This window comes from Ruegeria sp. AA3, from assembly GCF_056542905.1.
Genome location: NZ_JBQGAQ010000004.1, coordinates 56,208 through 110,203 on the forward strand (window position 1 = coordinate 56,208; position 53,996 = coordinate 110,203).

A 53,996-nucleotide genomic window follows, 5' to 3' on the forward strand; every position below is an offset into this window, starting at 1 on the left:
GGGCTGGGCTCATATCCATTTGGCGGGCCAGCTCATCAAGGCTGAGATTCTCTCCACCCTGATCGATCAATTCGATCGCGCGCCGCATGACGTTGTAATGATATCCGCTTTCTGCTGTCTGGATGTTCATCGGTCACCTCATCAGTTACAGTAACAGTAACTTGCCCCCGGCGATCTTGCGACCCGGAACCTGCGCTTTATCTTGTCAACTGAGTTGACGAATCAATCTGTGTGCCCCTACTATTCAGGTATGGAACACAGGTTGGATCAGCTTTATCAGGCAGTGCAGGCCGCCCGGCCATTGCTTCGGAACATCACGGCAGCCGTTGAGCAGGGCAGCCAGCGCAAAGGCGTGACCGTCGGACAACGTGCCCTTCTGGAAGGTCTATCGCGATTTCCAGGCGCGACCGCCCCGGTGCTGTGCGCCAAGCTGCAGCTGAAACGGCAATATGTCTCGCGCATCTTAAAAGAGTTGATGAGCGAACAGCTGATCGAAAGCCAACCCAATTCCGGACGTGCAGGCACCCATTGCTACCGACTGAGCCCTTCGGGCGATGCGACGATCACGGCAATCAGAGCGGATGAGATGACAAAGCTGTCACGCTTTGCACAGGATTTTTCTGCGTCAGAGCTTGCCGCTTACCACAAGGTTCAACTTGCCCTGACCCGGTACTTTGCAGACCTCGCCAAGGATACCTGACATGTCCGTCCTTTGGATCATAGCGACCGGGATAGTGATCGCCGTTTTATATATACTCCTGGAAATCCGTAAGATTGGAACTCCGACCACCGGGCCCAAAATAAACCTTGCATCGCGGCCTGAAACGGCGCTGCTGGTGATCGATATGCAAACAGATTTTACCTCGATGTCCGCATGGGATGACGCGCAGATTGAGGGCGCCTTATCGGCGATCCGGTCGATGACGGATAGCGCCCATCAGTCTCGTAGGCCTGTGATCGTCATTCGGCATGAATTCGAAGGGAGGCTGGCGAACATGCTGAATGGTTGGTTCAATCAGGGGCGTGGCAATGCAGAATCAGACGGGATCGGATTGGATCCGCGTCTCGCGCTGAATCCGGATGCCGAGTTTGTAAAGTCTGTGGGTGACGCCTTTTCTTCGTCGGTTTTTGAGCAGTTCCTGGAAGAAAAACAGATCGGAACGCTGGTTCTGACAGGGTTGGACGGGTGTCATTGCGTGAACAAAACCGCGCAGGGCGCGCTCAATCGAGGATACCGGGTTCAGATCGATCCGGCAGCCGTTCTGGTGGCTGACCCGAGCCGATGGCACGGGATCAGGAATCAACTTGCAACGGCGGGCGTAGATTTCCGACCGCAGAGGTAAGGCACAGGGACAAATCGACCAAGACCCGCACTTGAGCAAAACCAAAACGCACCTTTTCAATTGCGACCGCTTGTCTGGCAGGGCATTAAGGCTCGGATGGCCAAGCAACTTGGATACCACAAGATCCGCGAGATCTTTACGCGTTTTCATGACGCCGACCCTGAACCCAAGGGCGAGTTGGAGCATGTGAACGTCTATACGCTGGTCGTGGCCGTCGCGCTGTCGGCGCAGGCGACCGATGCGGGCGTCAACAAGGCCACCCGTGACTTGTTCAAGATCGCCGATACCCCGCAAAAGATGCTGGATCTGGGCGAGGAGGGTCTGATCGAACATATCAAGACCATCGGTCTGTTCCGTCAGAAAGCCAAGAATGTGATCAAGCTGAGCCGCATTCTGGTCGAGGACTATGGAGGCGAGGTGCCGAACTCCCGCGCCGCGCTGCAATCGCTGCCGGGTGTGGGGCGCAAGACCGCTAATGTCGTACTGAACATGTGGTGGCGGTATCCGGCGCAGGCAGTAGACACGCACATCTTCCGCGTTGGCAACCGCACCGGTATTTGCCCGGGCAAGAATGTGGACGCGGTTGAGCGCGCTATCGAAGATAACATCCCGACCGATTTCCAGTTGCATGCACATCATTGGTTGATTCTGCATGGCCGCTATCACTGCAAGGCACGCAAACCGCAGTGCCCGACCTGTATCATCCGCGATCTCTGCGAATTTGAGGACAAGACTCTATGAAGACCTACCAACTGACGGGCATCGGAAACGCCGTTGTGGACGTGATTTCCCAGGCCGATGACAGTTTCCTTGAGCTGATGGGTATCGAAAAGGGCATCATGCAGCTAATCGAGCAGGAACGCGGCGAAGTGCTGTACGCCTCGATGGAAGGTCGGGTGCAGACACCGGGCGGTTCGGTTGCAAATACCATCGCCGGGGCGGGTGCATTGGGCCTGGATTCCGCTTTCATCGGACGCGTACATGATGACGCCCTGGGTCGGTTCTATGCCGATGCGATGAACGAAGATGGGGTTGATTTCGTGAACCCGCCGGTGCCGGGTGGTGAGCTGCCGACTTCGCGCTCAATGATCTTTGTCTCGCCGGATGGTGAGCGGTCGATGAATACTTATCTGGGTATCTCCTCTGAACTGTCTTCCGAGGATGTCTCGGAAGATGTCGCAGGCAACAGCCAGATCATGTTCCTCGAAGGCTATTTGTTCGACAAGGAAAAGGGCAAGGCGGCGTTTTTGGAAGCTGCGCGCAACTGCCACAAGGGCGGTGGCAAGGCGGGCATCGCCATTTCTGATCCGTTCTGCGTGGAACGGCACCGCGTCGATTTCCTGCTGCTGATCGAGAACGAACTGGATTTTGTGATCGGCAATGAAGCCGAGATCAAATCGCTGTTCGAAACCGACGATTTGGAAGAAGCGCTGGCCAAGACTGCCGAGATTTGCCCTCTGGTCGTTTGCACCCGGTCGGGCGATGGGGTCACCGTTCTGAACGGCGATGCACGCATCGATGTGCCAGTTGAAAAGGTCGTCCCTGTGGACGCGACCGGTGCAGGTGATCAATTTGCTGCCGGGTTCCTGTTCGGCATGGCCACAGGCCGCGATTACGAGACCTGCGCGCGGATCGGCAATGTCTGCGCCCGGGAGGTGATCAGCCATATCGGGCCAAGGCCGGAGGCAAACATGCTTGAGTTGTTGCGGGGGAAAGGGCTGCTTTGAGCCCAAAGTTACACTAGTCGGTGCGCAGTTTTGAGAGCATCGGGCAAGAGACATTCCCGCTCTCGCATTTGGCTGTGAGTTCGTTCAGCGCCGCTTCCAATCGCTTCAGTTCGTTTATCTTTTCCCGCACATTGAAGATATGAAGCTCAGCCAGCTCTTTTACGGATCGGCAATCCTCTCCGTCGCCTTCGGACAGGCTGAGAAGCGTCTTTGTATCGGCTAGTGGAAAGCCCAAATCACGGCATTTCTTCAGGAAACGAAGCCTGCCAACATCGTGCGCGGAGTACATCCGCCGGTTATTAGGTGCCCGTTCTGGTTTGGGCACGATCCCTTCGCGTTCGTAGTAGCGGATCGTTTCAATGCCGACACCGCTTTGCCGGGATGCTTCCCCAATCGCAAACATGTGAGTTTTCCCGTCTTGATCCTGTAGCGACTACAGAAGTTATACAAGCGGCTGACACTTCGACAACTCCAACTAGTCAAGGGAAAGAAATGCAGAAGTACCTTAGCGTTAGTTATCTGGGATCACTGTCAGCACTCGGCGTCGCGACTTGCTGTGTATTGCCCATGACAATGATGTTGATGGGACTAGGAGGCAGTTGGCTTGCCATTTTCGGAAAGATCGCGGCGGCAAGCAACTACGTATTGGCGATTTCGACGGTGCTTGTCGCTATATCGTGGCTTGTATCTTATCAGCGCGGTTCCCTAACAAAGTTGAAATGGTGGCTTTCGGGGACGACCGCAATCACCGCGTTAGCTTGGGTCGTCGTCTTTAACGAGGCCCGGATCAACGACTACCTGATAATGCAGATGTGAGACGATGACAGAGCAAACTGTAGTGCTTGAAAGCACCCTGACGTGCCCGAAATGCGGTCACAGCGAAACCGAAATAATGCCGACGGATGCTTGCCAGTGGTTCTATGAATGCAAGTCTTGCGCAGCGGTCTTGAAGCCGTTGGAAGGGGACTGTTGTGTCTACTGCTCCTATGCCACGGTGCCTTGCCCGCCGATCCAGAATGGCGATAGTTGTTGCGGATGACAAAGTCTGCTTTGTTCCGCATATCGGCCATTCTTCAGACCCTTCGGTACCGCTCCGCTTTGAGAGATTGACTGTCTGCAAACCGACACGCACTCAGTGAAGTGAACTGTGGTCAAATCTCAGGCAAATGTCCTCGAAAGACCTCGACCACACGCGCATACACGCCGCGTTTGAAGGGTACGATATCATCAACGAGCCGTGACGGTGTCTGCCATTTCCAATGAGTGAATTCGGGGTGTTCAGTTGCGATATTGATCTGATCATCCTGCCCCAGAAACCGCATCAGGTACCACTTCTGCTCCTGCCCGCGATACCGGCCCTTCCAGATTTTGGGCACAATGTCATGCGGCAAGTCATATGGAAGCCAGCCGTCGGTCTCGGCGATGATTTCGACCAGATCTGCGGTCACGCCGGTTTCTTCCCAAAGCTCGCGTAGGGCGGCATCGCGCGGGTCTTCGCCCTTGTCCACACCGCCCTGAGGCATCTGCCAGGCGTCTTTGTGACGGTCGTTACGCTGACCGACAAAAATCAATCCTTCGGCATTCATCAGCATCAGCCCGACACAGGGGCGATAGGGAAGTGTTGCTATCTGGTCGGGGGTCATATGCGGCCTCATGAACATGCTTTTAAGCGTCTGTAGCAAGCACTGCGCAAAACGCAAAGGGAATGACGTTAGGTTTCGCGTGACAACGGTGACGCGAAGGTCAATCTGACGGACAAAGTCGGGAGGGAGAGTTTGCCATGACTGCGTACCCAAACATGCTGGCCCCGCTGGATCTGGGCTTCACCACGCTGAAGAACCGCGTGCTGATGGGCTCGATGCATACCGGGCTGGAAGAGACTGGCGACTGGAACCGTGTCGCCGAGTTTTACGCGGATCGCGCGCGTGGCGGTGTGGCCTTGATGGTGACGGGTGGGATTGGCCCGAACCTAGAGGGCTCGGTCCTGCCCGGGGCCTCGATGATGACCAAGGAAACAGAAGTGGCGAACCATTCCATCGTGGCCAAACGCGTGCATGAGGCGGGTGGCAAGATCGCAATGCAGATTCTGCATGCGGGGCGGTACGCCTATGGGCCGAAATGCGTGGCCCCCAGCCCAGTGAAATCTCCAATCTCTCCGTTTCCGCCGCATGAACTGGACGAAGAGGGCATCGAAAAGCAGATCAGCGATATCGTCAACGCCGCTGTTCTGGCCCAGAAGGCGGGCTATGACGGGGTCGAGATCATGGGGTCCGAGGGGTATTTCCTGAACCAGTTCCTCGTAACCCACACCAACAAGCGCACCGACCGCTGGGGTGGGTCCTATGAAAATCGGATGCGCCTGCCTATCGAAGTGGTACGCCGCACGCGCGAAGCCGTGGGGACCGATTTCATCATCATCTATCGCCTGTCGATGATTGATCTGGTGCCCAATGGGTCGACCCATGACGAAGTCGTTGAACTTGCGCAACGGATTGAGCAAGCTGGGGCCACAATCATCAACACCGGTATCGGCTGGCACGAGGCGCGGATTCCGACGATTGCCACCAGCGTACCCCGTGCTGCATTTGCGTGGGTTACAAAGAAACTGATGGGCAAAGTTGGCATCCCGGTGATCACCTCGAACCGGATCAACACGCCTGAGGTTGCCGAAGAAGTTTTATCGACCGGTTGTGCCGATATGGTGTCTTTGGCGCGGCCAATGCTGGCCGATGCGGATTTCGTGAACAAAGCAATCGCCGGTGAGGCAGCGAAGATCGCCCCGTGCATCGCCTGCAATCAGGCCTGTCTGGACCATACTTTCAGCGGCAAGCTGACCTCGTGTCTGGTCAACCCGCGTGCCTGTCATGAGACCGAATTGGTGATCGGCAAGTCCGCGGTACGCAAGACCGTGGCCATTGTCGGCGCGGGACCTGCCGGTTTGTCGACCGCGATGACTGCCGCCCAGCGCGGCCATGACGTAACCCTGTTTGATCGCGCCGCCGAGATTGGCGGACAATTAAACATGGCCAAACAGGTGCCGGGGAAAGAAGAGTTCTGGGGACTGGTCGACTGGTACCGCACCATGATGGACGATCTGGGCGTGACGGTCGAACTGAACCGCGAAGTCAGCGCGGATGATCTCACCAGTTACGATGAAGTGGTCATCGCCACCGGTGTCACCCCGCGCGATCCGCAGATCCCCGGACAAGAGCAAGACAATGTGCTCAGCTATATCGACGTGCTGCGCGACAAGGCCGAGATCGGCAAATCGGTTGCTGTGATCGGGGCCGGAGGCATCGGGTTCGACGTCTCCGAATTCTTGCTGGAAGATGGCCACAGCCCGACCACGGACCTGCCTCTTTGGATGAAGGAATGGGGCGTCACTGACCCGGCCGAACATCGCTCGGGACTGGCACCCGAAGGTCCTCAGCCTGAGGCGCCCGCGCGGCAGGTCACGTTGCTGCAACGCAAAGCACAGCGTCACGGCAAGGGGCTCGGCAAGACTACGGGTTGGATTCACCGTGCGACCCTAAAGATGAAAGACGTTAATTTCGTAGGCGGCGCGAATTACGAGCGCATCGATGATGACGGCCTGCACGTGAGCTTTGGCGAAGCCCACGAAGACCCGACTGTGATCCCGGCGGATACGATCGTACTGTGCGCGGGTCAGGTCTCGGACCGTTCACTGGCAGATGAGCTAATTGAACGTGGGATAACACCTCATGTGATCGGCGGCGCAGATGTGGCCGCCGAGTTGGACGCAAAGCGCGCAATCAATCAGGGGACGCGGCTGGCGGCAACTTTCTAAATTGCATCGGGTTGGCGCCAGTCCTGTTGCCAATCCTTGCTATAATCTCCCGTTTATCGTGAAGTTGGCACGATCAACACACGTTGTTTGAAACGGGACTATGAGTCAGGAGCCGTTCGTACCGCGCCGCAGCAACCTGCCAACTATGGCCGGGCAAGGTGCGCTGTCGGTCATGGCCTGGTCCATGGCCAGCCCGGCGATCGTATTGACTTTTCTTGCGGTGTCACTGGACCCGCCCGTCTTTTTGGCTGGCCTTTTGGTGACCATTCGGCACGCGGCGGGCACGCTTGCGGACATGTTCTTTGCACAGTCAATCGCCCGGCTTTCCCAAAAGAAGTCAGCTATCGCCCGGGCTGATCTGGCGGTTGCGGTCTGTTTTTTGTTTGTCATTTTCGCCGTTACCTACGGCAGTAGACCGATAACCATTGCAGCATTTGTTGTTGGGATATTCGTCATCGGTGTCTTGGGAGAGATCAAGAGCCTGATGATCATCGATTTCATCAGCGACAATCTGACCTCAAAAGACAGGATGCGAATTAGTTATACGCAGAAGGCGCTTGGAGGCGCTGCTACGATTGCCATTGTACTGTTGCTGCATCAGCTATTTCAGGATGCCCCCGCACTGACACGACACAGCACAGTAGTCGGACTTGGTGCCACCTGCTTCGTTTTCTCAGCCGTATTCATCATGACTCTGCAAGAGAAATCGCCGGATCAGACCTCGAGCAATGCGTCGTCCGCCAACACACGTTCGGAGGCGTTTAAGGCATATTGGCAAGAGGCCAAAGCGCTACTGAAAGAACGCTGGTTTCAGAAATACGTTCTGATCCGGCTTGCTTTTGTTCTGACCGGCCTGTCGGTTCCGTTCTACGCATTGCTGGCGGCAGAAGCGCACCACAGCTCGTCGCAGGGTCTGACAGCGCTTGTTGTATCGTCGGCAGCCGCATTGCTGGTGGCGTCGCCCCTTTGGAGGGCGCTCAGCAGTTATTCCAATCGAGTCGTCATGGTGGCCGGGGCGTCGATGGTTGCCCTTACAGGGATAGGGTTGGTAGCGATCCATCGTTGGGGATTTGATCACAACGTGCATCTGCATGCCGTGTCGCTGTTTATCGTAACTGTAGCCGTCACCGGGTTGGGCAGTGCTCGTGGGCTTTATTTTATGGACGTCGCCCCAAAATCCCAACGGATCGCGGCGCAAGCGATCTCACAAACGCTGGTGCGGGTTGCCGTCGTCGCCATCTCAGCGGCTTTGGCTGCGATTGCCCACATGAATGAAATCGTATGGGCGGTCGCTGCCATTTCGGCCGGTAGCCTGCTTGCGATTGTGGCAATTCTGTCCTTTGTCGAACCGAGTATTCCGAAGGGTGCGAAGCAGGAAGAAAAGGCGTGGTTCGTTACGTTCTATCATGCGGCGCCGAGACACATCTGAGCCAAGTTCGATCCTCTCGTAGTATAAAGCCTTCTTGTAGCGCAAAGGCGTAGTTCTCCTGCCCAAGTGGATCAGCCGACAGACGAGCGCGGTAGGACTCATATTCAGCAAGACTGGGAATATTGTAGATTCCATAGGCTAAGGTCGATGACCCCTCGTGCGGTGCGAAATATCCGATCAGATCAGCCCCGCATCGCGGAATCGCCTGTCCCCAATTGCGCGCGTAGGTCTGAAACTGCTCTTTTTTCGTCGGATCGATCTGGTATTGGATTATACAAGTGAGCATAGACGCCTCCGGTTTATGATTGGCAAAGAATAACCTCTTGGATGAAGCTTATGTTTCGACTATGATCGAAGTATGTGAAACGGACCGGATATTGCACAGATCGCAGCGCTGATTGGCGACCCTGCGCGTGCCAATATGTTAACAGCACTGATGTCGGGCAAAGCGCTGACGGCTGGCGAACTGGCGCGTGAGGCCGGGATCAGCCCCCAAACCGCAAGCTCACACCTGAAAAAGCTGCTTGCAGGCAGCTTGGTCCGGGTGCGTGGACAGGGACGGCACAAATATTACGGACTGTCCGGAGAAGATGTGGCGCATGTGCTGGAAAACCTTATGGGGCTGGCTGAAGGGCGCGGCCATCTGCGGACGCAGACCGGACCAAAAGATGCGGAATTGCGGTCAGCACGGGTTTGCTACAACCATCTTGCGGGCAGCCGTGGGGTGCAGATGTTCACCGCCATGCAGAAACAAGGGTACCTTGAGACAACGGAGGACGCGGTTCACCTAACCAAAGAGGGCACTCAATTCTGCACCGGCTTTGGCATCGATCTGGAAGGACTCAGCCGCAGCCGCGCACCGCTTTGCCGCCCCTGTCTAGACTGGAGCGAACGGGAAACGCATTTGGCCGGCAAACTCGGCCGCGCCATGCTGACCCGCATGGAAGAGGTCGGCTGGCTGGTGCGTATACCTGACAGCCGCATCATCCGCTTTACCCGAACAGGAGAGACTGAGTTCGACGCGCAATTCAGCGCTTAACCACTACTCTACAGTGATTGTAATCACCTCTGAAACGATTGGCGTCGCGTGGGGTACATGACCCGCATCACCCAACACAAGCTGCAAAGTGTGTTCCCCCGGGCTCAATTCCAGCGTGACCTCGGTCTGGCCGCCGCCAAAGTGGATGTGGTTGTCATCTGCGGGCAGCCCATAGGCCAGATCATCCGCGCCGTCTTCACCCTGCCCCAACGGAGGACGATCAACCAGAAGGTGATGGTGGCCCGTGTTCTCCTTTTCGGTTCCGGCAGGAGCAACACCCATGCCACTTAGGCCAAACACGATCGTGACGGGTGATTGTACGGTGTCTCCGTCAGTCAGATTTGCGAAATAAACCCTTGCATCAGGGTTTGACGGCGTTTCTCCTCCGGCCGACGTGAGAGTTGCGGACAGGCACAGGACGGCAGCAGCAAATAGGGCTTTCATGATCTCCTCCATGGTCACAAAAATGCCATTCTCATCATAGCACGATAGAGAAAAAGTCCAGATATCGGTTATTTGTGTTGGGTGTTTGGAATTACAGCACGACAACTTCGGCGTTTCCCAGTCGCAAACGATCCCTATCAAAACCCTGATATTATCTCATGTCTGCCCAGTTCTCGCCCAGATTGATCGCGATAAAGAGACAACGAACAGAAGACCTGGGGAACGAGAATGGATCGACTGACCGAAATGGAGGCCTTTTCCAACGTGGTGGACCAGGGTGGTTTCACCGACGCGGCCAAAAAAATGGGTATCTCCAAATCAGCCGTGTCCAAACACGTGTCGAGCCTTGAGGCGCGGCTGGGTGCGCGACTGCTAAACCGCACCACACGCCGGGTTTCACCGACCGAGATTGGACTGGCCTATTATGATCGCGCCCGGCGCGTGCTCAACGACGCGGGCGAGGCAGATGCGCTTGTAACCTCGATGCAATCCGACCCTTCTGGTCTGCTGCGGATCAGTGTGGCGACGGATTTCGGCGTCAATCACCTATCACCTGTGCTTTCGGAATTCCTGTCTGCCTATCCCGATATCACCGTGAACATGGTGCTGAACAACCGTTACGTCGAACTGATCTCAGAAGGCTTTGACGTGGCCGTGCGCATTGGGGAACTGGAAGACAGCACCTTGCGCGCCCGCAAACTGACCGAAACCGTAAAACGCATGGTCGTAGCGCCCAGCTATATCGAGCAGTTTGGGCGCCCGCAAAAGATCGACGACCTGAATGAACACAAGCTACTGCACTACTCGAGTCAGTCCTCGGGCAGCGTTTGGAAATTGACCGCGCCGTCGGGCGAGAAACGTCAGGTGCGCACCGCTGGTTGGTTAAGCGTAAATGACGGACAGTCGCTGTTAAACGCCGCAATCTCGGGCCTTGGGATCGCACATCTGCCCAGCTATCTCTATGCCGACGCGCTGAAATCGGGCGAGGTGGTGGATGCGATGCCTTCGCTTCCGGACGAGGTGCAAGGCGTTTACGCAGTTTATCCGCCGGGCCGGTTCACCCAGCCCAAGGTGCGTGCTTTCATCGATTTTCTGGTCGCATCCTTCGCTGAAAAAGGTCCGATGGATTGGTAGAATTCTCCCTGTGGAACCTAAATGACCCGCGCTGATCAGTGCGGGTCTTTTTTTGTCGCTCGTTCGATCTGAATCTGCCGGTCAAACCTCAGCAGGTGATACAGCCCGCTGATACAGGTGCCATGTGGTGTGACCCAGGATCGGCAGTGTAAAGACAAGTCCCAAAAACGCGGGTGCCAGTGATATCAGCATGGTGACCGAAATGATCGCAGCCCAGCCGAGCATCACCACCGGATTCTCGGAGACGGCGCGAACCGAGGTAAGCATGGCAGAGACGAAATTGGTTTCACGATCCAGCAGCATCGGCATGGCGATAACGGTTACCGAGAACAGCACAGCCGACAGAAACGCCCCGACGCAGGTGCCAATCGCAAGGAAGGTCCAGCCCTGCGGCGTGAAAAGCACGATGTTCAAGAACCCCTCAAAATCGGAAAATGACGCTTTTTGCAGAGTGATCGCCAGCCAAAGGCGGATTTGATAGGTCCAGACCCAGAATATGAACAGGGTGACGAAGGCCATCCAGCCCAGCTCGCGTTTGCGTTGATTGGCCATGACGGTGAGGATTTCGGACCACCCGAAGTTTTCCCCTTTTTGCAAGCGACGGGACATCTCATAGAGCCCCGCGGCTGCGAAGGGCGCGACCAGCGGAAAGCCTACCGCCGCAGGAATGATCATCCAGATCTTGCCAAGCCAAACCAGGCACCAGACGAACAGGATGCCGAAAACCGCATAGAACAGGCCGAAAAAACCGCTCATGACCGGGCGTGCGAGGAAGTCGGAAAACCCGGCCTTGAGCGATGCGGTGATATCTGCCGCTGTCAGCCTGTTGACCTCGGGCATGGCTGGTTGTGGGGCCATGTTGTCCGGCGGTGTGGAATCGTCGGTACTGGAAGCCATGACGCACTCCTCCCTAAGCTTGGTGGCGGGTGGGACTGCCTGCCAACAGGTTCGACGGCAAGGCAGATGCCCCGTTCATCTGCAAGTGTGCATCAGGGTGCGGCATCAGGGCAATAGGGGCGCAGAGCGACTGCGATGCCTGCGCCCGTCAGTTGACCAGCAATACCGCCTCGACCCGGCGATTGATATCTCGACCCTCGGGTGTGGCGTTCGAGGTGATGGGCGCAAGATAGCCCACACCCTGCGCCTCGATCCGGTCGGCGGCAACGCCATGCGCTTCAATCAGGCGCGCGCGCACGGCTTCGGCCCGTTTGGTACTGACCGCAATATTGGCCTGCAAAGCGCCCGTGTCATCAGTGTGTCCGACCAACGCCAAGCGGGTCGAAGGATTGTCGGCCAGATAACCCGCAAGCAGCGCCAGCGAGGCGAAAGGCCCCTCGCCCAGCGCGACTTCGCCGGTGCGAAAGTGCAGGTCATCGAGAATGACGTGTCCGGTGCCGCTGAGATCGCTGAGCAACCCGGCCGAACCTTCAACAGTTTCCTCGATCACCAATGGCGGCACGGGCTGCGTGCCCAGTGGGGTCACCCAAATCATCTGCACATAGCCATCCGGCGGATTACGGCTGACCAGCAAGCTCAGCACTTCGTCGCCGCGGGTGGCGGACAGAAAGCGGTAATCGTGGATCGCCACATACATGTCGGGTGTCGGCACCACTTCGGTGCCAAAGCGGAAATCGAACCCGCCACAATTGCGCGCCTCGCATTCAAACGCGATCTCGAAACCCTGCGCCTGAAGCTGATCCCGCAGAGGTGCAAGAATTTGCAGCGTTGTGCTGGACCCCGCCTGCAGCCGCCATGTCAGCCGCTCGACGCGCCCTTCGACGGTGCGCGACGGGACCGAGCCATCGGCAAACACACCGGTCGGCAAGTCATAGCTGTCAAGCGCGCTGGTGCGGTCAGATATCTGCCGGGAGCCCGCAGGAAAGTTCAACTCCTGCGCCAAGGCAGGCGCGGCCAGCAAAGCAATACAGATGAACAGGGTTCGGATCATCGGAACTGGGCGTGATACTCGGGGTTCGGGACCATCGCAGTGGCACTGGCCACGCGGTTGGTCATGTTGAAGAAACCGGTGACATTGGCAATATCCCAGATGTCGTGATCTGAGAAACCGACATCGCGCAAGTGCTGGCGATCGGGCTCTTCGATTGTGGTGCTGGCGGTTGTCATCTTGGCGGCGAAATCCAGCATCGCACGTTGGCGCGCATCCAGCTTGGCTACGCGGTAGTTCATGACCAGCATCTCGCCCAGCTGCGGATCACCTGAAAGCTGCCGCACCGCCGCGCCATGGGCCACGAGGCAATAGAAACACTTGTTGATCGAGGACACCACGACCGCGATCATCTCACGTTCCAGCTTGGTCAGCCCGCTCTCGGCCAGCATCAGGTCATTATACATCGAAGTGAAGGCGTTCAGCTTGTCGATGTCAAAGGCATAGGCCCGCAGGACATTCGGCACCATTCCCAGTTTCTCGACACAGATATCGAAGTATTTCTGCGTCTCCGGCGGTAGCAGATCCACCATTGGCAGATCCAGGGCAGTGGGCATGTCCTGTTTGTTCAATTCGCTCTCCTCAGACGCGCTGGCGATAGTGGTATTCTCCGACGATCTTCATCCCCAGCGAGTGGTAGAGGCCATTGGCCCCCTCATTCGCCTTGGTACAGATCACGCTAAGCGTCTGCGCGCCATTGTCCAGCGCCCAAAAAGCCGCGGCTCGCATTGCCCAGTTGCCCAACCCCTTGCGGCGATGATCCGGCAGGATTTCCAACGCATGCACCATCGCGATACCGTCGTGGATCGCCACAAAACCCGTTCCTGCGGGTTGATCGCTGTGGCGCAACAAAAGGCCGGTCTTTGGGCCCGGTGCCCGGTACATGATGGCAATCCGCTCGGGGCCGATACCGCCCTGCGCCCAGATCTCGCGCATGATGGCCAGCGGTTCCCAGATGTTGAAAACAGTCACGCGCGGGATCGGGATATCGGTCAATTGCTGCGCCGGGCAGGAATAGATATTGACCGGATCGAGAATGTCGTAGCCGCGTTCGGCAAGCATCGCATCCAGTGCTTCATCTCTCGGTCGCAGGCAGAAGATGCGTTTCTGGCCCATCGCCTGCATGGCGCCTTCAGCCGCGTCGATATCGGCGCTGGCTACGTCCCCAATCCGACTGGCGGCGGATACGCGTGACCCTCCGCCCTGCCCCTGTCGCAGCCGAAATGGGCCATGCGATTGATAGCCCGCAGCAGGCCATGTGCCGTCTACAACTGCAGCCCAATCGGTGCTCAAAGCTCGATCTCTTTCGCGAGGCGGGTCATGGCGGCATCGATGCGCCCGCCATCGGTACCGCGCACAACCACATTCGCCCCGAACACGCCATTTTTCTGAAACGGATAACATCCGATCGAGAGGTCGCCGAAATCTTTGGCGAGCGCGGCCAAGGTCGACGCTATATCGCCCTCACCTCTGTCCACACGCAGAGTCTGCGACAACAGCGGGTTGCCTCCGGTAAGCAAAGGTAAAACACTCGCCACCATCGCCTGAAAAACCAACGGTACTCCGGCCATGACATGGACGTTTGCAATCGTAAAGCCGGGCGCGGTCGAGACCGGGTTGTCGATCAATTCCGCCCCGTCCGGGATACGCGCCATACGCAGGCGAGCGTCGTTCAGCTCCAGCCCGGACTTCTCGTAATGCGCTTCAAGCAGCGCCCGCGCGTCGTGGCGAACATCGATATGCGCGCCAAAAGCTCGAGCGATGCAATCGGCGGTGATATCGTCATGGGTCGGGCCGATGCCGCCACTAGTAAACACGTGGTCATGGGCCTGGGACAGCGCCCTGACTGCCGCCTCAATCGCGGGCGCATCATCACTGACAATGCGCACCTCTTTCAGATCGATGCCGTGTTTGGTCAGCTCTCCAGCCAGATAATGCATATTGGCATCGCGGGTTCGGCCCGAGAGGATCTCATCCCCGATCACCAACATTGCAGCGGTTGGATTGGCCATGGCGCGCCCTCCCTCTTGATCGACCGTTAGGGCAGGTATAGGCCCTAGGCCATGCGATTTAAAACCCCCCTTGTCCCCGCCCGCCTGATCCGACGTTACAAGCGCTTTCTGGCAGATTGCAGGTTGGAAGACGGGCGCGAAGTAACAGCCCATTGCGCCAATCCCGGCTCGATGATGGGGCTGGCGGAGCCGGGTGAGAAAATCTGGCTGGAGCCGAATGATGATCTGAAGAAAAAGCTGAAATACGGCTGGCGGCTTGTTGATCATGAGAACGGGCATTTCACAGGAGTCGACACATCCGTCCCAAACAAGGCGCTTCGGGCGGCGCTTGAGGCACGCGAAATCCCCGAACTGGCGGCCTATGAAACCGTCCGCCCTGAGGTCAAATACGGTGAAAACAGCCGCATCGATTTCCTGCTGACCCAGCCCGGCCTGCCAGATGCTTATGTCGAGGTCAAAAGCGTCACCCTCTCACGCCAACCCGGGCTGGCTGAATTCCCCGACAGTGTCACCGCACGCGGCACTAAACATCTGGGCGAACTGGCGGCTATGGCGGCACAAGGGCATCGGGCGGTGATGCTGTATCTGGTGCAGCGGACCGATTGCGACCGGTTTGCGCTGGCGGCGGATATTGATCCGACCTATGCGGCGGCGTTTGAAGCAGCGCGGGCACAGGGGGTGGAGAAGTTGGTTTACGGGACGCAGATTTCGCCAATGGGTATTTTGGTAACTCGTCAATCAATTGTTGAGAGAAAACTCAGATGAATCCGACTATTTCTATCGAATTTGCCTAGGTTTCTCAAAGGACAACTGAATGACTGCCCCATCGAAGACTGAGAACACCCGCTTAGAAAAACGTATTCGAACAATCTCACTGACTCTAATGATTTTGGGTGGCGTACCTGTATTGGCAAGATTTTTTGGTGTAGGGTTTATTCCCTCTCCAGTTTGGCTTTCCTTGGCATTTTGGCCTGCATGCAAAGTGGGAGCAATTTCAGGAGCAACAGCACTTTGGGCGGTTCATCTTAGCTTATCGGAAGGCATCCTATTCTCAGAGCCAATAAAAACAACATTGTCTATATTGTTCATGCCTTTGGCAGGTGCGTTTGCGGGGTTTCTTGTAGTGGCGGCGACGATCCCTATGGTTATTTCTCTTCCCTCTTTTCGCACGGTAGAAATAACATTTGTTGTTAGTGATCCCAATATGGGAGATTATCGGAGGTGCCCTAGGCCAATCGCTCTGAAAGACACGGCGCGTGCCGTTAACGTCGTTTGTGATGTCCCGAACAGTATTCGCAGACGTTTGCGAACCGGAAGGAAGATTATTCTTGTTGGCCCCGGAAGCAGTGTCGGCGTATTTCCAACTCACTTTCGTCTACCTTGATCACCAAGAGCCCTTATCAGTCTCTGTATTAAATCAAATTAACTGAAAAACATCCACGACCGCACACCCTCTGGTACTTTCTGCACAAGCAGCGTAAAAGAAGTGCTGCGTGAAATATTTGGAGTCTCGCACCGATGAAAGAACATCGTGGCCGTCTGACCAAGGACGGTATCCGCATCTATGAACCCAGTGACTTTGCCGGGATGCACGCGGCAGGGGCATTGGCTGCGCGGATATTGGATGACATTGCTGATCATGTTTTTGTCGGTCAGACCACGGGTGCGATTGACGGGCTGATCACGCAGATGGTCGAGGACGCGGGCGCAGAATCAGCGACCATTGGCTATAAAGGTTATCAGCACGCAAGTTGTATTAGCGTGAACCATGTAGTCTGTCACGGCATACCCGGCGAGAAGAAGTTGAAGGATGGCGATATCCTGAATATCGACGTCACTGTGATCGTCGATGGCTGGTTTGGTGACACCTCGCGTATGTACGTGGCTGGTAAGCTTCCGCGTAAAGCCGAGCGGCTGATTCAGGTGACCCATGATGCGCTGTTCAAGGGCATCGATATGGTCAAGCCGGGTAATACCTTCGGGGATATAGGCCATGCCATTCAGGCCTATGTCGAGGCGCACCGGATGAGCGTTGTCCGCGATTTCTGCGGCCATGGGCTGGGCCGTGTTTTCCACGCGCCGCCCAATGTCTTGCACTATGGCCGTCCGGGTACAGGCGCGGTTTTGGAAGAAGGCATGTTCTTCACCATCGAACCGATGGTCAATCTGGGCCGCCCCGAAACCAAAACACTTGCCGATGACTGGACTGCCGTGACTCGCGACAAATCTCTGTCGGCGCAGTTTGAGCATTCGGTGGGTGTGACGGCCGATGGGGTTGAGATTTTCACCCTGTCACCGGGTGGCAAATATCACCCGACTTATTCGTCCTGATCAGTCGCCTGATCGCGTAAAAGTTTCAGCAACAACGTCTCATCGCGCCAGGGGATCACCGCGTCGTTGATAAACACCGGCGCGCGCATCGGTTTGGTCGGCGGCCCGGTGGTGGCGTCGCTGTCTGTCAAAAAGCCCCAAAACGGAGGTGTGATGGCGCGGTCCATGGGCCGACCTTAGCATATTTCTCGGTCAGAGTCCCAAAAGCCCCGGCACATGTGACATATCCGTGAAGACCTCGGCCCCCAGCGCAGCCAGCCGCGCGCCGTCGTCGTGGGCTGCATAGGCGAGGCAGCGCATATTGGCACGGATGGCGGCGGTGACGCCGTTCTCACTGTCTTCGATCACGACCGGCGATTTGGCGCCAAATTGCTGCGCCGCTGTCAGGAACAGGGTGGGGTCAGGTTTACCTGAGCCCAGCACATGGGCCGAAAACATGACCGTGCTGAACCGCTCCCACAGACCGTTCTGACCCAGAGTAATCTGCATTTTCTCTGGCCTGCCATTTGAGGCGACACAATAAGGAATGCTGGCTGCATCCAATTGCGTCAGCAATTCTGGGATGCCTTCAACCAAAGGAGTGCCCGCTCGCAGCCTCTCATAGATTTCCGAGTAGATTTGATCGGTCCAGTCGTCAGGCAGATCCGCACCGAGATCGCGCGCCTTGTCTCGGACACCAGTCATCGTACCACCGACGAAAAGAGACATGCACTCTGCAAGGGTCAGGTGCAGACCATATTGGGCCAGATTGTCGATCATGACCTGATTGGACAGAACCTCGCTATCAACCAGAACCCCGTCGCAATCGAAAATGACCAGATCATGCATATCAGCCCCCAGTTCGCCACATCAGCGAAATGCACGTGTCGCCATATTTTCGCGCGTCATGCAGAGTGAACCCATTTGGAGGAATCATGGGGGCGTTTTCCTCCCACACGATCAGGGCGTCCTGGGCCAGCCAGCCACCTTTGGTGGCCGCCGCCAGCGCCTTTTGACCCAGGTCTTTGCCATAAGGCGGATCAAGAAAGACCAGATCGCATGCGTCGCCTGGGTTTTCCCCCAACCGCGCTGCGTCACGTCTGATCAGAGTGGTCTGGTCCCGACTTCCGGTCAGATCGATATTCTTGCGGATCAGACTCTGCGCAATTCGCCCATCATCGACAAACGTAACATGGGCCGCTCCGCGCGACAGCGCTTCAAGCCCCAACGCACCAGTACCTGCAAACAGGTCCAACACGTGCAAACCATCAATGTCGATCTGATGGTTCAGGACGTTGAAAAGGCTTTCCCGCACCCGATCGGTGGTGGGGCGCAGATGTGCTCCAGCATCGCCCTTGCCGACCGAGGCCAAAGCGCGGCCCCGGAAGTTACCGGCGATGATCCTCACGCTTTGAGCAGCGGTTTCAGCTCCGCTTCTGGGTCAGCCACCACCGTCGGATCGGCTGTTTTACCCGCATCGATCAGGCGTTTACCTACCATATAAGCGCGCGGGTCATTCATCGCGTCGACCGCAATCAGCTGATCGCCTTTATAGTACCAGAAGGACACCGTCGCGCCTTCACCCTTTCGGGTCACGACGCGATCATAGCCTGTATTTAGGCCCGCAATCTGCAGCTTGACGTCGTACTGATCCGACCAGAACCACGGCGTCGCGGTATAATCCTTGGCAGCACCCAGCATGTTCTGGGCCACAATCTCGGCCTGGTCGATGGCGTTGGGCACGCTCTCCAGACGAATGCGGCCCTCACCATGCGGGAACGAGGCACAATCACCCGCCGCCCAGATTGACGGGTCCGACGTGCGGCCATGGGCATCGGTTTTGATGCCGTTGTCCAGCTCCAATCCCGCCATTTCAGCCAGTTGCGTTGAGGGTGCGATGCCGACCCCCACCACGACGAAATCCACCTTTAATTCGGTGCCATCGGACAGAATAGCACCCGTCACCTTGCCATCTTCACCAACCAAACGATCCAGCCCAACGCCTTCGCGAATGTCGGCTCCGTATTCCGTATGAAGCGTACGGAAATAGTCGCTGGTCTCTTTCGCGGCGACACGCTGCAGAATGCGGTCTGCCATCTCGATCAGCGTGACTTTAACCCCACGCTTGGCACAAACCGCAGCGGCCTCGAGCCCGATATAGCCGCCACCGACGATCAGAGCACGTGCACCATCGGTTACCCGAGGCTCCATCTCGTCGATATGCGCAAGATCGCGCACCACATGGACGCCTTCAAGATCGCCACCAATGGCTGCGGGCAGACGACGCGGATCAGAGCCTGTGGTCAGAGCCAACTCATCATAGGCGATCACGTCATCACCTATGGTTACCGTTTTGGCCTTTGGGTCAATTCCGGTCACGCGCTGCCCCAGTCGGAGGGTGATATTGTTTTCCGCATAAAAGCTATCGGGCCGCAGGAACAGGCGTTCCAACTCCATCTCGCCCAACAGGTAGCCTTTGGATAATGGCGGGCGCTGGTAGGGCAGGTGCGGCTCGGCACCAATCAGGGTGATGTCGCCTTCAAAGCCGTCCTTGCGCAACCGCGCCACGAGTGAAGCACCAGCCTGCCCTGCCCCGATCACGACGATATGGCTCATGTTGTGCTCCCCTGCAGAATTCCGATGGTCTCTTTCTTTCGACAACCTATATTGCGACAAAGCCCGACTCTGCAAATCCAAATGACAGGAGCTTAATAAATGATCTCAACAGGTGACATGCTGCCCGACGCGACGCTGATTCAGATGGGAGCCGATGGCCCTGAAGAGGTGCGGATTTCAGAAAAAACAAAAGGGCGCAAGGTGGTGATCTTTGCTGTGCCCGGCGCATTTACCGGGACCTGCACGACCGCGCATGTCCCAAGCTTCATGCGGACAAAAGGCCAATTCGACGCAAAAGGAGTTGATGAGATCATCTGTATTTCGGTCAACGATCCCTTCGTGATGGGCGCCTGGGGTGAAAGCACCGGAGCAACTGCCGCAGGATTGACCATGCTGGCCGACGCCGCATCGGAATTCACCAAGGCGATAGACATGGATTTCGACGCACCACCGGTTGGTCTGCTGGCACGGTCCAAGCGCTATGCCATGTTCGTCAATGACGGAAAGGTAATCGCCTTGAACATCGAAGAGAATCCGGGCGTTTGCGAGATTTCGGCTGGCGAAGGTCTGCTTGAAACCTTCTGATCCCGGTTGGCCCCGGCATCACCGGGGCCACATGAAACGCATTTAACTTGATGCAACGACCCGATGTGCCAATACTTGGACATACAACCCGGGAGTTCATTGATGCGACTGAAATTAATCACTTTGATTCTTGGTGGCGCCGGCGCCTTAGCCGCGTGCGGCCCTGCCCCTACACCCCAGCAACAAGCTGCTCGGCAACACGAGATCGCTTGTCTGAGCGGCACCATAGGCGGCGCATTGATCGGCGGAGTGATCGGCAATCAATTTGGCGGTGGATCGGGCAAAACCATTCTGACGGCGGCGGGCGCTGCTGCAGGTGGGTTGTCTGGCGAACGTTACGCATGCTGAGGAGATTGGATTTGAAACAAGCATTGATGATCATCGCTGTCATTCTGATGTCTGGCACCGCAAGCGCCGAAAGTGTCGCAGAACTGCACGAGGCCGAGCTGAACAATATCGACAAGAACAATGATGGGTTTCTGTCCCGGAACGAATTCAACGCCTTCTCGGATTATGCGTTTCAAGCGATGGACGAAGACAAGAACGGCACACTTGGCCTGGATGAAGCTAAACCGTTCCTAGACATCAAGCAGTTTCAGAATGTTGACCGCGATGGAGATAACACTATCTCCCGGCCAGAATACGACGCCCAGATGGACAGCGATTTCACCTCGGCTGATCTGGATGGCAATGGGCAATTAAACTAGCGCTCAATCAGGAGGCGTAAGATGACGAGATGGATCAGCCTCGGCGCGCTTCTGGTGCTCGCGGCTTGTGATGTACCGCAATCACCTGTTGTTACCGGCCCAGACGGACAGACCCGCATTCACATCAATACCGCCGGTTTGACCTGTTATGAGACACGGTGCCTCGACATCAACCCGTCGACCCGCAGCGTCCGCTCGGTCGGCAGCCGCACGATCAGAATTCCGGCCAATATCGATATCAGCGGAGGAACCATTTCTCCAGATGATTTCAAACAACTAGGAACCGCTGCGTTGCTGGCAGGTGGTGCAGGGTCAGCTGGCGACCGATAGAAGGCTATCCATCTTGCGCGCCAGCTTGGCGTCTTGTGCGGACAGGCCGCCAACATCATGGGTGGACAGCACCACCTCGACTGTGCGGTAGACATTCGACCATTCGGGGTGGTGGTTCCATTTCTCGGCCCAGATCGCCACCTGCGTCATCCAGCCGAAAGCGGCGACAAAATTATCGAAGATGAAGGTCTTTGTGATCGCATCGCGGTCCTCAACCATGGTCCAGCCATTTCTGAACAGCGGGTCCAGCAGCGGGCCGCGGGTCTCGGTTGACAGAAGTTCGGTCATTGCTGTTCCTCCGGGTTCGATTTCCTGAACGGGCCATAATCCGTCAGAATCTCGATCTCTTCTCCCACTGCGTGGGCTTCGGCGTCCAGATATTTCTGAACTGCATCAGCAAAACCCGGATCACCGACCCAGTGCAAGCTATGCGTGCGGGTCGGCATATAACCGCGCGCCAGCTTGTGCTCGCCCTGGGCACCTGCCTCAACCCGGGCCAGCCCTTCAGCAATGGCAAAGTCGATCGCCCTATAATAGCACAGTTCGAAATGCAGGCAGGGATGGTGTTCCACGCAGCCCCAATAGCGGCCATAGAGCGTTTCCCGGCCGATGAAATTCAAGGCCCCGGCTACCGGGTATCCGTTGCGTTCGGCCAGCACCAGAGCGATGTCATCTGTCATGGTTTCCTGAGCGATATCAAAGAATTGCCGCGTCAGGTAGGGTGATCCCCATTTGCGCGCGCCGGTATCCTGGTAGAATCGCCAGAAGGCATCCCAGTGCTCCGGCCGCAGATCATCGCCTGTGATCGTACGAATCTGCCCGCCGAAGTCACAGGCCTGCTCGCGTTCTTTCCGGATATTTTTGCGTTTGCGCGAAGATAGCGCTGCCAGAAACCCATCGAAATCGGTGTATCCATCATTGAGCCAGTGAAACTGCTGCGAATGCCTGACCATCAGGCCCATCTGTTCACCAGCCAGCGCCTCGGCCTCGGTGCAGAAGGTGGCGTGCAGTGAGGAGATGCGATTTTCGGCGGCTAACTGCACCGCGCCTTGCACCAGCGCTGACATGCCCACCGCATCATAGCCGGGCCGTACCAGAAAACGTCGGCCTGTTGCGGGTGTAAATGGCGCAGCAATCTGCAGTTTCGGATAGTATCGCCCGCCTGCACTTTCATAAGCATGGGCCCAGCTGTGATCGAAGATGTACTCACCCTGCGAATGCGACTTGGCATACATCGGTGCCGCACCGATCAGCATTCCATCTAGATAAGCCGTCAGATATTGCGGCTGCCAGCCTGTGCCGCGTCCGACTGAACCGCTTTTTTCCAAAGCCAGCAAAAATCGGTGTGTGGTGAACGGATCATGCGGTCGCCCGCCATCAGCAACCTCAGGACAGGCGCAACTGTCCCAATCGCCCGCTGTTATCTGCGATAGCGATGTCAGAACCCGAACCTCTATCTGTGCCTGATCCATGTCCCCTCCGCGCTGCACCTTTATCTGTGATCGCGCGCGGCAGGATCAAGCGGGATATTCGGCCAGATAGCCTTCGAAGGTCACATTATCGGCAACCCTGCGCGCCTCGGCCTCTTGTTCAGGCGAGCGCACCGTCCAGCACAGGATCGGCACACCTTGCTCCTTCAGCTCGGCGACCCGGGGTCGGTCAAGATCAGAAGCTTCATGGCTGATGAAACTGGCCCCAACACGGTCAAAATCCGGGATATTGCGCAGATGGTCGCAAATGGATTGCGGCAAAAGCTCGGCCTTTGGGTCGTAAGAGCCGGTAACGAGACCGCGCGGTAGGTGTGGCGCAAGGCGCGCGAGTTCGGCAACCGCGTGTGGGTTGAATGACATTAGTGCGACCAGTCCGACATAGCCTTTCAGCGCACTTACTACATCCGCTTCCAACGCACCGATATCAGGTCCCATTGCCCCATCCTGATCCTTAAGCTCAATCAGAAGAGGCACCCGACCGGCAACCATGTTCAACACCTCTTCGAATGACGGGATACTCTCACCGTCGGAATGCAGCAGAGGCTGCGCCTGAGCCTGCGCCGCAGTGATTTGCTGAATAGGTCCCGCGCGTCCGGTCAGGCGAGTCATGTCATAGTCATGAAACACCATCGCACGGTTATCGCGCGTGCGCTGCAGATCAATTTCAATGCCATATCCCGCGTCGATCGCAGCACGAATGGCGGACCGGCTGTTCTCGGGCCGCTGGTCTGCAACGTCATGCAGCGCCCGATGTGCAATCGGGCGCTTCAGAAACTCAAGGGGCAGCGAAGGTGTCATTGAACCTCGAAGATGCCTTCGATTTCGACCGCGACGCCTAGCGGCAGCGACGCCGCGCTGACGGCTGAGCGCGAGTGACGACCAGCCTCACCCAGCGCCTCAACCAGAAAATCGGACGCGCCATTGATCACCTGCGGTTGCGCGATGAAATCAGCAGTCGAGTTCACGAAACCAGTCAGTTTGATCACCCGCACCAGTTTGTCGATATCGCCGTCGCACGCCGCTTTTACCTGAGCCAGCAGATTGATGGCGCAGACCTTGGCCGCAGCCGCACCTGCCTCAATATCCATGTCATCGCCCAGCTTGCCTGTGATCAGATCGTCCGCCTTGGAGATTTGGCCCGACACATAGACGATGTTGCCGATGCGCACGAACGGAACGTAGTTTGCTGCGGGCGCGGGCGCGTCCGGTAAATTGACACCCAAGCTGTCCAGTTTTGCTGCAATACTCATGTGGTTGATCCTCATCTCACAGTGATTCCGCGCGGACGCTAACCGGGAACGCAGGTTTCGGAAAGCGGGAAAGCGGTAATTTTCTTAAGGCCTGCGAACTGCGCGGGTGTTCTCCTGTTCAGGAAGTGTTGAATTCGTGTCACTTTACGACCTCCCACCTACTGAGGTAAACGCGAGTCGTTGTTTCATATTCCGCGCGAAACCTCTATGTGAGACGAATTGCGCACCATGAGCGCAATGGCCGTATTGATTGAAGGCCCGGCACACCACCGGGTATTTTTGGAGTAAAGAAGACAGTGCCAAGCTATATTCGCCTGAAGCACCTATTCATATTCGCCATCATGACGGTTCTGTCGGCATGCGCAACGCAGCCACAGGACGCTGCCGCGCGAGGTGAGATTTTCGACCCTTACGAAGGTGCCAACCGTGGCATTCACAAGTTCAATCTGGGCGTTGACCGGTTCCTGTTCCGTCCAGCCTCAAAAGGCTATGTGAAGATCGTGCCCGATCCGATGGTCACCAGCTTCAATCACTTTGCTGAAAACCTGACCATGCCAGGGCAGGCTCTGGATTATCTGTTGCAAGGCAATCTGAAACAATCAGGCAACGCGTTGCTGCGCTTTCTGATCAACTCGACCGTGGGTGGATTCGGCCTGTCCGCTCCGGCGGATGAATTGAACCTGCCGCCCGTCGACACCGATTTCGGAGAAACCTTGCATGTTTGGGGTGTCAGCGAGGGCGCCTACGTGGAACTTCCTTTCTATGGCCCGTCGACCGCGCGAGATGCTGTCGGCGTCGTATTCAATCTTTTCTCGAACCCAATTAACTTCTCTCCGGTGCGTCCGGTCGACAACATTGGTGTCTATGCCGAGGTTGTGCGGCGCATGGGGGATCGTGGACGGTTCTCGGATACGGTCGATTCAATTCTTTATGACAGTGCCGATAGTTACGCGCAGGCACGTACGATCTATTTGCAAAATCGCCGCTTTGAACTGGCAAGGGATGATGAAGACGCCTATCTGGGTCTGTATGACGATCCCTACGCCAACACCGGGACCGACCCTGTCAGAGACCCCTATCTTGACCCGTATGAGGACCCCTATGCCGAATAACCTGTTGAACAGACGCCGATTTGTAGCCGCTGCCCTTACCGGGATGACAGTTGCCGCATTGCCTCTGCCCGCGTTTGCGCTGACCGAAGCGCAGGCCAAGCAACTGGTCAACAGCGTGGTGGCCGATATCACACGTATCATCGACTCGGGTAAATCCGAGAACGCCATGTTGCGCGATTTTCAGAAGATTTTCGTTCAATACGGTGATGTGCCGATCATGGCCCGATATGCGTTGGGGGCAGATGCACGCACAGCCTCCTCCGCACAACTGCGCCAGTTCACCAAGGCGTTTGAGGGCTATATCTCGCGAAAATACGGTCGCCGGTTCCGCGAGTTCATCGGCGGTGAGGTCACCGTACGCAATGCGCGTAAGATCAAAACCGGATACGAGGTCAGAACCTCGGTCAAACTACGCGGCTCATCTCCGTTCGAGGTGACCTTCCTGGTGTCAGACAAATCGGGCCGCGGCAAGTTCTACAACATGTTCATCGAAGGCGTGAACCTGCTGCTGACCGAGCGCACCGAAATCGGCGCGATGCTGGATGCGCGTGGCGGTGATCTGAATCGCCTGATCAAGGACCTGGAAAACACCGGCTGATCCTGATATCCGAAAACGAGCGTGCCGCCGATTAACACCAGCGGCACAGTGGCGATCCGTTGCCTGAATCCACGGAATCAATTCAGCCGTTCACCGGTTTCCTTGGCGAAATACGACACCTTGCTCATGTCGAAAGCCAGGTTCAACATCTGGCCCGCCTGCGCGCTGGTTTCGGCATGCAGCCGCGCTGTGACCTGCTTGCCCCCCAGTTCCGACACCACATAGGTGTCGGCCCCGGCAGGTTCGACCATATCGACCATGCAGGCCGCCTCTTGCACACCTGCCCCGGCGCGGAAACCGGCCTCGGCGATGTCTTCCGGGCGTAGACCGAGGATGACATCCTGCGGCAGTTCCGGTGCGCGCGCATCGGTTAAGACCAGCGTATCGCCGGTTTCTCGCGTGATCGAAATCTGCGTCCCCGAACCATTGTTCGATGCCTGTGCTGGGATCAGGTTCATCGCCGGAGAGCCCATGAAATCCGCAACGAAAAGGTTGGCCGGGTTGTTGTAGATCTCGGCCGGTGTTCCGATCTGCTGCACGATCCCGCCTTTAAGCACGACGATCTTAGTCGCCAGTGTCATTGCTTCGATTTGGTCGTGGGTCACGTAAACGATCGATGCGTCCAGCGTCTGGTGCAGCTTCTTGATCTCGGTCCGCATCTCGACCCGCAGCTTGGCATCAAGGTTCGACAGGGGTTCGTCAAACAGGAACAGCTTAGGATCACGCACCAGCGCCCGACCCATTGCGACCCGTTGACGCTGACCGCCCGACAATTGGCTTGGGCGGCGGTTGAGCAGCGGTTCGATCTGCAGCAGCGACGCGACCTCTTTCAGCTTGGCATCCTGAGTGGCCTGATCGACCCCACGCACTTTCATGCCGAAGGTGATGTTCTTGGCGACCGACATGGTCGGGTACAAAGCGTAGGACTGGAACACCATCGCGATGTCGCGGTCCTTTGGGCTGACATGAGTCATGTCGTTGCCGCCGATGGACAATGTGCCGCCGGTGATCTCCTCCAGCCCCGCGATGCAGTTCAGCAGGGTGGATTTACCGCAGCCTGAGGGGCCGACAAGCACCAGGAAATCGCCCGGTTCAATCGAGATGTTGATGTCTTTCAGAATTTCGACAGGGCCGTAATTCTTGTAGAGTTTGTTGATATCAAGGATGGGAGCCATGGGTCTTATCCCTTCACTGAGCCAGCGGTCAGGCCGCGGATGAAATACTTACCGGCAACGACATAGACGAGCAGCGTCGGCAGACCCGCGATGATCGCGGCCGCCATGTCGACGTTGTATTCTTTGACGCCGGTGGTGGAGTTTACGATATTGTTGAGCGCCACGGTCACGGGCTGTGTCCCCGCCTGGCTGAAGGACACACCGAACAGGAAGTCATTCCAGATCTGCGTGAACTGCCAAATGACGGTCACCACGATGATCGGCAGCGACAGCGGCAGGAAGATCGACCAGAAGATCCGCATAAACCCGGCCCCATCGACGCGCGCAGCCTTGGTCAGCTCAGCCGGAATGGTGACATAGTAGTTGCGGAAGAACAGCGTGGTGAAGCCCAGCCCGTAGATCACGTGGACAAAGATCAGACCCGGAATGGTTCCTGCGATTCCCATGATGCCCAGAAGGCGCGCCATGGGCAGCAGAACCACCTGGAACGGGATAAAGCAACCAAACAGCATCAGCGAGAAGATGATATTCGCGCCTTTGAACCGCCACTGCGCCACGACGTAGCCATTCAACGCTCCCAGAAGGGTCGAGATGGCCACCGCAGGGACCGCGATCAGGACCGAGTTCCAGAAGTAAGGCCGCAGACCTTCGCACTGGATACCGGTACAGGCGCCGGACCATGCAGTTTTCCAGGCGTCAAAGCTGACCTCTCGCGGAAGCGAAATCAGGCTGCCAGTACGGATTTCCTCAAGGCTTTTCAACGATGTGGTCAACATCACGAACAGCGGCATCAGGTAATACAGCGCGAACAGGCCCAGCAGGACGTAAAGCAGCCAACGCAGGGCAATCTTACCAGTGGCGCTTTGGGTACGGGTTTGGGTTTGGGGCATCGACAGATCAGTCATTTTTCGCCCTCAGCTCTGAGTAAAGATAGGGAACCACGATGGCAAAGACGACCAGCATCATGATCATCGCGGACGAGGCCGCCTGACCAATATCGCCGCGCGAAAACGCCATGGCGTACATATAAGTGGCAGGCAAATCAGTCGCGTAGCCCGGACCGCCACCCGTCAGGGCGATGACAAGGTCAAAGCTTTTGATCGCGAGATGCGCCAGTACGATGAAGGCTGACAGGAAGATCGGGGCCATCGAGGGGATGATGATCGCCGTATAGATGCGCCATGTCGGGATGCCATCGACCTGCGCGGCCTTGATGATCTCTCCGTCCACTGACCGCAGACCGGCCAGGAACAGCGCCATGACGAAACCCGAGCTTTGCCAGATCGCGGCCATCACGATGGTGTAGATGGCGTAATCAGGGTTCACCAACCAATCGAACTCGAAGTTTGTGAAGCCCCAGCCCTGCACCATGGATTCTATGCCCAGACCCGGGTTCAGAATCCACTTCCACGCGGTACCGGTCACAATCATCGACAGTGCCATCGGGTAGAGGTAGATCGTGCGGATGGCTCCTTCGACGCGGATTTTCTGATCCAGCAGGATGGCCAGCAACAGGCCCAGTACCATCGCGATGACGATGAACAGCGCGCCAAAGATATACAGGTTGTTGATCGCCGTATCCCAACGGGGCGAGTCAAACAGGCGTTCGTATTGAATGAAGCCCTTGATCTCGTATTTCGGCAGTAGTTTCGATCGGGTTAGCGACACCCATGCGGTCCATCCGATAAATCCGTAGACAAAGATCAATACGGCGATGAACGACGGTGCCAGCACCACCTTGGGCAGGTGGTTTTCCAGCCATTCGGACATTTTAGCCTCCGGGGAAAGATGCTCTGCCCCTCAGTATAGGGGGCAGAGCGTATTGGATCAGTAGCTGTTTGCTACCGCGTCCGCCAGTTGCTGAACCGCGTCAGCCGAGGACATATCCGAGTTGAAATGTGCGGTCACAACATCGGTGATCGCACCGGACTGCGACCCGCGCAGCGCCATGCCATGGGCGTAAGACGGCAGCAGCGAACCTGCGGCAGATGTCGAGCCCATGTCTTCGGCCGACAGATTGGCACAGATGTCAAAGTCTTCCAGACCAACATCGGTCCGCGCAGGGATCGAGCCTTTGTTCAGGTTGAACACTTTCTGGAAGTTCGGTGCAACGATCAGCTTGGCCAGCAGGTCCTGACCGGCTTTCTTGTCGTCGCCTTCCACGTCAAACATGGCAAAGCTGTCGACGTTGTACAGATACCCGTCACCGGGGGTCGAGGCGCACAGGAAATCTTCGCCGGGCTTTTTGCCAGCCGCCAGGAATTCACCCTTGGCCCAGTCACCCATGATCTGGAACGCAGCTTCGCCGTTCATCACCATCGCGGTGGCGAGGTTCCAGTCGCGGCCCGAGAAGTTCTCGTCCACGTATCCGCGCAGGGTACGCATCTGATCAAACGCCTGCACCATGGTGTCCGAGGTCAACGCTTCGGGATCCAGATCAACCAGTGCTTTCTGGTAGAACTCAGGTCCACCAACGCCAAGCACAACTGCTTCGAACACGGTGGCGTCCTGCCATGCCTGACCGCCATGAGCCAGCGGGATCACACCAGCGGCCTGCAGCTTTTCGGCAGCGGCATTGAATTCATCCCAAGTGCTGGGCATTTCGATACCGTTTGCGGCCAGAACGTCCGCGTTGGCCCAGATCCAGTCAACACGGTGAACGTTCACCGGAGCCGCGCACCAGGTCCCTTCACACTTCATATGGCCCGCGATCGACGCAGGCAGGACATCAGCCCAGCCTTCTGCCTCGGCCACGGCCGAGATGTCTGCCAGAACGCCTTCTTCATACCATTCCTGAATGGCGGGGCCTTTCAGCTGAACAGCTGTCGGCGCGTTACCGGCCAGAACACGTGCGCGAAGCGCAGTCATGGCCGCATCACCGCCGCCGCCTGCGACCGGCATATCGGTCCATGTGCCACCGTTCGAGGCAAACTCCTCCTGCAGAACCGCGACCGATTTCGCTTCACCGCCGGATGTCCACCAGTGCAGAACTTCTGCCTGCGGTTCGGCCACTACCGACGACCCGGCCGCAATGGCAAAGGTCGACACAGTGACAAATGCAAAACGCTTCATATTTGTTCTCCTCCCTGAGAATTCGGTGCCACCCAATGGGCGGCGATGCCCGATATAGCGCTAACAGAATGCCGCATGGCAACGCAGAATGCAGAGCAATATCCTGACAAGGCGGAAATTTTCACCGCTTTTGTTACCGCGTGTTACTTTGGGCTTGAATCCGTTTCCATTCGTTACAATTGGCGGCAGCGGAGGAAGTTTGAGAGGAGGATTAGAGTGGGTATTCCCCGGCTCCTGGTGGTGGACGACGATTCTGAGATGCGTTCGATGATGACCCAGTTCTTTCAGCAGAACGGGTATATAGCGCTGCCTGCCAGTTCGGAAAGTGAAATACGCACGCATCTGACCTCAGGTCGGATCGACCTGATCCTGTTGGACGTGATGCTGGGCGATGAGAACGGTGTGGAAATTTGCGCCAGATTGCGTGCCGAGCAAGATGTACCGATCATTCTGGTCTCTGCCTTGTCGGCAGATCACCAGCGCATGGCGGGATATGAAGTTGGCGCGGATGACTACATTGCCAAGCCGTTCAACCCGCAGCTTCTGCTGGCCCGCGTCCGTGCTGTGATGCAGCGCGCGCAACGCACCCCTTCGCTGGCTTATCGCCGCCGTACCCGTACATTTCACTTTGACGGCTGGGTCTTTGACGGCAAACGGGACGAGGTACATTCGCCCGACGGCTATTTAGTCTCGCTTTCTCAGCGCGAAACCGCCCTGCTGAAAGTCTTGCTAGCAAATCCACACATCCCGCTAACCCGGGATGAGATCGCCACCGCACTGGATGTCACTGGCGAGGCTGACAAACCCGAGGCGCAAGGCCGCGCCATCGATATGTTGGTTGGGCGACTACGCTCTAAAATCGAGGCTAATCCGAAGGAGCCTCAGATGCTGCGCACTGAGCGTGGGGTTGGGTACATATTTACCGCCGACATATCGGTAGATGAGGACGCATGACATTGCGCCTGCGCAGCTTTGGATGGGTCTGGACGCTGTCAGCCTTCGCTGCAGGGCTGTTGGCAACCGCATTGTGGTTCACCTCTGCACAGGCTTGGAACCGTTTCCAAACTCAGGCATTTGTTGCGGGATTCACCGTATACGAGGATTTGCGGACGGGGATGGCACCGCCACCCGGCTTGCTGATCAATCCCTTGCCTGCCAAGGCCGCCGCACTTGCCGATAGGGGAGAATTCCAACAAATGCCCGGCTTTTCGGATCGCCGCTTTGTCACCAATCTGTCGATCCTGACCGACAGTTCAGCACCTCTGAGTGGACGCGAACTGACGCTGGCGGTATTGTCCGATCGTCTGGTCTATCCGGTCTCTGATATCGTTTCGGGCAACGATCAGACCGGGCCCGAGAAGATGGGCAATCTGACGCGCCTGCTTGCGACCTATTGCAGCGAACCGATCCTGATCGCGCAATTTGGACGTGGTGTCTGGCAACAGATTGATGGCACTGAAATCTGGGGGTGTAAGGCAGCTCCGATTGATCTGCGCCTGCCCGCGATATTGCTGGGAATAGTAGCGCTGGCCGCGTTGCTGACCTCGGTCGGGAATGTCTCGGACAGCTTCACGCGCTTTGCACAGGCACTTGGTGACCGCAAACGCCGCGGTGGGCCACAAAGTTATGATGCGGACGGGCCAGAAGAGCTGCGCGATATCGTGGCTGCGGTGAATGATCACCTTGAGGCTGAACGCGCGCAGCTTGAGAAACGCGCCATAGTGCTGTCGGGTGTTAGCCACGATCTGGGTACGCCGGCAACGCGTGTCCGGCTGCGTGCCGCCCTGATCGACGATGCCGAATTGCGCGAGAAGCTCGAAGCAGACGTGGATCAGATGACCGGCATGATCGAAAGTGTACTGACCTATACAAGGTCCGAGCTCAGTGTCGAGGAACCGCGGCAGATCTCGTTGACCTCACTGGTCGAGTCACTGGTCGCCGACTATCAGGATATGAACTTGCCCGTATCTTTGAAAGCGATTGAACCTGTGGCTGTCGAAGGTGCGCCGTCATTGTTCATGTCGCGCCGGGGGCACGGATCGCTGCCTGAGACACGGCGCATTCTGGTGATGGGTCGACCGATCTCGTTGAGGCGGGCGCTGTCAAATCTGATCGACAACGCCTTGAAATATGGGCGCCGGGCCGAGGTTGAGCTGGAAACCAATGCTCAATCCGCCACGATTATTGTCGAAGATAAAGGCACCGATTTGTCGGTTGATGATATCGAGGCATTGCTGGCCCCGTTCCAGCGTGGGTCAAACACCGGTTCGTCAGATGGCTTTGGGCTTGGCCTGACCATCGCACGCACCGTTGCCGAGCAACATGGCGGAACGCTGAGCTTTGAGGCCGGAGACCAAGGCTTGCGCGCTTGCCTGCAGATCACCCGGCAATAGATCAGGGCGAATAGCTGCGTACCAGCGCGCTTGCGATCAAAGCCCAACCATCTGCAATCACGAAAAATGCCAGTTTGAACGGCAGGGAAACCGTAGCCGGAGGCACCATCATCATACCCATCGACATCAGGACCGCCGCAACAACCAGATCGATGATCAGGAACGGTAAAAATATCAGAAACCCGATCTGAAATGCCCGTGCAATCTCCGACAGCATGAATGAAGGCATCAGAACGGACAGAGGTGCCTCGGGTGACAGCCGCAAATCCGCGCCATCTGGTCGCAATGCTGCCATCGCCTGGAACGTATCGACATCCAGACGCGCCGCCATGAAGCTGCGAAATGGCACCAGCGCGCGTTCCAGCGCGGGCTCCACGTCTATTGTTTCCTCGACCATTGGCTGGATGCCGACTTCCCACGCTTCGGTGAAAACCGGCTCCATGATGAAATAGGTCAGAAACAGCGCCAGACTGACAATCAGCATGTTGGGCGGCGATTGCTGCAACCCAATCCCTTGCCGCAGTATCGCCAATACGGTGATCAGAAATGGAAAACAGGTGATCATGATCGCCAGACCCGGTGCCAGGCTGAGCACCGTGATCAGCAATATCAGCTGAATCGTCCGGGCCGAAATCGATCCATCTTCGCCCATAGACAGCGACAACTCCTGCGCCATGCCGCTGGTGGGGACGACCAGCAGAATTGCCAGCCAGATCAGATGGCGCATCATCCGATCCCGTTTTGCAGATCCGAGATCTCTGTCAGCCGCACAGCCAGCTGCCCAGCCTGATCTCCTTCCATTTCCTCCAGCAGCCCGCGTGCGACCAATTGGTCCCCGACATACAGGTCGACGGGGTCTTCAATGCGTTTGTCCAGCGCCAGAACAGCGTTTTCGCCCATGTTCAGCAGATCACGGATCAAAGGTCGCGCCCGACCAACCGAAACTGTGACTTCGATCGGAACCGCTTCGAACGGATTTGGCTTTTCGGATTTCGGAGCTTGGGGATCACTCATTTGACAGAGCCTCTTTTGCTTCAAATAGATAGGCGTCGAAAGATGCGGCAATGGACGCGAGCAACGCGGTACAATCCACCTCTCGACAGGCGGTGCCCACTTGCAAACGCGCCTGTCCCGCCTGCAGAGAAGGGTCCTCGACAACTTTCGGCAAAGGCGTGAAATCTTGTGGGAGAACCGCCTGAACCTGATCGGCGGCACCTTCCGGAACGGTAAGTAGCATCGGCTGCCCGATCTGTTCCCGGGCCATCTCACAAAGCTGTTCAGTCAATCTGGCGGGAAAGCCCAGTTCGACGGTTTCGGGCAAAACCACCTGTATCAGGCTCTGAAACATCGGTTCCAGCGACAATGTCATGCGGGTTAACGCCTCCTGATAGATAAACGACAGGTCTGCTAGCGCTGCAGACAAGTCAGAGCTCAGTTGCGCCCCACCCTGTTCCTGCGCCTCGACCGCATCTTCCCAACCGGCACCATAGCCTTGCTCAAAGGCCGCAAGGCGTTGTTCTTCCAATGCCTCTTCATCCAAGAGATGAACGGCGACACCTGCTGCTGGGGCGGTGAAATCCTCAAGGAGATGAACGATAGACATCACACCCTCTCCTCACCTTCTTCAAGCCAGCTTCGCAGGATCTCAACCGTCTCTTCCTGTTTGTCACCGATCATGGCGCGCAATCGGTCGACGGGGTCTTCACCATGGGCGCTGGCTATTACCGGAACATTTGTCTGAGCGGTCTCAGGAAGTGATGTGAACTCTTGCGCATCACCATTTGCGATCTCTCCCGTCAAGTAAGTTGCAGGCTCCGCTTCCGGCGGTATGCCTGCCGGTAGCAACGCAGGTGCAGCAGATTGTGTCAAAATGGGTCGTATGACAAACAGACCCAAAACAAGGGATACCAGTGCCAAAACGAACATCTGAACCAGCGACATGGCATCAAGATGAATCTTCTGCCAGACCGACGACGACACCAATGTACCCTGCGGCTCAACAACAGGTAGATCAAGCGATTTAAGGGTAATGACGTCACCGCGTTCGGCATCATAACCTACGGCTGAGGAAACGAGTTCCTCCAATGCGTCAAGCTCTGGCTGCGGAATGGGTTCAAATCGTTCGACCCCTTCTGTATCAACCGTTCGGGCACCGTTGATCAGCACTGCAACGGTCAGACGTTTGATGGCGCCCGGCGCTCGGTGAACCTCGAGTTCGGTCTCGGAAACCTCATAATTCACCCGCTCGCGGGTCTGGGTGGCATTTGAATTGGATTCGTCCCCGCCAGCACCATCCCCATCCGGCAGATTTGACGCCACGGTCACGTCTGCAGACTGATTTCGCGCACTGTCAGACCGTTCTTCAACATCCGTACTGATCGCTACGCGACCTTTAGGATCGAAGCGGCGCTCACGGATCGACTCGGTTTCGGTCTCCGTATCCACGCTGACCTCGACCACGGCATTACCGGCCCCGACGCGTGCTTCGACAAGTCGAAGAACTTTTTCCCGCAACTGGCGTGCTTTGTCGTCTGCAGTATCAGCGGCCACGGTTGATTCCTGTGCTCCGATCACAGCGCCGTTCGAATCGATTACGGTGACGTTTTCTGGTGCAAGCCCGCTGACAGCTGACGCCACCAGAAACCGTATCGCCTTGGCCTGATCTCCTGTGACCTGCGCACCCGATGGCACCAAATATACCGAAGCGGTTGGCGCAACACTACGTTGAAACGGGTTGGCCGAACCGTTGGCGATGTGTACGCGTGCCTGGCTGACATGTGAGCTGCCGACAATCGTGCGGGCCAACTCGCCCTCTTTTGCCCGCCAATAAGCAGCGTCAAACATCTGCGACGTCGTGCCAAATCCACTGAGTGAGTCCAGCAACTCGTATCCGCGGTTGCCGTTTGCTGGCAGTCCTTCACTGGCCAGCGTCATGCGCAACTCATCCCGTTGCGAGCCCGGTACATAGATCGAACCACCCCGGATTTCATACGCAACACCGCGCTGATCCAGCGATCGCACGATATCACCCGCCGCACCGCTTTCGAGACCTGAATATAACAGCGTCATCGACGGTGCCGTCGCAATCCGTGACATCGCAAGCACGCCCAGAAACACCAGCACTACCGCACCGGCCACGAAAATTTGTTTGCGCTTGTCCAAACTTGCCCAGACAGTTCCGATCTGCTGCACACTCACCTCCGGCTCACCGACATTCTGCTCGGCTCAACCCCTGTTTGGACGATTTCCCTTAACAATCGGTTAGTCCCTGCGGGGTTATGACAGTTGCCGAACAGATTCATGAGGACGGCATGACCGACGCAACAGCTGACGAAGTGGAAACCCCTAAAAAATCAGGAAAAAAGGACCTGATTCTTGGGATGATTCTGGCCGTGGCAGGCGGTGTTGGTGGCTATTTCATAACCGCCTCTGGCTTACTGCCAATTGGTAGCGGTGCCGAAGCAAAAGAAGAAGATAGCAATAGCAATAAAAGGCCAGCGACGGCGTTGCCAGACGTGAGCTTTGTTGATCTGCCGCCGGTGATCGTTTCGGTCAATGCAGGCGATTCACGGCATCTCAAGTTCCATGCACAACTCGAGGTGAACGCGGGCTACGCCGCCGAGGTTGAAAAGATGCAGCCGCGAATCATGGATGTTCTGAACAGTTATCTACGCGCGGTCGAGCTGAACGACCTTGAAGATTCACTCGCCTTGGTGCGCATCCGTGGGCACCTGCTGCGACGTATAGGAATTGTCGTAGGTGACGGCCGTGTGCGCGACGTTCTGGTGACAGAATTTGTATTGAATTAGGAGGCGAAGGTGGAACTGATTGCCGATATTCTGCTGGTAGCAGGCGCGCTTGGGGCAGGACTGTACTGTTTCATTTTGGCGCGTCGTTTGCGTCGATTTACTGATCTTGAAAAGGGCGTAGGTGGTGCGGTTTCCGTTCTTTCGGCCCAAGCGGAAGAGCTGCGAAAATCGCTCGATAGCGCCCGTCAGTCTTCCGACGAGTCCGGGGTTGCCCTGCAGACTTTGACTGAACGGGCAGAGTCGGTAGCGCAGCGATTGGAACTGATGATGGCCTCGATGCACGATGTCGTAAAAGAAGACCAACCAAGCCCTGAGCAGCCCGAAGAGCACGCGCAGGAAAAATCTGACGTGGACGCTGTCGAAGAAACTGTTCCAGAAAGTTCTGAGCCCATATCCCTAAAACCCGTAACAAAGCCCGAGGGCTTGATGTTCTTTCGGCATGCTGCAGCGTCAAGCGGGTCGGGCCAATGATCCGCCAAAGAAAAAAGAATTGTGACCAGCGCCCGCGCGGAGGAGTTCTGACCGTCATCTCCTTGCTGATGATCGGGTCTGCCATCATTCGGATCGGGCTTGAGGCTGGGCCTGCGGTGGCGCGTGGGACTGATCCGGCCTTTGCAAAGCAAATCAAGTCGGAGCGCATTGAGACCAGCGCCGCGGATTTGCAAGTTTTGCTAACAGAACTGCTACGCCGCGAAGTCGAACTGAATCAGCGGGAGAGCATGATTGTCGATCGAGAACACGCGCTGGACATCGCAGATCAGGCTATTGAGACCCGGTTGGCCATGCTGCAGGAAGCCGAAGAGTCGCTGCGTGAGACCGTCGCTATTGCCGAAACAGCCGCCGAAAGCGACCTGACGCAACTGACTGACGTTTACCAAAGCATGAAACCAAAGGATGCCGCGGCCTTGTTCGAAACGATGGATGCAGTATTCGCCGCCGGATTCTTGTCACGCATGCCACCGGAGGCTGCCGCCAATGTGATGGCCGGTCTCAGCCCCGAGGCCGCCTATGGAATCAGCGTCATCATGGCTGGGCGCAACGCCCGCGCCCCACAGGAATAATGCTGATGGGCAACCATTTCTCCCACCTTAACGCCGGAGATCACTTATGATCGGACTCATCGGAATTGCAGTTATCTTCGTTATGGTTTTTGGCGGATATCTCGCCGCTGGCGGCAAGATGGCGATTATCATGAAGTCATTACCGTATGAAATGATGATGATCGGAGGCGCCGCGATTGGTGCTTTTATGATCAGTAACGACATGGGTGGGGTCAAACACACCGCGAAAGATATTGGCAAAGTGTTCAAAGGCGCGAAGTGGAAGCCCGAAGATTATCGTGATCTGCTTTGCCTGTTGTTCTCGTTGATCCGGATCGCGCGCGCAAACCCGGTTGAGGCCGAACAACACATCGAAGAGCCTGAAAAATCGTCGCTTTTCTCAGCTTATCCCAAGATTCAAGCCGACAAAGAAGCCGTGGATTTGATCTGCGACACCATGCGCTCAGCCGCGATGAACTATGACGACCCGCATCAAGTCGAAGAGGTGCTTGAAAAACGGATGGAGGCAAATTTCCATCATGCCATGCACTCGAGCCATGCCTTGCAAACTGTTGCCGACGGCCTGCCTGCTCTTGGTATCGTAGCTGCGGTTCTAGGCGTTATCAAAACCATGGGTTCGATCGACCAGCCGCCAGAGGTGCTGGGAAAACTCATCGGCGGCGCGTTGGTCGGCACTTTTCTGGGCGTTTTTCTTGCCTATGGTTTGGTCGGTCCGTTTGCTGGCAAACTGAAAGCTGTAGTTGAAGAAGACAACCATTTTTATCAACTCATCAAGGAGGTTCTGGTCGCGAATCTGCACAATCACAACGCTGCGATGTGCATCGAGGTCGGACGCCAAAACACGCCAACCCACAACCGCCCAAATTTTTCAGAGCTTGAAGAGGCCTTGAAAGAAATCAAACAGGCGGCTGAATGATACGGACTTTGACATTAATTTTATTGGCCCTTGGCACCAGTGTGTCAGCGCAGGTGCTGCGTGTTCGCTCGGGCGAACACGATGGGTACACGCGTCTGGTGATACAAGTGCCTGCCGGCACCGATTGGGTTATGACTCCAAACGAACGCGGTGCTGATCTGAATATTGCTATCAAAGGCGCCACATTCGATACCGGAACCGTATTTGACCGGCTGACCAGCAAAAGACTTCAGTCTCTAGCTCAGGCTAGTTCAGGTGGAGCTCTGAAGATGGTCTTTGGATGTGAATGTGTCGCCACCGCATTTCTGCATCAACAAACTATGGTGGTCGTGGACATCTCGCCCGGTAAATTCATTCCAGTTGCGGTTCCAAAAGTCGACGTGGTGACAGACCTTCACCCGGACATCGCAAAACAAGCTCCGCCTCCAGCACACATCCCTGCAACTGCGCTGGCGTTGCCCTTGTTGCAAATGAGTCATCAAAACTTTGAGGACGAGCTGATATCCCGCATATTACAAAGCGCAGATCGTGAGGTTATTGACCTCACACTTGCTGGTATTGGGCGCAGACAATCCGCTCGTTTTGGACCTTTGAGAGCTTCAAGCGCACAAGCGCCCAACTTACGATTGTCTTCGGTTCTGGACCACGCCCGGGGTCTCGAAAATCTGGAACTTCCGGAATTCGATGCCAAATTTGAATGTATCACCGATGCCGAGCTGGAGTTCGACTCCTGGACAGGCCCCGAACCATTTGTGGTGCAGGTAGCGCAACTGCGAACGGGGCTATTCCAGGAATTTGATCGACTCGATCAGGAAAAGGCCCTGAATCTGGCCAAGCTGTACACATATTATGGATTCGGAGCCGAAGCGCTGCAGGTGTTAAATCTGCTGCCAGGAACGACGGCAGAGCAACAACGTGTTTCGGCGATGGCGTCTACTCTCGATGGTTTGACTGCGTCTGAACCGCACTCATTCGCGGGTCAACAAAGCTGCGAAAGCGCTGCAGCGCTATGGGCACTTCTGGCCGAGGAGAAACTGGCACCGGAGGCACAGCTGAACATAATCGAGCAAGCCTTCAACCGGCTTCCCGAACACCTTAGGCGGCAACTCGGGTCGACTCTGGCAGACTTGCTGGCAACAGCCGGGCGGCTGGAAGCAGCGCGGCGTATTTTGCGTTCGGTAGACCGAGTGATGACAGCTGAAACGGCCGACGTGACCCTGACCAAGGCCACGATCGCCGATGCCGAAGGCAATGCAGATACTGCGAATGCTCACTTGACTGATGTCATAGCCACCCCAAGTGCTTCTGAGGAAGCACCTCTGGCGCTGGCGCGGTTGATCGAAAAAAGATGGGCCGATCGGGGTTCGATACCACCCAAAAATCTCGATTTAGCGGCAGGTTACGCACGTGAACTCAGAAACTCCGAACTCGGGCCCATGATGGCGCGCTCTCATGTGCTCGCGTTGTCGATGTCGCAGGAGTTCGATAGTGCCATGCATCATATCCAAAATGCACCTGACGATAAGGATTGGCGCCGCACGCGAGATCAGGTGCTGCAACTGCTTGCTGAGCGGGCGGATGACATCACCTTCCTACGCTACATAATCGGACTGGAGGAGAAAACTCGCATTACAGTGAGCGTGGATACGGCCACATCGGTGGCGCATAGGTTGGTCAATCTTGGGTTTTCGAGCGCTGCCCGGGAATGGACAGACCCGTCAGGCGATCAGAACCTTGCTATCAAGCGTGCCCGGATTCGGGCGCGTTCAGCTCTACTAAGCGACCATCCTCGCCAGGCTTTGCTGGAATTGTCTGAAGATCCCTCGGACGACGCGCGAGTATTGCGGGCTCAAGCTTTGGCGCGGGTGCAAAACTTCTACGCCGCGGCGGAATTGTTAAGAGAAACTGGTCCGATCGAGGCTGCCGACCGCCTATCCTGGTTGGCGGGCACGAATGAGATTGATGCCGAGGATTCGAATGTCTTCAGCGATCTAAATCGAATCAGAATATCGTTAGATCAACCGATTGAACGGCAATCTGACAAACCTCTGGCAGATGCCAAAACGCTTATTAAGGAGAGCGCCAATGCCCGCGCGCAAATTTCTGATATGCTTGAAATCGTGCAAACAGGCGGATTGAATTGATCGGACCCGCAGCGCCCAGTGGTTATGCTGTTTCAGAGTTGGTCATTCGTTTTACACCTTATATCAGTCTCTAACTTGGCGACTCTCGATCATGTAATTTAATTCGGCGTGGTGCTGTATCAACATGCGGGTGGGTCGTATATCAGGGCAGACAGATTGGAAAAGCTCGACCCGGGTTGGGTCAAATTCAATGTGGCCGCAAGGATCAGGGCGGCCCGATCGCCACCCACAGCTGGCGCTGCAAATTCGGTGAATTTATCGGTGATCTCATGTTTGCTCAGGGGATTTTCCTGACCACCGCGCGCGTTGATATCACCTGAATGATAAACAGATCCGTCCAGGTTCTCGATCTCGACATCTGCCCATCGTCCTGCTGGGAAACGGGCAGAGTGACGTGGGCTCTCTTTGACCTTAATCAGCCTTGTGATCTCTGCGACCACTGGATCGGACAGGCCTTCGCCCGAGATATGTTCCACGCCAATGCGGCCGTGAACTGCCTGAACCGCTACAGCAAATGGCAACGAGTATTGAGCTTGTGAGGTAGTCAGAGGATGGCCAGAATACAAACAAGCTGCTTCTCTAAAGCTGTTGATGCGGATGGCTGCGATCTGTTGATATGTCAGCTTGTGTTCCTGCATCAGCATCCGAACACCGTCAATTGATGCATGTGCCCAACGGCAGATTGGATAGGGTTTGATATATTGCTGCTCAACTTGCCAGACCCGGCCAAGATCGTCCCAGAATGGAACAGCCTCTTTCGCCTCGATCGTGATTGCAGGTGCTCCGGTAAATCCGCGCTCGGCCAGGATGGCAGATGACAGCCCCACCAGGGCACCCCAACCGGAACCGTCGTGCAACATTGTTGGATTTGCAATCTCGCGCATCATTTGGCTGCGTGGCCCGTGGAATTCCGCAATCCCCAACGCTTGTCGTAGTTGATCTGGGGCATGACGGCGCAAACGCGCCGCCACAGCAGCGACGCCCAGCGCATTCCAAGCACCGGAAGTGTGATAGTCACTGACCGTTGCGTGTAGGGTCAGGCCAGCCCGACCCGCGATTTCATACCCGATGATCATAGCCGCCAGAGCCTCACGACCCGACAGATCCGGGCATTGTTCGGCCAACGCAGCAAGCGCCGGAACAATGGCAACTCCGATGTGGCCTTTGACGGGATTGAACCCGTCATGGGCATCCAGATTATCGGTTTGGCTGGCAGTTGCATAAGCTGCACCTGCAAGACTGACGCGCCGCCCGTCGAACAGCATCCGAGCACTAAAATCAGGCTCTGAACTTGCAAAAAGCAACGCTGCGGTATCCCGGGCGATCCCACCGGCCTGCATCGATCCTGCAGCGATCAGAACACCCATCGTATCCAGCAACAAATACGCAGCTGTCTCGCGGGCTGTGTCGGGAATGTCTTCGGCGGTACAGTTCAGAGCAAACTCGGCAACCCGGTCAAAAACGTTGGTCATTTCACTGGCTCCGCAACGGCTTTCGTATCGCGTAATCTGTTTCCGGCGGGGTCGAACGGTGGCTTTGAAAGGAATTTAGCTTTGTGTGGTTTTCCAAGGATGAAGATGTCGACCGTGTCTCCGGGTTTTGCGGCTTTGGGGTTGGCGTAACCCAGGGCCAGGGATTTGCCGACCGAATACCCATATGCGCCGGAAGTTACCCTGCCCACCGGGGTACCGTCGGGGGTGAAGATCGGTTCGCCGCCAGTGGCGTCGGCTTCGTCCGCATCGACCTCGAAGATCGAGAGTACCTCGCGCGGGGCGTTATCCTTGACCCGTAGATAAGCATCTTTGTGCAGAAATTCTTTGTCCAACTTGATCAGACCTGACAGGCCAACCTCTTGTGGCCAGTATTCCTGAGAATACTCTCGCCCCCACGAGCCATACCCCTTTTCGATGCGCAAAGATCCCAGTGCGCGACCGCCAACCGGGCCACCGCTCAGGTCTTTTGCGGCCTCCAATAGCGCTGAATAGAGCCTGGTTTGATCTGATTCCGCGCAATGCAACTCCCACCCCAGATCACCAGTAAAGCTGACGCGGATGGCCAGGCAATTTACGCCCACCACCTCGATGGTGCGCGAGCGCATAAAGCGGAACGCGTCGTTTGAAAGGTCTGCATTGGTCAGCCGCTGTAACAATTCGCGCGACTTGGGCCCAGCCACGTTGAAGCCTGCGATGCGATCGGTGGCGACCTCAAGCGTGGTGCCTTCGGGCAAGCCGATCATGTTGAAAAACCGCTGATGATAACGCTCGGCCATACCCGAGCCGATCATCATATACTCTTCATCAGCTACCTTGGTGATGGTAAAGTCACCAGCCACGCCGCCGCGAACCGAAATCAGGGGCGTCAGGCACGAACGACCAACCTCGGTCGGGACCTTGTTGGCCACCAGACGATCCAGCCAGTCATAAGCACCTGGGCCTTTCACGACGTAGTTGGCGAAGTTCGAAATGTCGATCACACCCACATGATAGCGCAGCATCTGCACCTCGCGGCCCACCAGTTCCCACCAGTTCTGACGGGTGAACCCATTGGTTTCTTGTACACCGGGCTGATCGGCAAACCACAGCGGATGTTCCCAGCCGCAGTTCAAGCCAAAGACCGCGCCCATATCCTTTTGCATTTCATAGGCGGGGCGCAGGCGCGCGGGGCGTCCCGCGCTGCGCTCCTCATTGGGGAAATGGATGGCGAAACGGTGAGTATATACATCCTCAACCCGCGCCTTGGTAAAGGCCTTGTCGGCCCAGTCGCCGAACCGGGCTAGATCCCAGGCGAACATGTCGTATTGCGGCTCGCCTTCGATCATCCATTGCGCAGACAGCAGACCCAGCCCGCCCGATTGCGAGAAACCGGGAATGATGCCGGTGCAGCAGAAATAGTTCTGCAGCTCGGGCACTGGGCCCCAGATTGCGTTTGAATCAGGAGACCAGATCATCGGCCCGTTGATCACCCGTTTGACGCCCGCCGTGGCAGCGACCGGTACCCGTTCTGTGGCGCGGATGACATTTTCCATGATCCGGTCCAGATCGTCTGGGAACAGGTCATGGGCAAAATCCAGCGGCGTGCCGTCTTCGGCCCAAAACCGCATGTCTTTCTCGTAGGCGCCGATCAGAAGGCCGTTGCCTTCCTGGCGGAAGTAATATTCTCCATCCCGGTCAGCGATCGACGGTAGGCGGCGCCCCAGATTAGCCACTTCGTCGATGGCTTCAGTGACGAAGTACTGATGCTCGGTCGGTTGCAGTGGCAGTTCGATGCCCGCCATTGCAGCCACTTCGCGCCCCCACAGGCCCCCCGCATTCACAACCCATCGAGTGTGAATGTCCCCCTTATCCGTGCGCACGATCCAAGAGCCATCGGATTGCTGTTCAGTCCCTATTACAGGGCAAAACCGCTCAATTGTGGCCCCCATTTCCCGCGCACCCGCAGCGTAGGCGTGGGTAACCCCAGACGGATCGACATTGCCGCCATCGGGTTCGAACATGATGCAACGGATGTCGTCAAACTGCGCCAACGGGTGAAGTTCACTCGCCTGTTCGCGGCTGATCTCATAAAAGTTCAAACCGTAGAACCGAGCTTTCGCCTCCTGCAGACGTAGCTGATGTTCGCGATCTTCGGTTTGCGCCAGATACAACGAACCAGATTGGAAAACCCCACAGCCCTGCCCGGTTTCCTTCTCCAGCACTTTGTACAGGTTCATCGTATAGTGCTGGATGCGGGTGATGTTGTTGTTGTCATGCAGGCCGTGGATGTTCGCTGCCGCATGCCAAGTCGAGCCCGAGGTCAGCTCATCGCGTTCCAACAGAACCACGTCGGTCCAACCAAGCTTGGCCAAATGATAGAGGATTGAGCAGCCAACCAATCCTCCTCCGATCACGACGGCCTGAGCGTGGGTCTTCATGGTCTGATCTCCTGTCTGCGAACTTAGTGCTCTCAGGAAAGTCAGCCACAGCCATATGTCAGGTTATGCTCTGTTCCCGACGCGAAATGTCGGGAACAGAACCTGAATGACCGGTTTTGATCAATAAGGGGCCTCGACATCGTTCATCGAAACGTAAACTGTCTTCATCTCGCTGAAGTGGTTGATCGCCAGTTTCGAGTTCTCGCGCCCCACGCCCGACATCTTGGACCCACCGAACGGAGCCTCAACCGGGGCGAGGTTATAGGTGTTTATATAGCAAGTGCCAGCTTCGAACCCCGCCACAATTCTATGGGCGCGGGTCAGGTCATTGGTGAAGACACCGGCAGCCAGACCGAATTCGGTATCATTGGCACGCGCCAGCACCTCTTCTTCGGTTTCAAAATCCAGCACCGACATCACAGGTCCAAAAATCTCTTCTCGTGCGATTGTCATATCGTCGGTGACGTCGGCAAAAACTGTGGGCTGCATGTAGAACCCGTCACCTGCGATCCTGTCGCCGCCGTAGACCAACCTCGCACCCTCGGCTTTACCTTTTTCGACATAGCCCAGCGCAATATTCATCTGGTTTTCGCTGACCATCGGGCCAAAATTGACCTCCTCATCCAGCGGATCACCAATTTTCGCGGTGTCCAGACGCTCGGACAAACGCGAAAGAAATGCTTCCTTGATACCCTTTTGTACAAAGACGCGCGTACCGTTGGAGCAAACCTGCCCCGAAGAATAGAAATTGCCCAAGATCGCACCCGAGACCGCATTGTCGAGATCTGCATCATCGAAAACGATCATCGGGGACTTCCCGCCCAGCTCCATGGTGACGTGTTTCATGCCATCGGCTGCAGCCGCATAGACCTTACGGCCTGTTGGAACCGACCCCGTCAGCGAGACCTTGGCCACACGCGGATCGGTAACCAGGCTGGCCCCGACATCACCATAGCCTTGCACCACGTTGTAGATACCTTCTGGCGCGCCCGCCTCAATCAAGATTTCGGCCACCTGTAAGGCCGACAGAGGCGTGGTCTCGGACGGTTTGAAAACCATCGCGTTGCCACAAGCCAGCGCTGGGGCACCTTTCCAACAGGCGATCTGGGTCGGGTAGTTCCACGCGCCAATGCCGACACAGACACCCAATGCGTCGCGGATCGTATAAACGAAATCGCCACCCCCCAATGGGATATGTTCGCCGGTCAGAGACCCTGCCAAGCTACCGAAATATTCCAAAGCATCTGCGCCGCTGGTCGCGTCCGCCACAAGTGTTTCCTGCAGTGGTTTGCCGGTGTCGTGGGTTTCGAGAACTGAAAGCGCCCGATTGCGATCCCGCATGATGTCTGACGCACGCCGTAGGACCCGGCCCCGTTCCGTGCCCGACATGGCGGCCCAGCTTGCCTGAGCCGATCTTGCACTGTTTAGAGCCTGTTCTACGATTTCAGGTGTTGCAGAATGCAGCCGCGCGATAACTTCACCGGTGGCTGGATAGATAACGTCGATTGGGGTGCCTCTGGTATCTTCAACATATTCGCCGTTGATGAAATGGCTGGCCTTGGGCTGAAATTTCATGCCGAATCCTTCTCTTTTCGGATCACCCCTGTGCAAGGGGAGGTGTGTGTTGATGACAGAATTAGCTTTCATTGATTGACCAGTCAATAAATCCAGCGATTGGCAGGTTCTCGCCGAATCCAAATGGCCTTCTCTTGAAATGAAAGGTTAATGTTCTATTTATGTTCCACATAGTCAGAGGATAACCCCGATGGCCCAGAACATGCGAAAAGCCGCACTTGGCGGCACGTCAAACGATTATCACCTGTTGCCTGTGACAGATCGGCAGATGCGCTATGCCCGCGCGATTGCACAAAAGTCCGCGCTTGAGATTCCTGTCGAAGCGCAACACGACCGTAAATCACTATCAGACTGGATATCGGCCCATAAGCCGCATGACCCGTCGCCTTTCGCAAACTACCCAACGGGCAAGCAGGTTGCGTTTGCGGAGCGTATTTCGCGCACTAAACGGCGTCCGATCCCATCCGAGTGTTTCCGCGACAGACAATTGATGTCTCGATGGATCGATCACAACAAATAAGCTGGTCTACTTGCTATGGCTGCGCGCGTATAGCGCCACGGCTGCGGCTACAAACATGCCCAACAGGATATAGCCCGTAACCGCCTCGGCCACGGCCAACCCACGGCATAGGCCTGTTGGGGACATGTCGCCATATCCGACCGTGGTGAAGGTAACGTACGAAAAATACAGAATATCTGCCGGTCCTTTGGCGCCGACAACACAATGATCCTCATAGCCAAAGGCACCGTAGACCGCGGCAAATAGGAACGGCACGACCTGAATGAAGGACACCCCCATCAAAAACAGTATCCTGCGCGGGGATTTCACCTGGGTTATGTAGTAGTAGGATTGAGAAACCATCCAGACCACTAGCCCAACCGATGCAATCGTACCGATCGTGTCACCTGCGGTGGTTTCATTCAGACGCGACAAACCGTACCAAGCGAGGAAACTAGCCAGAACCAACCCTAAGGCTGCCAATAGGGTGGATTTCCATTCTTCCAGGGTTCTGGGTTCGTGAGTCACATTCCGCTCCATCAGGCAGGCCCAAAGGCATCATCCGTTTTTCGACATAGCCTGCAAGATGAATTCAATCTGACCCCAGATGTTCCTCACCTCGCGTGCGGGCCAGCTGGATTTGTCTCTGCCGCTCGCGAAACCGTGCCTTGTCCTGTTCGGACGTCTCATCAACACATCGATGGCAAGATACACCATGTTCGTATTCAGGGCGCTTTACATCTTCAGGCAGGATTGGGCGGCGGCAGCCATGGCAAAGCTTGTGTGGGCCTTCGACCAGCCCATGACCAACTGAAACGCGATTGTCGAAGACAAAACACTCACCCTGCCACGTGCTGTCTTCGCGTGGCATCTCCTCGAGATAGCGCAAGATGCCACCTTTCAGGTGGTAGACATCCTCGACGCCCTGTCCCAGCAGATAATTAGTGGACTTCTCACATCGAATTCCGCCGGTGCAGAACATGGCGACACGCTTGTTGTGAAATCTCTCTTTGTTTTCTTCCCACCAAGCTGGGAAATCGCGGAAACTTGCCGTGTTTGGATCTATTGCGCCTTCGAACGTGCCGATTGCAACTTCATAGTCATTGCGCGTATCGATCACCACCACATCGTCCGAGCGGATCAGATCGTTCCAGTCCTCGGGCTCAACATAGTTTCCGACACTGGCACGTGGGTCGACATCGGGCTGCCCCATCGTCACGATCTCTTTTTTCAGACGCACCTTCATCTTACCAAATGGTGGGTGGTCCGCGGTTGCCTCTTTCCATTCCAGATTGTTGCAACCCGGAAGCGCGCGGATATGCGCCAGCACCGCATCAATCCCAGCGCGGGGGCCGGCTATGGTGCCGTTAATCCCCTCTTGCGCCAGCAACAGGGTACCTTTGACCGATTGCGCGCGGCAAAGCTCGTGCAGGGCAGGGCGCAACGCGTCAGGATCAGGGAAGCGTGTGAAATGGTAAAGGGCAGCGATTGTGTACATGTGCGCGATCTAATGCGCCTGATGAAAACACACAAGAGACAGCATTGACGATCCCTGCTGCGCGCCATACCGATTATGTAACTGAAGGAGACCAACATGTCCCACGCGCTGCTCGTTATCGATGTTCAGAATGATTTCTGCCCGGGAGGTGCACTCGCCGTTGCGGGTGGCGATGAAATCGTCGCTCCGATCAACGCGATCATGGACGATTTCGATGCGGTGATCCTGACGCAAGATTGGCATCCGGCGGGGCATTCGTCTTTCGCCAGCTCACATGACGACAAATCCCCGTTCGAAATGATCCAGATGCCCTACGGCGCACAAGTCCTGTGGCCTGATCACTGCGTTCAAGGCTCGGATGGCGCGGCCTTTCATCCGGACCTGCGTACCGATGGCGACCTGATCATCCGAAAAGGCTTTCGCCGCGACATCGACAGTTATTCGGCATTCTTCGAAAATGATCATTCCACTCCGACTGGTCTGAAAGGCTATCTTGAGACGCGTGGGATCGAACAGTTGACGATGGTTGGACTGGCGACAGATTTCTGCGTCCATTATTCGGCGGCAGATGCGGCACATCTTGGATTTGACGTTACTATCAGAACCGGTCTGTGCCGTGCGATAGATATGGATGGATCATTATCAGCCGCCGAGAAATCAATGCGCGAAGCGGGTGTCAAATTGGCCTGAGGATCAATTCGCTGCGCCGTACTCCGCCAGGAGCTTCAGCAACACAAACAAAATCACAGCCAGCCCCAACGCAAATCCCAATCGCCCAACCAGGGTGCGCCGTTCCGGTCGTACCGACTCGGGGCTTTGGGCTTGTAAAGGTCGCGCAGGTGCCGGGCGGAGAACATGACCGGGCTTAGCTGCCCTGATGTGCGCCAGGAAGTGATGAAAATCAAACTCGCCGCAATATTCGCCCTGAACACCCATGTTCCGAATGTTTGCAAAAAGCCGTTTCAGAATTACGACGCGATTCTCGGAATCCTCGGGCCGGTAATATCCGGTGGACCGATTGTCACTCACCGTATCTAGACTGAAGCCAGATTCCAGAAATATGCGACGTATTTTAGGCGAAGCTGCCCGCAAGGCATCTGCAGTCTTGATATTCCTGAACTGCGCGCGCACCGGGGGTCGCCCTGTTACCGCTGTGTGTCCATGTTCCGGATCAACCTCATCCGGAGCAATCGCCACTATGTCAAAGTCGTACTCGAGACTCATTCACCAAATTCAACCTCTCAACCATCCCCACCCCCTCACTAAAGCGTGAAGGACACTCATAATATGCCCGCAATGTGACTTGTCATGGGCATTGTTACCAATCCGGCGACTCTTGCCAATCAGCGCGCTGATTGATCTAACAACGGAAATCGCAGGAGGTCCCCATGGTCGACATCGCGACGCGGGTCTACAATCACAAATGGAAGATTGACCCAATTGTGCGGTCATTAATAGACACAGACTTCTACAAACTGCTGATGTGCCAGTCAGTGTTTCGTAATAAGCCCCAAACAGACGTGGTTTTTTCGCTCATTAACCGGTCGAATCACGTTCCATTGGCCAAATTGATCGATGAAGGTGAGTTGCGTGAACAGCTGGATCATATCCGATCCCTCAGTCTCAGCCGAGGTGAAAGCACCTGGCTGCGCGGCAATACGTTCTATGGCAAACGCCAGATGTTCCGCCCTGATTTCATGGAGTGGTTCGAAAATCTGCGTCTGCCGCCTTATCATCTGGAACGCAAAGGCGATCAGTATGAACTGACCTTCGAAGGCAAGTGGCACGAGGTCATGTTGTGGGAAATCCCAGCATTGGCTGTGCTGATGGAACTCCGCTCGCGCGCAGTTCTAAACGGGATGCGCCGGTTCGAGCTTCAGGTACTGTATGCCCGCGCAATGACACGCGTTTGGGAAAAAATCGCCCAGCTTCGCAACATTGAGGGGCTGGGGATTGCGGATTTCGGCACACGACGGCGGCATTCGTTTCTGTGGCAGGACTGGTGCGTGCAGGCGATGATCGAAGGTTTGGGATCATCCTTCACCGGTACGTCCAACTGCCTGATTGCGATGCGCCGCGAAGTAGAGGCTATCGGCACCAATGCACATGAATTACCCATGGTCTATTCGGCTCTGGCTGAAGATGACGCTGCGCTCGCCCAAGCGCCATATGATGTGCTTAGCGACTGGCATGAAGAACATGACGGTAATCTGCGTATTATTCTACCTGATACCTATGGCACCAAAGGGTTTTTGGACCGCGCTCCCGACTGGCTGGCAGGCTGGACAGGAATACGTATCGACAGCGGCGATCCTGCAACCGGGGCCGAAATTGCAATTGATTGGTGGAAATCTCGAGGTGAAGACCCCACTCAGAAACGCATTATCTTCTCGGACGGATTGGACGTGGACAAAATTCGCGAGCTGCACGCCCAGTTTGCTGATCAGACTAACGTATCGTTTGGCTGGGGCACTCTGCTGACCAACGATTTTCGCGGGCTTGTTCCAAATGACGCGCTGGCCCCCTTCTCGTTGGTCTGTAAGGCAGTGTCCGCCAATGGCAAACCAACCGTGAAGCTGTCTGACAACCCGGAAAAGGCAATGGGGCCAACAGATCAGATTGAGCGGTACAAGCGGGTTTTTGGCGTCGGAGCGCAGAAAGCGATCGAGGTGATCGTTTAGCCGTGATAGGCAGCGACCGTCTTAAGCTGTGAGAACCCGTACAGCGCTTCGAAGCCTTTTTCGCGGCCGTGGCCGGATTTACCAACACCTCCAAAAGGCAACTCAACACCGCCGCCCGCACCATAGTTGTTGATGAAGACTTGTCCCGACTGCAGCCCCTTGGCCAGTCGCATCTGGCGTGCCCCATCCCGCGTCCAGACGCTGGCGACAAGGCCATAGTCGGTGCTATTCGCTATGCTTAGAGCCTCTTCCTCGGTTTCAAACGGTATCAAAACCTGAACCGGGCCAAATATTTCATCCCGCGCAAGCACATGGTCAGGAGGGACGTCAGCAAAGAGTGTGGGCAGGACATAAGCCCCATTTTCTGGGGCGTTTTCCACGATTTGCCCCTGTCCGGCGATGGTCAAATCCGCGCCCTTCTCAAGAAAACCGTTTACGATCTGTTTTTGCCGTTCCGAGATCAACGGCCCGACGCGCGGATCGTTCATCGCCGGTCCCACGGATAGCTCGCCATATGCCTCTGACATTCGGGACTTGATCTGTTGATAAACGCCCCGCTGAACCAGAATGCGAGACGAGGCCGAGCAGGTTTGGCCCGCATTCTGAATGCCCGCATTCACCAGAAACGGAAGGGCCGCATCCAGATCGGCATCATCGAAGACAAGTTGCGGCGACTTGCCACCCAATTCCAGTGTCACCGGAACGACATTTCGACCCGCCGCCTGCTGAACCAACGCGCCCGTCGCGACCGAACCTGTGAATGAGATGTGATCCACACCCGGATGCGCCGACAGGGCCGCGCCTGCCTCGCCTCCCAGTCCGGGCACCACATTCAAGGCCCCGGGTGGCAAGCCCGCCTGTGTCGCCAGGTGCGCAAAGGCCAATGCGGTCAGGCAGGCTTCTTCCGCCGGTTTCAGAACGCAGGCGTTGCCCATCGCCAGCGCCGCCCCGACCGAGCGGCCAATGATCTGCATCGGATAGTTCCACGGCACGATATGGCCGGTCACACCATGCGGTTCACGCAGCGTGTAGACCGTATAACCATCCAAGTAGGGAATGGTCTCGCCCATCACTTTATCAGCAGCACCGCCGTAGAATTCACAGTAGCGCGCCAAGGCAACGGCATCCGCCCGCGCCTGGGTCAGCGGTTTGCCGACATCCATCGCCTCAAGCTGTGCCAGATCATCGACCCGTTCCAGAACCAGTTGCCCCAACCGGGTGAGAACACGCCCTCTTTCCAGCGCGGTCATGCGACCCCATTCATCATCGCGCGCAGAACGGGCGGCCTGCACCGCAGCATCTATATCGCGTTCGTTACCCCTTGCGATCTGGCAGATTTCAGAGCCGTCCGAGGGATTAACAAGCGTCAAGCATTGCCCTGAAGCAGGTGTTTTCCATTCACCACCAATCAGACACAGGCTGGGATCGAACCAGAGGGGATTAGACATCAGAAACTCCTTAAACAGGCTCTAATAAAGTACTTTTGGATCATGCAGCCCCCTGTCCGATCTCTGGCAGACTGGGCGCTGCATCAATTAGGGTTCGCGTGTAAGGGTGCTGTGGCTGGATAAAGACCTGCTCGGTTTCACCCTGCTCGACAATCTTGCCGGCCTGCATCACCAACACGCGGTCGGTTATCGTACGAACCACACTCAGATCGTGGCTGATAAACAGATATGTCAGATCGTAAGCCTCACAAAGCTCGACCAAAAGATCGAGGATCTGGGCGCGTACCGAGACATCGAGGGCCGAGACAGCCTCATCGAACAGGATCAACTCGGGCTGGATGATCAGCGCACGGGCGATGGCGATCCGTTGGCGTTGCCCGCCCGAAAACTCGTGGATATACCTGCTTGAGTCATCCGGGCTGAGGCCAACCGCAGTAAGCATTTCGGCAATGCGATCCTGCCGTTCGGACCCGTTTGGCGGGGTTTCGAGTAGGTGAAACGGCTCGGTGATCAGGCGCGCAACCCTGTGGCGCGGATTAAAACTGCCGTAGGGGTCCTGAAACACCACCTGCATCTTGCGACGTACTGCCAGATTGGGCTTATGGCCTGTAAATACAGGCTGACCATCCAGAGATATTCGGCCTTGTTGCACCTCTTCGAGACCCAATATCGCCCGTGTTAGGGTCGATTTTCCGCAGCCGGACTCACCAACCAACCCCAATCGTTCCCCTCGGTTCAGCGTAAAGCTAACCTGATCGACGGCCCGGTGATGGCCAGGTGCATCGAACAAGCGCTTTCTGGGCAGGCGGTAGTCCCGAACCACTTTGTCGACTTCCAGCAATGGCCGTGGCTCTGGGGCTACCGGCAGGTTGACCTGATGCCCCGAAGCCTCGAACAGCAAGCGGGTATAGGGGTGTTGCATATGGCGTAGCAGATGTTCAGTTGCGCCGGTTTCAACCACATCGCCATGCCGCATAACCACGATCTGATCCGCCATGCCAGCAACCACTGCCAAATCATGGGTGATCATCAGCAGACCCATGCCGTATTCCGTCACCAGCCCTTTGAGCAAGTCGAGGATTTGTGCCTGCGTCGTCACGTCCAGCGCCGTTGTCGGCTCATCAGCGATCAGTAACCGGGGGCGCAACGCAATCGCCATGGCGATCACCACACGCTGACGCTGCCCACCCGACAGCTCGTGCGGAAAGCGTGTCATAGGGAACCGGTCGGTGGGCAATCCGACCCGCGCCAAAACCTCTTCGGCCCGTTCGCGCGCCTGGGCGGGGGGCATGGTCTTGTGGATCAGGATGGTCTCCATCACCTGGTCGCCAATTGTCTTGACCGGGTTCAAGGCAGTCATCGGCTCTTGGAAAACCATTCCGATAGCGGCACCCCGCAGGGCGCACATCTCTGCTTCTGACTGATTCAGCAGGTTCTGACCGTCAAGCTGCAGCACCCCTTCCGCATCAGCCCCGTTGGGTAGCAACTGCATCACGGCAAGGGCGGTCAAAGACTTGCCTGAACCGCTCTCGCCCGTCACAGCCACAATCCTCCCCGGCGCAAGTGATAGGTTGATCCGTTTCAGGATTTGAGTGCCGTGAATGGTTAGCGAAAGGTCCTTGATCTCAAGTAAGCTCATGCGCGGGCCACCCGTATCCGAGGGTCCAACCAGTCGCGCAAGCCATCACCCAGAAGGTTCAGACCTAGAACCGTCACGATGATCGCCAAACCCGGAATCAGAGCCAAATGTGGGGCAAAACTGACCATAGTCTGCGCGTCGGCCAGCATTCTGCCCCAGCTTGGTGTGGGCGGTTGCGCGCCTAGGCCGACATAAGACAGCCCGGCCTCGGCCAGAATACCCAGAGAGAACTGAATCGTTCCCTGAACGATCAGCAGATTGGCGACATTGGGCAGGATGTGTTCAGCCGATATGCGT

At 56.5% G+C, this 53,996-nt stretch carries 64 protein-coding genes (2 of these 64 cut by a window edge); 29 read left to right on the top strand and 35 right to left on the bottom strand.

Annotated features, from left to right (window positions below):
* On the bottom strand, positions 1–130 hold the 5' portion of the coding sequence (locus ACR0JR_RS08775; RefSeq protein WP_170471759.1) for a bifunctional helix-turn-helix domain-containing protein/methylated-DNA--[protein]-cysteine S-methyltransferase. The gene continues 722 nt to the left of window position 1, outside the view; the window shows 130 of its 852 coding nt (coding positions 1–130); it begins with the start codon at positions 128–130; its stop codon lies off the left edge, out of view.
* Between the two features lie 120 nt (positions 131–250).
* Between ACR0JR_RS08775 and ACR0JR_RS08780 the strand changes: the two genes are divergently transcribed.
* The 4 genes from ACR0JR_RS08780 to ACR0JR_RS08795 all read left to right on the top strand — a co-directional run bounded on the left by ACR0JR_RS08780 (position 251) and on the right by ACR0JR_RS08795 (position 3,070).
* Complete coding sequence (locus ACR0JR_RS08780; RefSeq protein WP_480455858.1) at positions 251–700, top strand: MarR family transcriptional regulator; 450 nt, start codon at positions 251–253, stop codon at positions 698–700.
* A 1-nt stretch (position 701) separates the two neighbouring features.
* Entirely contained in the window at positions 702–1,343 is a 642-nt protein-coding gene (locus ACR0JR_RS08785) for a cysteine hydrolase family protein (RefSeq protein WP_480455859.1), read from the top strand.
* Positions 1,344–1,439: 96 nt separating this feature from the next.
* The gene (nth, locus tag ACR0JR_RS08790) at positions 1,440–2,084 is read left to right on the top strand and encodes an endonuclease III (protein ID WP_010438589.1); all 645 of its coding nucleotides are present in this window, start codon (positions 1,440–1,442) and stop codon (positions 2,082–2,084) included.
* Entirely contained in the window at positions 2,081–3,070 is a 990-nt protein-coding gene (locus ACR0JR_RS08795) for an adenosine kinase (RefSeq protein WP_480455860.1), read from the top strand. The genes nth and ACR0JR_RS08795 overlap by 4 nt, the downstream gene beginning before the upstream one ends.
* 13 nt (positions 3,071–3,083) lie before the next feature.
* On the opposite strand, the gene ACR0JR_RS08800 is transcribed toward ACR0JR_RS08795, so the two are convergent.
* Positions 3,084–3,473, bottom strand: coding sequence for a MerR family transcriptional regulator (locus ACR0JR_RS08800; protein ID WP_480455861.1), 390 nt, complete (start codon positions 3,471–3,473; stop codon positions 3,084–3,086).
* A gap of 89 nt (positions 3,474–3,562) precedes the next feature.
* Here ACR0JR_RS08800 and ACR0JR_RS08805 point away from each other — a divergent pair, with 89 nt between their 5' ends.
* Both ACR0JR_RS08805 and ACR0JR_RS08810 read left to right on the top strand, forming a co-directional pair.
* A complete protein-coding gene (locus ACR0JR_RS08805; RefSeq protein WP_010438581.1) occupies positions 3,563–3,886 on the top strand; it encodes a hypothetical protein in 324 nt (107 codons plus the stop codon).
* 4 nt (positions 3,887–3,890) lie between these two features.
* Positions 3,891–4,109, top strand: a complete 219-nt coding sequence (locus ACR0JR_RS08810) for a GDCCVxC domain-containing (seleno)protein (RefSeq protein WP_083828990.1) — start codon at positions 3,891–3,893, stop codon at positions 4,107–4,109.
* A gap of 112 nt (positions 4,110–4,221) precedes the next feature.
* Here the strand turns inward: ACR0JR_RS08810 and ACR0JR_RS08815 are convergent, their stop codons facing one another.
* Entirely contained in the window at positions 4,222–4,713 is a 492-nt protein-coding gene (locus tag ACR0JR_RS08815; RefSeq protein ID WP_480455862.1) for an RNA pyrophosphohydrolase, read from the bottom strand.
* Positions 4,714–4,850: 137 nt separating this feature from the next.
* On the opposite strand from ACR0JR_RS08815, the gene ACR0JR_RS08820 reads away from it, so the two are divergent.
* Positions 4,851–6,878, top strand: coding sequence for a 2,4-dienoyl-CoA reductase FMN-binding domain-containing protein (locus ACR0JR_RS08820; protein ID WP_480455863.1), 2,028 nt, complete (start codon positions 4,851–4,853; stop codon positions 6,876–6,878).
* Between the two features lie 100 nt (positions 6,879–6,978).
* Positions 6,979–8,307: an MFS transporter gene (locus ACR0JR_RS08825; RefSeq protein ID WP_480455864.1), complete on the top strand. Its 1,329-nt coding sequence runs from the start codon at positions 6,979–6,981 to the stop codon at positions 8,305–8,307.
* On the opposite strand, the gene ACR0JR_RS08830 is transcribed toward ACR0JR_RS08825, so the two are convergent.
* Positions 8,273–8,593 (bottom strand): NIPSNAP family protein, encoded by a 321-nt coding sequence (locus ACR0JR_RS08830; protein WP_480455865.1) that lies wholly within the window; start codon positions 8,591–8,593, stop codon positions 8,273–8,275. The genes ACR0JR_RS08825 and ACR0JR_RS08830 overlap by 35 nt on opposite strands.
* Before the next feature lie 135 nt (positions 8,594–8,728).
* On the opposite strand from ACR0JR_RS08830, the gene ACR0JR_RS08835 reads away from it, so the two are divergent.
* The gene (locus tag ACR0JR_RS08835) at positions 8,729–9,346 is read left to right on the top strand and encodes a winged helix-turn-helix domain-containing protein (RefSeq protein ID WP_480455866.1); all 618 of its coding nucleotides are present in this window, start codon (positions 8,729–8,731) and stop codon (positions 9,344–9,346) included.
* A gap of 3 nt (positions 9,347–9,349) precedes the next feature.
* Here ACR0JR_RS08835 and ACR0JR_RS08840 read toward each other — a convergent pair whose 3' ends face one another.
* Positions 9,350–9,790, bottom strand: coding sequence for a DUF4399 domain-containing protein (locus ACR0JR_RS08840; protein WP_480455867.1), 441 nt, complete (start codon positions 9,788–9,790; stop codon positions 9,350–9,352).
* Between the two features lie 228 nt (positions 9,791–10,018).
* Between ACR0JR_RS08840 and ACR0JR_RS08845 the strand changes: the two genes are divergently transcribed.
* Entirely contained in the window at positions 10,019–10,924 is a 906-nt protein-coding gene (locus tag ACR0JR_RS08845) for a LysR family transcriptional regulator (RefSeq protein ID WP_010438570.1), read from the top strand.
* Between the two features lie 81 nt (positions 10,925–11,005).
* Here ACR0JR_RS08845 and ACR0JR_RS08850 read toward each other — a convergent pair whose 3' ends face one another.
* From ACR0JR_RS08850 to ACR0JR_RS08870, 5 genes are all read right to left on the bottom strand, one after another.
* Positions 11,006–11,821, bottom strand: coding sequence for a DUF2189 domain-containing protein (locus tag ACR0JR_RS08850; RefSeq protein WP_010438569.1), 816 nt, complete (start codon positions 11,819–11,821; stop codon positions 11,006–11,008).
* Between the two features lie 148 nt (positions 11,822–11,969).
* Entirely contained in the window at positions 11,970–12,872 is a 903-nt protein-coding gene (locus tag ACR0JR_RS08855) for an OmpA family protein (RefSeq protein ID WP_480455868.1), read from the bottom strand.
* Positions 12,869–13,426: a peroxidase-related enzyme gene (locus ACR0JR_RS08860; protein ID WP_480455869.1), complete on the bottom strand. Its 558-nt coding sequence runs from the start codon at positions 13,424–13,426 to the stop codon at positions 12,869–12,871. The genes ACR0JR_RS08855 and ACR0JR_RS08860 overlap by 4 nt, the downstream gene beginning before the upstream one ends.
* 25 nt (positions 13,427–13,451) lie before the next feature.
* Entirely contained in the window at positions 13,452–14,162 is a 711-nt protein-coding gene (locus tag ACR0JR_RS08865; RefSeq protein ID WP_480455870.1) for a GNAT family N-acetyltransferase, read from the bottom strand.
* A complete protein-coding gene (locus ACR0JR_RS08870; protein WP_170780294.1) occupies positions 14,159–14,881 on the bottom strand; it encodes a molybdopterin-binding protein in 723 nt (240 codons plus the stop codon). Before ACR0JR_RS08870 ends, ACR0JR_RS08865 begins: the two co-directional genes overlap by 4 nt.
* A 51-nt stretch (positions 14,882–14,932) precedes the next feature.
* On the opposite strand from ACR0JR_RS08870, the gene sfsA reads away from it, so the two are divergent.
* The 3 genes from sfsA (at position 14,933) to map (ending at position 17,212) form a co-directional block, all read left to right on the top strand.
* The gene (gene sfsA, locus ACR0JR_RS08875) at positions 14,933–15,646 is read left to right on the top strand and encodes a DNA/RNA nuclease SfsA (protein ID WP_480455871.1); all 714 of its coding nucleotides are present in this window, start codon (positions 14,933–14,935) and stop codon (positions 15,644–15,646) included.
* Positions 15,647–15,695: 49 nt separating this feature from the next.
* The gene (locus ACR0JR_RS08880) at positions 15,696–16,265 is read left to right on the top strand and encodes a hypothetical protein (protein ID WP_480455872.1); all 570 of its coding nucleotides are present in this window, start codon (positions 15,696–15,698) and stop codon (positions 16,263–16,265) included.
* A gap of 134 nt (positions 16,266–16,399) precedes the next feature.
* Positions 16,400–17,212: a type I methionyl aminopeptidase gene (gene map, locus ACR0JR_RS08885; protein WP_480455873.1), complete on the top strand. Its 813-nt coding sequence runs from the start codon at positions 16,400–16,402 to the stop codon at positions 17,210–17,212.
* Here map and ACR0JR_RS08890 read toward each other — a convergent pair.
* Genes ACR0JR_RS08890 through ACR0JR_RS08905 form a run of 4 tightly spaced genes read right to left on the bottom strand, consistent with a single transcriptional unit; the run spans position 17,200 to position 19,807 of the window.
* Entirely contained in the window at positions 17,200–17,379 is a 180-nt protein-coding gene (locus ACR0JR_RS08890) for a hypothetical protein (RefSeq protein ID WP_010438555.1), read from the bottom strand. The two genes, map and ACR0JR_RS08890, sit on opposite strands and share 13 nt — an antisense overlap.
* A gap of 25 nt (positions 17,380–17,404) precedes the next feature.
* Complete coding sequence (locus tag ACR0JR_RS08895) at positions 17,405–18,040, bottom strand: HAD family hydrolase (protein WP_480455874.1); 636 nt, start codon at positions 18,038–18,040, stop codon at positions 17,405–17,407.
* A gap of 1 nt (position 18,041) precedes the next feature.
* A complete protein-coding gene (rsmD, locus tag ACR0JR_RS08900) occupies positions 18,042–18,599 on the bottom strand; it encodes a 16S rRNA (guanine(966)-N(2))-methyltransferase RsmD (protein ID WP_480455875.1) in 558 nt (185 codons plus the stop codon).
* Positions 18,596–19,807 carry an NAD(P)/FAD-dependent oxidoreductase gene (locus ACR0JR_RS08905; RefSeq protein WP_480455876.1) on the bottom strand — a complete coding sequence of 404 codons (1,212 nt, stop codon included), beginning with the start codon at positions 19,805–19,807 and terminating at the stop codon, positions 18,596–18,598. The genes rsmD and ACR0JR_RS08905 overlap by 4 nt, the downstream gene beginning before the upstream one ends.
* A gap of 99 nt (positions 19,808–19,906) precedes the next feature.
* Between ACR0JR_RS08905 and ACR0JR_RS08910 the strand changes: the two genes are divergently transcribed.
* The 4 genes from ACR0JR_RS08910 (at position 19,907) to ACR0JR_RS08925 (ending at position 21,429) form a co-directional block, all read left to right on the top strand.
* On the top strand, positions 19,907–20,392 hold the full coding sequence (locus tag ACR0JR_RS08910; RefSeq protein ID WP_170541899.1) for a peroxiredoxin: 486 nt from the start codon (positions 19,907–19,909) through the stop codon (positions 20,390–20,392).
* 102 nt (positions 20,393–20,494) lie between these two features.
* Positions 20,495–20,740, top strand: coding sequence for a glycine zipper 2TM domain-containing protein (locus tag ACR0JR_RS08915; RefSeq protein WP_010438542.1), 246 nt, complete (start codon positions 20,495–20,497; stop codon positions 20,738–20,740).
* A 26-nt stretch (positions 20,741–20,766) separates the two neighbouring features.
* On the top strand, positions 20,767–21,099 hold the full coding sequence (locus tag ACR0JR_RS08920; protein ID WP_480455877.1) for an EF-hand domain-containing protein: 333 nt from the start codon (positions 20,767–20,769) through the stop codon (positions 21,097–21,099).
* Between the two features lie 21 nt (positions 21,100–21,120).
* Positions 21,121–21,429, top strand: coding sequence for a hypothetical protein (locus ACR0JR_RS08925; RefSeq protein ID WP_480455878.1), 309 nt, complete (start codon positions 21,121–21,123; stop codon positions 21,427–21,429).
* Here ACR0JR_RS08925 and ACR0JR_RS08930 read toward each other — a convergent pair.
* Genes ACR0JR_RS08930 through ACR0JR_RS08945 form a run of 4 tightly spaced genes read right to left on the bottom strand, consistent with a single transcriptional unit; the run spans position 21,412 to position 24,169 of the window.
* Positions 21,412–21,717: a 4a-hydroxytetrahydrobiopterin dehydratase gene (locus tag ACR0JR_RS08930; RefSeq protein ID WP_170471617.1), complete on the bottom strand. Its 306-nt coding sequence runs from the start codon at positions 21,715–21,717 to the stop codon at positions 21,412–21,414. The two genes, ACR0JR_RS08925 and ACR0JR_RS08930, sit on opposite strands and share 18 nt — an antisense overlap.
* The gene (locus tag ACR0JR_RS08935; RefSeq protein WP_480455880.1) at positions 21,714–22,901 is read right to left on the bottom strand and encodes a GNAT family N-acetyltransferase; all 1,188 of its coding nucleotides are present in this window, start codon (positions 22,899–22,901) and stop codon (positions 21,714–21,716) included. Before ACR0JR_RS08935 ends, ACR0JR_RS08930 begins: the two co-directional genes overlap by 4 nt.
* A 45-nt stretch (positions 22,902–22,946) precedes the next feature.
* Complete coding sequence (locus ACR0JR_RS08940; RefSeq protein ID WP_010438530.1) at positions 22,947–23,717, bottom strand: glycerophosphodiester phosphodiesterase family protein; 771 nt, start codon at positions 23,715–23,717, stop codon at positions 22,947–22,949.
* Positions 23,714–24,169 carry a RidA family protein gene (locus tag ACR0JR_RS08945; RefSeq protein ID WP_480455881.1) on the bottom strand — a complete coding sequence of 152 codons (456 nt, stop codon included), beginning with the start codon at positions 24,167–24,169 and terminating at the stop codon, positions 23,714–23,716. Before ACR0JR_RS08945 ends, ACR0JR_RS08940 begins: the two co-directional genes overlap by 4 nt.
* 296 nt (positions 24,170–24,465) lie before the next feature.
* On the opposite strand from ACR0JR_RS08945, the gene ACR0JR_RS08950 reads away from it, so the two are divergent.
* Together ACR0JR_RS08950 and ACR0JR_RS08955 are read left to right on the top strand one after the other, a co-directional pair.
* On the top strand, positions 24,466–25,281 hold the full coding sequence (locus ACR0JR_RS08950; protein WP_010438526.1) for an MlaA family lipoprotein: 816 nt from the start codon (positions 24,466–24,468) through the stop codon (positions 25,279–25,281).
* Positions 25,271–25,879: an MlaC/ttg2D family ABC transporter substrate-binding protein gene (locus ACR0JR_RS08955; protein ID WP_480455882.1), complete on the top strand. Its 609-nt coding sequence runs from the start codon at positions 25,271–25,273 to the stop codon at positions 25,877–25,879. Before ACR0JR_RS08950 ends, ACR0JR_RS08955 begins: the two co-directional genes overlap by 11 nt.
* A 77-nt stretch (positions 25,880–25,956) precedes the next feature.
* Here the strand turns inward: ACR0JR_RS08955 and ACR0JR_RS08960 are convergent, their stop codons facing one another.
* From ACR0JR_RS08960 to ACR0JR_RS08975, 4 genes are read right to left on the bottom strand one after another with little or no spacing between them, the layout of a single operon-like run.
* Positions 25,957–27,054 carry an ABC transporter ATP-binding protein gene (locus ACR0JR_RS08960; protein ID WP_010438520.1) on the bottom strand — a complete coding sequence of 366 codons (1,098 nt, stop codon included), beginning with the start codon at positions 27,052–27,054 and terminating at the stop codon, positions 25,957–25,959.
* Positions 27,055–27,059: 5 nt separating this feature from the next.
* On the bottom strand, positions 27,060–27,959 hold the full coding sequence (locus ACR0JR_RS08965) for a carbohydrate ABC transporter permease (protein WP_010438517.1): 900 nt from the start codon (positions 27,957–27,959) through the stop codon (positions 27,060–27,062).
* Positions 27,952–28,824: a carbohydrate ABC transporter permease gene (locus ACR0JR_RS08970; RefSeq protein ID WP_170387762.1), complete on the bottom strand. Its 873-nt coding sequence runs from the start codon at positions 28,822–28,824 to the stop codon at positions 27,952–27,954. The genes ACR0JR_RS08965 and ACR0JR_RS08970 overlap by 8 nt, the downstream gene beginning before the upstream one ends.
* Positions 28,825–28,881: 57 nt before the next feature.
* Positions 28,882–30,126 carry an ABC transporter substrate-binding protein gene (locus tag ACR0JR_RS08975; protein WP_010438511.1) on the bottom strand — a complete coding sequence of 415 codons (1,245 nt, stop codon included), beginning with the start codon at positions 30,124–30,126 and terminating at the stop codon, positions 28,882–28,884.
* A 216-nt stretch (positions 30,127–30,342) separates the two neighbouring features.
* Between ACR0JR_RS08975 and ACR0JR_RS08980 the strand changes: the two genes are divergently transcribed.
* Positions 30,343–31,080 carry a response regulator transcription factor gene (locus tag ACR0JR_RS08980; protein WP_010438510.1) on the top strand — a complete coding sequence of 246 codons (738 nt, stop codon included), beginning with the start codon at positions 30,343–30,345 and terminating at the stop codon, positions 31,078–31,080.
* Positions 31,077–32,519, top strand: a complete 1,443-nt coding sequence (locus ACR0JR_RS08985) for a sensor histidine kinase (RefSeq protein WP_170780279.1) — start codon at positions 31,077–31,079, stop codon at positions 32,517–32,519. Before ACR0JR_RS08980 ends, ACR0JR_RS08985 begins: the two co-directional genes overlap by 4 nt.
* A 1-nt stretch (position 32,520) precedes the next feature.
* Here ACR0JR_RS08985 and fliP read toward each other — a convergent pair whose 3' ends face one another.
* Genes fliP through fliF form a run of 4 tightly spaced genes read right to left on the bottom strand, consistent with a single transcriptional unit; the run spans position 32,521 to position 35,711 of the window.
* Positions 32,521–33,249, bottom strand: coding sequence for a flagellar type III secretion system pore protein FliP (gene fliP / locus ACR0JR_RS08990; RefSeq protein WP_170541926.1), 729 nt, complete (start codon positions 33,247–33,249; stop codon positions 32,521–32,523).
* Complete coding sequence (locus ACR0JR_RS08995; RefSeq protein WP_170541930.1) at positions 33,246–33,533, bottom strand: FliM/FliN family flagellar motor switch protein; 288 nt, start codon at positions 33,531–33,533, stop codon at positions 33,246–33,248. Before ACR0JR_RS08995 ends, fliP begins: the two co-directional genes overlap by 4 nt.
* Positions 33,526–34,122, bottom strand: a complete 597-nt coding sequence (locus ACR0JR_RS09000) for a FliH/SctL family protein (RefSeq protein ID WP_480455883.1) — start codon at positions 34,120–34,122, stop codon at positions 33,526–33,528. Before ACR0JR_RS09000 ends, ACR0JR_RS08995 begins: the two co-directional genes overlap by 8 nt.
* Positions 34,122–35,711 carry a flagellar basal-body MS-ring/collar protein FliF gene (gene fliF / locus ACR0JR_RS09005; RefSeq protein WP_480455885.1) on the bottom strand — a complete coding sequence of 530 codons (1,590 nt, stop codon included), beginning with the start codon at positions 35,709–35,711 and terminating at the stop codon, positions 34,122–34,124. The genes ACR0JR_RS09000 and fliF overlap by 1 nt, the downstream gene beginning before the upstream one ends.
* A gap of 119 nt (positions 35,712–35,830) precedes the next feature.
* Between fliF and ACR0JR_RS09010 the strand changes: the two genes are divergently transcribed.
* Genes ACR0JR_RS09010 through ACR0JR_RS09030 form a run of 5 tightly spaced genes read left to right on the top strand, consistent with a single transcriptional unit; the run spans position 35,831 to position 40,449 of the window.
* Entirely contained in the window at positions 35,831–36,328 is a 498-nt protein-coding gene (locus tag ACR0JR_RS09010; protein WP_480455886.1) for a flagellar basal body-associated FliL family protein, read from the top strand.
* 9 nt (positions 36,329–36,337) lie between these two features.
* Complete coding sequence (locus ACR0JR_RS09015; protein ID WP_480455887.1) at positions 36,338–36,799, top strand: hypothetical protein; 462 nt, start codon at positions 36,338–36,340, stop codon at positions 36,797–36,799.
* Positions 36,796–37,389, top strand: coding sequence for a MotE family protein (locus ACR0JR_RS09020; protein ID WP_480455888.1), 594 nt, complete (start codon positions 36,796–36,798; stop codon positions 37,387–37,389). The genes ACR0JR_RS09015 and ACR0JR_RS09020 overlap by 4 nt, the downstream gene beginning before the upstream one ends.
* Positions 37,390–37,435: 46 nt before the next feature.
* A complete protein-coding gene (gene motA / locus ACR0JR_RS09025; protein WP_480455889.1) occupies positions 37,436–38,305 on the top strand; it encodes a flagellar motor stator protein MotA in 870 nt (289 codons plus the stop codon).
* Entirely contained in the window at positions 38,302–40,449 is a 2,148-nt protein-coding gene (locus ACR0JR_RS09030; protein ID WP_480455890.1) for a hypothetical protein, read from the top strand. The genes motA and ACR0JR_RS09030 overlap by 4 nt, the downstream gene beginning before the upstream one ends.
* A gap of 119 nt (positions 40,450–40,568) precedes the next feature.
* On the opposite strand, the gene ACR0JR_RS09035 is transcribed toward ACR0JR_RS09030, so the two are convergent.
* The 3 genes from ACR0JR_RS09035 to betB all read right to left on the bottom strand — a co-directional run bounded on the left by ACR0JR_RS09035 (position 40,569) and on the right by betB (position 45,934).
* Positions 40,569–41,921: an MmgE/PrpD family protein gene (locus tag ACR0JR_RS09035; protein ID WP_480455891.1), complete on the bottom strand. Its 1,353-nt coding sequence runs from the start codon at positions 41,919–41,921 to the stop codon at positions 40,569–40,571.
* On the bottom strand, positions 41,918–44,359 hold the full coding sequence (locus ACR0JR_RS09040) for a GcvT family protein (RefSeq protein ID WP_480455892.1): 2,442 nt from the start codon (positions 44,357–44,359) through the stop codon (positions 41,918–41,920). Before ACR0JR_RS09040 ends, ACR0JR_RS09035 begins: the two co-directional genes overlap by 4 nt.
* Before the next feature lie 120 nt (positions 44,360–44,479).
* On the bottom strand, positions 44,480–45,934 hold the full coding sequence (gene betB / locus ACR0JR_RS09045; RefSeq protein ID WP_480455894.1) for a betaine-aldehyde dehydrogenase: 1,455 nt from the start codon (positions 45,932–45,934) through the stop codon (positions 44,480–44,482).
* 190 nt (positions 45,935–46,124) lie between these two features.
* On the opposite strand from betB, the gene ACR0JR_RS09050 reads away from it, so the two are divergent.
* Positions 46,125–46,454, top strand: a complete 330-nt coding sequence (locus tag ACR0JR_RS09050; protein ID WP_170780267.1) for a hypothetical protein — start codon at positions 46,125–46,127, stop codon at positions 46,452–46,454.
* Between the two features lie 6 nt (positions 46,455–46,460).
* On the opposite strand, the gene ACR0JR_RS09055 is transcribed toward ACR0JR_RS09050, so the two are convergent.
* Positions 46,461–46,961 (bottom strand): potassium channel family protein, encoded by a 501-nt coding sequence (locus ACR0JR_RS09055; protein WP_120981283.1) that lies wholly within the window; start codon positions 46,959–46,961, stop codon positions 46,461–46,463.
* A gap of 64 nt (positions 46,962–47,025) precedes the next feature.
* On the bottom strand, positions 47,026–47,931 hold the full coding sequence (gene trhO, locus ACR0JR_RS09060; protein WP_480455895.1) for an oxygen-dependent tRNA uridine(34) hydroxylase TrhO: 906 nt from the start codon (positions 47,929–47,931) through the stop codon (positions 47,026–47,028).
* Positions 47,932–48,027: 96 nt separating this feature from the next.
* On the opposite strand from trhO, the gene pncA reads away from it, so the two are divergent.
* Positions 48,028–48,621, top strand: coding sequence for a bifunctional nicotinamidase/pyrazinamidase (gene pncA / locus ACR0JR_RS09065; protein ID WP_480455896.1), 594 nt, complete (start codon positions 48,028–48,030; stop codon positions 48,619–48,621).
* 3 nt (positions 48,622–48,624) lie between these two features.
* On the opposite strand, the gene ACR0JR_RS09070 is transcribed toward pncA, so the two are convergent.
* Positions 48,625–49,155 (bottom strand): hypothetical protein, encoded by a 531-nt coding sequence (locus ACR0JR_RS09070; RefSeq protein WP_010438464.1) that lies wholly within the window; start codon positions 49,153–49,155, stop codon positions 48,625–48,627.
* 164 nt (positions 49,156–49,319) lie between these two features.
* Between ACR0JR_RS09070 and pncB the strand changes: the two genes are divergently transcribed.
* Positions 49,320–50,612: a nicotinate phosphoribosyltransferase gene (gene pncB, locus ACR0JR_RS09075; protein WP_480455897.1), complete on the top strand. Its 1,293-nt coding sequence runs from the start codon at positions 49,320–49,322 to the stop codon at positions 50,610–50,612.
* Here the strand turns inward: pncB and ACR0JR_RS09080 are convergent.
* The 3 genes in view from ACR0JR_RS09080 to ACR0JR_RS09090 are tightly spaced (at most 40 nt apart) and all read right to left on the bottom strand, a layout consistent with a single transcriptional unit that may run on beyond the window.
* Entirely contained in the window at positions 50,609–52,060 is a 1,452-nt protein-coding gene (locus ACR0JR_RS09080) for an aldehyde dehydrogenase family protein (protein WP_480455898.1), read from the bottom strand. The genes pncB and ACR0JR_RS09080 overlap by 4 nt on opposite strands.
* A gap of 40 nt (positions 52,061–52,100) precedes the next feature.
* The gene (locus ACR0JR_RS09085) at positions 52,101–53,699 is read right to left on the bottom strand and encodes an ABC transporter ATP-binding protein (RefSeq protein ID WP_480455899.1); all 1,599 of its coding nucleotides are present in this window, start codon (positions 53,697–53,699) and stop codon (positions 52,101–52,103) included.
* Positions 53,696–53,996, bottom strand: partial view of an ABC transporter permease gene (locus ACR0JR_RS09090; RefSeq protein WP_170541983.1) — the end only. The gene runs 515 nt beyond the window's last position; the window shows 301 of its 816 coding nt (coding positions 516–816); its start codon lies off the right edge, out of view; its stop codon occupies positions 53,696–53,698. The genes ACR0JR_RS09085 and ACR0JR_RS09090 overlap by 4 nt, the downstream gene beginning before the upstream one ends.

Bases quoted from the DNA above. Each gene is read 5' to 3' on its own strand.
- ACR0JR_RS08780 (WP_480455858.1), top strand. From the start codon at position 251: ATGGAACACAGGTTGGATCAGCTTTATCAGGCAGTGCAGGCCGCCCGG.
- ACR0JR_RS08785 (WP_480455859.1), top strand. From the start codon at position 702: ATGTCCGTCCTTTGGATCATAGCGACCGGGATAGTGATCGCCGTTTTA.
- nth (WP_010438589.1), top strand. From the start codon at position 1,440: ATGGCCAAGCAACTTGGATACCACAAGATCCGCGAGATCTTTACGCGT.
- ACR0JR_RS08795 (WP_480455860.1), top strand. From the start codon at position 2,081: ATGAAGACCTACCAACTGACGGGCATCGGAAACGCCGTTGTGGACGTG.
- ACR0JR_RS08800 (WP_480455861.1), bottom strand. From the start codon at position 3,473: ATGTTTGCGATTGGGGAAGCATCCCGGCAAAGCGGTGTCGGCATTGAA.
- ACR0JR_RS08805 (WP_010438581.1), top strand. From the start codon at position 3,563: ATGCAGAAGTACCTTAGCGTTAGTTATCTGGGATCACTGTCAGCACTC.
- ACR0JR_RS08810 (WP_083828990.1), top strand. From the start codon at position 3,891: ATGACAGAGCAAACTGTAGTGCTTGAAAGCACCCTGACGTGCCCGAAA.
- ACR0JR_RS08815 (WP_480455862.1), bottom strand. From the start codon at position 4,713: ATGACCCCCGACCAGATAGCAACACTTCCCTATCGCCCCTGTGTCGGG.
- ACR0JR_RS08820 (WP_480455863.1), top strand. From the start codon at position 4,851: ATGACTGCGTACCCAAACATGCTGGCCCCGCTGGATCTGGGCTTCACC.
- ACR0JR_RS08825 (WP_480455864.1), top strand. From the start codon at position 6,979: ATGAGTCAGGAGCCGTTCGTACCGCGCCGCAGCAACCTGCCAACTATG.
- ACR0JR_RS08830 (WP_480455865.1), bottom strand. From the start codon at position 8,593: ATGCTCACTTGTATAATCCAATACCAGATCGATCCGACGAAAAAAGAG.
- ACR0JR_RS08835 (WP_480455866.1), top strand. From the start codon at position 8,729: ATGTTAACAGCACTGATGTCGGGCAAAGCGCTGACGGCTGGCGAACTG.
- ACR0JR_RS08840 (WP_480455867.1), bottom strand. From the start codon at position 9,790: ATGAAAGCCCTATTTGCTGCTGCCGTCCTGTGCCTGTCCGCAACTCTC.
- ACR0JR_RS08845 (WP_010438570.1), top strand. From the start codon at position 10,019: ATGGATCGACTGACCGAAATGGAGGCCTTTTCCAACGTGGTGGACCAG.
- ACR0JR_RS08850 (WP_010438569.1), bottom strand. From the start codon at position 11,821: ATGGCTTCCAGTACCGACGATTCCACACCGCCGGACAACATGGCCCCA.
- ACR0JR_RS08855 (WP_480455868.1), bottom strand. From the start codon at position 12,872: ATGATCCGAACCCTGTTCATCTGTATTGCTTTGCTGGCCGCGCCTGCC.
- ACR0JR_RS08860 (WP_480455869.1), bottom strand. From the start codon at position 13,426: ATGCCCACTGCCCTGGATCTGCCAATGGTGGATCTGCTACCGCCGGAG.
- ACR0JR_RS08870 (WP_170780294.1), bottom strand. From the start codon at position 14,881: ATGGCCAATCCAACCGCTGCAATGTTGGTGATCGGGGATGAGATCCTC.
- sfsA (WP_480455871.1), top strand. From the start codon at position 14,933: ATGCGATTTAAAACCCCCCTTGTCCCCGCCCGCCTGATCCGACGTTAC.
- ACR0JR_RS08880 (WP_480455872.1), top strand. From the start codon at position 15,696: ATGACTGCCCCATCGAAGACTGAGAACACCCGCTTAGAAAAACGTATT.
- map (WP_480455873.1), top strand. From the start codon at position 16,400: ATGAAAGAACATCGTGGCCGTCTGACCAAGGACGGTATCCGCATCTAT.
- ACR0JR_RS08890 (WP_010438555.1), bottom strand. From the start codon at position 17,379: ATGGACCGCGCCATCACACCTCCGTTTTGGGGCTTTTTGACAGACAGC.
- ACR0JR_RS08895 (WP_480455874.1), bottom strand. From the start codon at position 18,040: ATGCATGATCTGGTCATTTTCGATTGCGACGGGGTTCTGGTTGATAGC.
- ACR0JR_RS08905 (WP_480455876.1), bottom strand. From the start codon at position 19,807: ATGAGCCATATCGTCGTGATCGGGGCAGGGCAGGCTGGTGCTTCACTC.
- ACR0JR_RS08910 (WP_170541899.1), top strand. From the start codon at position 19,907: ATGATCTCAACAGGTGACATGCTGCCCGACGCGACGCTGATTCAGATG.
- ACR0JR_RS08915 (WP_010438542.1), top strand. From the start codon at position 20,495: ATGCGACTGAAATTAATCACTTTGATTCTTGGTGGCGCCGGCGCCTTA.
- ACR0JR_RS08920 (WP_480455877.1), top strand. From the start codon at position 20,767: ATGATCATCGCTGTCATTCTGATGTCTGGCACCGCAAGCGCCGAAAGT.
- ACR0JR_RS08925 (WP_480455878.1), top strand. From the start codon at position 21,121: ATGACGAGATGGATCAGCCTCGGCGCGCTTCTGGTGCTCGCGGCTTGT.
- ACR0JR_RS08930 (WP_170471617.1), bottom strand. From the start codon at position 21,717: ATGACCGAACTTCTGTCAACCGAGACCCGCGGCCCGCTGCTGGACCCG.
- ACR0JR_RS08935 (WP_480455880.1), bottom strand. From the start codon at position 22,901: ATGGATCAGGCACAGATAGAGGTTCGGGTTCTGACATCGCTATCGCAG.
- ACR0JR_RS08940 (WP_010438530.1), bottom strand. From the start codon at position 23,717: ATGACACCTTCGCTGCCCCTTGAGTTTCTGAAGCGCCCGATTGCACAT.
- ACR0JR_RS08945 (WP_480455881.1), bottom strand. From the start codon at position 24,169: ATGAGTATTGCAGCAAAACTGGACAGCTTGGGTGTCAATTTACCGGAC.
- ACR0JR_RS08955 (WP_480455882.1), top strand. From the start codon at position 25,271: ATGCCGAATAACCTGTTGAACAGACGCCGATTTGTAGCCGCTGCCCTT.
- ACR0JR_RS08960 (WP_010438520.1), bottom strand. From the start codon at position 27,054: ATGGCTCCCATCCTTGATATCAACAAACTCTACAAGAATTACGGCCCT.
- ACR0JR_RS08965 (WP_010438517.1), bottom strand. From the start codon at position 27,959: ATGACTGATCTGTCGATGCCCCAAACCCAAACCCGTACCCAAAGCGCC.
- ACR0JR_RS08970 (WP_170387762.1), bottom strand. From the start codon at position 28,824: ATGTCCGAATGGCTGGAAAACCACCTGCCCAAGGTGGTGCTGGCACCG.
- ACR0JR_RS08975 (WP_010438511.1), bottom strand. From the start codon at position 30,126: ATGAAGCGTTTTGCATTTGTCACTGTGTCGACCTTTGCCATTGCGGCC.
- ACR0JR_RS08985 (WP_170780279.1), top strand. From the start codon at position 31,077: ATGACATTGCGCCTGCGCAGCTTTGGATGGGTCTGGACGCTGTCAGCC.
- fliP (WP_170541926.1), bottom strand. From the start codon at position 33,249: ATGATGCGCCATCTGATCTGGCTGGCAATTCTGCTGGTCGTCCCCACC.
- ACR0JR_RS08995 (WP_170541930.1), bottom strand. From the start codon at position 33,533: ATGAGTGATCCCCAAGCTCCGAAATCCGAAAAGCCAAATCCGTTCGAA.
- ACR0JR_RS09000 (WP_480455883.1), bottom strand. From the start codon at position 34,122: ATGTCTATCGTTCATCTCCTTGAGGATTTCACCGCCCCAGCAGCAGGT.
- ACR0JR_RS09010 (WP_480455886.1), top strand. From the start codon at position 35,831: ATGACCGACGCAACAGCTGACGAAGTGGAAACCCCTAAAAAATCAGGA.
- ACR0JR_RS09020 (WP_480455888.1), top strand. From the start codon at position 36,796: ATGATCCGCCAAAGAAAAAAGAATTGTGACCAGCGCCCGCGCGGAGGA.
- motA (WP_480455889.1), top strand. From the start codon at position 37,436: ATGATCGGACTCATCGGAATTGCAGTTATCTTCGTTATGGTTTTTGGC.
- ACR0JR_RS09030 (WP_480455890.1), top strand. From the start codon at position 38,302: ATGATACGGACTTTGACATTAATTTTATTGGCCCTTGGCACCAGTGTG.
- ACR0JR_RS09035 (WP_480455891.1), bottom strand. From the start codon at position 41,921: ATGACCAACGTTTTTGACCGGGTTGCCGAGTTTGCTCTGAACTGTACC.
- ACR0JR_RS09040 (WP_480455892.1), bottom strand. From the start codon at position 44,359: ATGAAGACCCACGCTCAGGCCGTCGTGATCGGAGGAGGATTGGTTGGC.
- betB (WP_480455894.1), bottom strand. From the start codon at position 45,934: ATGAAATTTCAGCCCAAGGCCAGCCATTTCATCAACGGCGAATATGTT.
- ACR0JR_RS09050 (WP_170780267.1), top strand. From the start codon at position 46,125: ATGGCCCAGAACATGCGAAAAGCCGCACTTGGCGGCACGTCAAACGAT.
- trhO (WP_480455895.1), bottom strand. From the start codon at position 47,931: ATGTACACAATCGCTGCCCTTTACCATTTCACACGCTTCCCTGATCCT.
- pncA (WP_480455896.1), top strand. From the start codon at position 48,028: ATGTCCCACGCGCTGCTCGTTATCGATGTTCAGAATGATTTCTGCCCG.
- ACR0JR_RS09070 (WP_010438464.1), bottom strand. From the start codon at position 49,155: ATGAGTCTCGAGTACGACTTTGACATAGTGGCGATTGCTCCGGATGAG.
- pncB (WP_480455897.1), top strand. From the start codon at position 49,320: ATGGTCGACATCGCGACGCGGGTCTACAATCACAAATGGAAGATTGAC.
- ACR0JR_RS09080 (WP_480455898.1), bottom strand. From the start codon at position 52,060: ATGTCTAATCCCCTCTGGTTCGATCCCAGCCTGTGTCTGATTGGTGGT.
- ACR0JR_RS09085 (WP_480455899.1), bottom strand. From the start codon at position 53,699: ATGAGCTTACTTGAGATCAAGGACCTTTCGCTAACCATTCACGGCACT.